Here is a 47,761-nt window from a genome sequence, read left to right on the forward strand (position 1 = left end):
TCCCAACCTTCCCCCAACGGGGGAAGGAGAACACACGAGGACTGCGCGATATGAGTTTTTCAGAGTTGCTGAACATTGGCCTGATGCAGGGCTTCGCGGGGCTGAGCCTGTTCGCGGTGCTGCTGCTGATGGGTCTCGGTCTCGCGGTCATCTTCGGCCAGATGGGCGTCATCAACATGGCGCATGGCGAGTTCATGACCATCGGCGCCTACACCATCTATCTCGGCTCGACGCTCGTCGAAAAGCATGCACCGACGCTGCTGCCGTACTACTTTCCGTTCGCCGTGCTGTTGGCGTTCTTTTTTGCGTTCGTCGCCGGCTGGCTGGTCGAGTGGGCACTCATCCGCCACTTGTACAAGCGCCCGCTCGACACGCTGCTCGCCACCTGGGGCATCAGCCTCGCGATGCAGCAGTGCTTTCGTACCTTCATCGGCCCCAAGGAAGTGAGTCCGGTGCTGCCCGAGTGGCTGCTCGGCTCTTGGGCGCCGATTCCCGGACTCGACATTCCGATCAACGGGATGTTCGTGCTGGTGCTGACCACGGTTGTCACTTGCGGCATGCTGCTGGCGCTCAGCAAGAGCCGCTGGGGCCTGCGCGTGCGCGCCACGGTCGCCAATCGGGTGATGGCCAACGCCATCGGCATCAACACCAAGAAGACCGACCGCCTGACTTTCGCGATCGGCTGCGGCATCGCCGGTGTCGCCGGTGCCGCCTTCACAACCATCGGCTCGACCGGACCGACCTCGGGCCAGCTCTACATCGTCGACTCGTTCCTGGTCGTCACCTTCGGCGGCGCGGCCAGCTTGTTCGGCACCGTGGTGTCGGCTTTCGGCATCGCGCAGACGCAATCGATCACCGAGTTCTTCATGGCCGGCTCGATGGCCAAGGTGCTGACGCTCACGCTCATCGTGCTGATTCTCATGATCCGGCCCCAGGGCCTCTTCGCTTCCAAGGTGCGCCGCTAAATGATCGCCCTCAAGACCTTCATCAAGCGCTACCAGCTCGGCAGCCTGTTGCTGCTGGCCATCCTGCTGGTAGTCATCCTGCCGTTGAGCCTGGACATCTTCCGGCTCAACCTGATCGGCAAGTACCTGACCTATGCCTTCGTCGCCGTCGGGCTGGTGATGGTGTGGGGCTACGGCGGTGTGCTGAGCCTGGGGCAGGGCATCTTCTTCGGCATCGGTGGCTATGCGATGGCGATGTTCTTGAAGCTCGAAGCCTCGGACCCGATCACCACCAAGATCCAGACGACGCCGGGCATCCCCGACTTCATGGACTGGAACCAGATCACCGAACTGCCGTTGATGTGGCTGCCCTTCAAGAGCCTGACGCTCACGCTCATTTTGGTGATCGCGGCACCGACGCTGCTGGCCTGGATCATCAGCTTCGCGATGTTCAAGCGGCGCGTCGGTGGCGTGTACTTCGCGATCATCACGCAGGCGGTCGCGCTCATCTTGACGGTGCTCATCATCGGCCAGCAGGGCTACACCGGCGGCGTCAATGGCATGACCGACCTGAAGACGGTGCTCGGCTGGGACACGCGCACCGACCACGCCAAGTACGTGTTGTATTTCCTGTGCGTCGGGCTGCTGCTCGCCAGCATCATCCTGTGCCGCTGGATCCAGACCGGCAAGGCCGGCACGCTGCTGCTGGCCATGCGCGACAAGGAAGACCGCGTGCGCTTCTCCGGCTACGACGTTGCCAACTTCAAGGTCTTCACCTTCTGCCTGGCGGCAGCGCTTTCGGGCATTGGCGGCGCGCTGTTCTCGTTGCAGGTCGGCTTCATGTCGCCGAGCTTCGTGGGCATCGTGCCTTCGGTCGAGATGGTGATCTTCGCGGCGGTCGGCGGACGCATGAGCCTGGTCGGTGCGGTGTACGGCACGTTGCTGGTGAACTTCGGCAAGACATACTTCTCCGAGAGCTTTCCGGACATGTGGCTGTTCCTGATGGCTGCTCTTTTCATCGGCGTGACGATGGCGTTCCCGATGGGCCTGGCCGGCGTATGGGAAGAGCACATCCGGCCGCGCCTGCAGCGCCGCAAGTTGCTGCCGCTCGGCGACGACTCACCGCAGTCGCCGGCATTGCATGCGGCCGCGGTGGCCGCCACTGTCGACAGCGCCGCCGAGCCGACGCTGCCCGACGGCGTCAGCACCCAGCGCGCCTGAATCCGTTCCAGGAGCACCCCATGAGCAACACCGACTTCGCCCTCGCAGTGGAAGACCTGACCGTCTCGTTCGACGGCTTCAAAGCCATCGACGCGCTGACGCTCTACATCGACAAGAACGAGCTGCGCGTGATCATCGGCCCCAACGGCGCCGGCAAGACCACGCTGCTCGACCTCATCTGCGGCAAGACCAAGGCGAGTGCCGGCAGCATCAAGTTCAAGAACACCGAGCTCACCAAGATGGCCGAGCACAAGCGCGTGCGTCTGGGCATCGGCCGCAAGTTCCAGACACCGTCGATCTACGAGAACCTGAGCGTTTTCCAGAACCTCGAAGTGTCGTTCCCGGCCGGCCGCTCCGTCATGGGCGCGCTCGCCTTCAAGTGCACCGACGAGGTCAAGAGCCGCGTCAAGACCATCGCCGAAGACATCCATCTGCACGACAAGCTCGACACCGAAGCCGGCCTGCTGAGCCACGGACAGAAGCAGTGGCTGGAGATCGGCATGCTGCTGATGCAGGAGCCGGAGTTGCTGATGCTCGACGAGCCCATCGCCGGCATGAGCGCACGCGAACGAGAGCTCACCGCCGACCTGCTCCAACGCATCTGTAAAGGCCGCTCGGTCATCGTCATCGAGCACGACATGGACTTCGTCAAGCGCATCGCGCACAAGGTCACTGTCATGCACCAGGGGAAGATTCTGGCTGAAGGTCCTATGGAGCAGGTGCAGGCGGATCCGAAGGTCATCGACGTGTACCTGGGGCATTGATGAGGTTTGCCAGCATCCCGCAACGTTCCCCCCAACTCACCGCAGCATCGGAGAAGCAAAGATGAGCAACGTCATGCTGAAGGTAGAAGACCTGCACGTCGCGTACGGCCAGAGCGAAGCGCTTCACGGCATCAGCTTCGAGGGTTACGCCAACGAAACGGTCGCCATCATGGGCCGCAACGGCATGGGCAAGACGACGCTCTTCAAGAGCTTGATGGGCGTACTGCCGATCAAGAGCGGCAGCATCAAGGTGGCGGACCAGGAAGTGTCGCGCGATGAGAGTTATGTGCGCGTCGCCAAGGGCATTGCCTACGTACCGCAGGGCCGCATGATCTTTCCGACGCTGACCGTCGAAGAGAACATTCAGACCGGCCTCGAGAACTCGAAGACGCGCCGCATCCCCGAAGAAATCTACGCGCTGTTTCCAGTGCTGTGGGACATGAAAAAGCGCAAGGGCGGCAACCTCTCCGGCGGTCAACAGCAACAGCTCGCCATCGCGCGCGCACTGGTGACAGACCCCAAGGTGCTGCTGCTCGACGAGCCGACCGAAGGCATCCAGCCATCGATCATCAAGGACATCGCCAAGGCGCTCAACGAGATCCGAAAGATGCGCGGCATCACCATCATCGTGTCGGAGCAGGTGCTCAGCTTTGCGATGGATGTGGCCGACCGGCTCTTCGTGATCGAGGGCGGCATCTTCGTACACGAGACCGCGCGCGACAAGACCGATGTGAACCACATCAAGGCATACCTTTCCGTTTGACCATAACCCTGGAGCCATAGAGATGACAGACACGCTGATCAAGGTCGACCTGACGAAGTCGCCCACCGAAAACGAGAACATCCACAACCGCTGGCACCCGGACATTCCGATGGCCTGCTGGGTCAATCCGGGCGACGACTTCATCCTCGAGACCTTCGATTGGACCGGCGGCTTCATCAAGAACAACGACAGCGCCGACGACGTGCGCGACATCGACCTGACGACGGTGCATTACCTGTCGGGTCCGGTGGGAGTGAAGGGTGCCGAGCCCGGCGACCTGCTGGTGGTCGACCTGCTCGACATCGGCGCCAAGCAAGATTCGCTGTGGGGCTTCAACGGTTTCTTCTCGAAGAAGAACGGCGGCGGCTTTCTGACCGAGCACTTCCCTGAGGCGCAGAAATCGATCTGGGACTTCAAGGGCATGTTCACCAGCTCGCGCCACATCCCGGGCGTCAACTTCGCCGGCCTGATCCACCCCGGCCTGATCGGTTGTCTGCCGGACAAGTCGATGCTCGACATGTGGAACACACGCGAGCAGCAACTCATCGACACCAATCCGACCGGCGGCCTGGCCAACCCGCCTTCGGCCGGCACCGCACACATGGGCCGCCTGACCGGTGAAGCCAAGGCCAAGGCGGCGGCAGAAGGCGCACGCACCGTGCCGCCACGCGAGCACGGCGGCAACTGCGATATCAAGGATCTTTCGCGCGGCTCCAAGGTGTTCTTTCCGGTGTATGTCGACGGCGCAGGCCTGTCGGTCGGCGACCTGCACTTCAGCCAGGGCGACGGCGAAATCACCTTCTGCGGTGCCATCGAGATGGCCGGCTGGGTGCACATGAAGGTCACGCTCATCAAGGGCGGCATGGCCAAGTACGGCATCAAGAACCCGATCTTCAAGCCGAGCGTGATGACGCCCAACTACAAGGACTACCTGATCTTCGAGGGCATCTCTGTCGACGAGTCCGGCAAGCAGTACTACCTCGACGTCAACGTCGCGTATCGCCAGGCCTGCCTGAATGCCATCGAGTATTTGAAGAAGTTCGGCTATTCCGGGGCGCAGGCCTATTCGATCCTTGGCACCGCTCCGGTGCAGGGCCACATCAGCGGCGTGGTCGACGTGCCCAACTCCTGCGCGACGCTCTGGCTGCCGACCGAGATCTTCGACTTCGACATCAACCCGAACGCCAACGGGCCGACGAAGTTCATCGACGGCAGCATCAACATGCCGTTGTCGCACGACATCATTTGAGTGATCGCGCATGCCCACCTACGACTACGAATGCGGCAGTTGCGGGGGGTTCGACGCCCTCCGCAGCGTGAGCCAGCGAGACCTGCCGGCCGCGTGTCCGGACTGCGGCGGCGCATCGCCGCGGGTGCTGTCCGGCGCGCCACGACTTTCATTGATGTCTGATGGCACGCGCCGTGCCATTGCCGTCAACGAACGCGCTTCGCACGAGCCCAAGCGCTCTGGTGACTATGCTCGGCTCAAGCACCCGTCGGGTTGCGGCTGCTGCAGTACGGCCGGCAAGCGTGGTGCGACGGTGACGGCACCCAACGGAGCCAAAAGTGCGCCGGGGCGGCGGCCGTGGATGATCAGCCACTGACGTCGTCCCGATGGAACCGACCCAGCGCATCGTGCCGATCCGGCGCGAATACAACGCTTGGGTCGCCGACGAAACCATCGAGGACTACGCGCTGCGCTACACGCCGCGCAGCTTCAGGAAGTGGAGCGAATTCCGGGTCGCGAACACCGCGCTGGGCGCCACTTCTTTTTTGGCGCTCGAAGCCATCGGCGCCTCCATCGCGCTGGACTATGGCTTCTTCAATGCCTTCTGGGCCATCGCGCTCGTCGGCATCTTCATTTTTCTGACGGGCATCCCGATCAGCATCTACGCGGCGCGGTACTCGGTCGACATCGACCTGCTGACGCGCGGCTCGGGTTTCGGCTACCTCGGCTCGACCTTCAGCTCGCTTGTGTACGCATCGTTCACCTTCATCTTCTTCTCGCTGGAAGCGTCGATCATGGCGTCGGCGCTGGAGCTGGGGCTGGGCATTCCGTTGTGGCTAGGCTATCTGATCTGTTCGGTGGTGGTGATACCGCTGGTGATGTACGGCATCACCATGATCAGCAGGCTGCAGGCCTGGACGCAGCCGCTGTGGCTGGTGTTGCTGGTGCTGCCCTACGCCTTTTTGATCATTCGCTGGCCCGACCATCTGACGGGGCTGATGCATGCGTCGTACGGCATCAACGACGGCCACTTCGACTGGCTGCTGTTGGGCGCGGCGGGTACGGTGGTCGCGTCGATGGTCGCGCAGATCGGACAGCAGGTCGACTCGCTGCGCTTCATGCCCAAGCCACGTGCCGGGCAGGCGTGGCGCTGGTGGACTGCGGTGCTGGCGGCCGGCCCGGGATGGATCCTGATCGGCGGAGCCAAGATGCTCGGCGGTGCAGTGCTGGCCTACCTCGCCATCCGCCAGGGCATGGCGCCATCCGAGGCGGTCAAGCCGACGCAGATGTACCTCGTCGGCTTCGCGCAGGTGCTTCGAGACCCGGCATGGATCCTGGCGCTCACCTGTCTGTTCGTCACGGTCTCGCAGATCAAGATCAACGTCAACAACGCCTACGCCGGGTCTCTTGCGTGGTCGAACTTCTTTGCACGGCTGACGCATGCGCATCCAGGACGGCTGGTGTGGCTGGTGTTCAACGTGCTGATCGGCGTGGCGTTGATCAAGGTCGGCATCTTCGACGTGCTCGAAGGCATGCTCGGCTTCTATGCGAACTTCGCGGTGGCGTGGATCGGCGCGCTGGTGGCAGATTTGGTCATCAACAAGCCGTTGGGGCTGAGCCCGCCCGGCATCGAATTCCGCCGCGCTTATCTCTACGACATCAACCCGGTCGGCTTCGTCTCGATGGGTCTCGGCACGGTGCTGGCGCTCAGTGCCTTCGTCGGCGTTTTCGGGCCGGCGGCGCAGGCCTTCAGCACGGCCATCGGCTTTTGCGTGGCCTTTTGCTGCGCGCCGCTGGTCGCGTGGATGACCGGCGGCAAGTACTACATCGCGCGGCAACCGGCGCCGTTTGCTGAAGGCACTTCGGTGGCTTGCGGGGTGTGCCAGAAGCCGTACGAGGTCGAAGACATGGCGCATTGCCCGGCCTACGGCTGCAACATCTGCTCGCTCTGCTGCTCACTCGATGCGCGATGCAAGGATGTGTGCAAGCCGCGCACTGGCCTTGGACATCAGTTCGCCGAAGCCTTCACGCGCTGGGCGCCCAAGCTGCTGAAGGTCGCACTCAGCCGTCGCATGCACTACCTGGCATGCCTGCTCGGCCTCGCGTTGGTACTCGGCGCCATTCTGTCTTTTATCGTGGCGCAGGAGGGGCAGGTGTTGCGCGAGCTGGCACCGGGCTCGCCCGCACTGTGGCACCTGATGCGCATCAAGATCGCCTGCGCGCTGGTCTTGCTGGTGGTGGCCATCGGCTCGTGCTGGTTGCTGCTGACGTCCGATAGCCGGCGCGTCGCGCAGGACGAGTCGAACCGGCAGGCGCTGCTGTTGCGCGAAGAAATCAGCGCGCATGAAGTGACCGACGCGGCGCTGCAGGCCGCGCGCCAAGTCGCCGAACGGGCCAACCAGGCCAAGAGCCGTTTCATCACCACGATCAGCCACGAGCTGCGCACGCCGCTCAACAGCATCCTGGGCTACGCGCAAATCCTGGAGCGCGACCTGAGCTTGCCGCCCAATCGCCGCGCCGCGCTGGAGGTAATCCGCAAGAGCGGCGACCACGTGGTGTCGCTCATCGATGGCTTGCTCGACATCGCACGCATCGAAACCGGCCGGCTCACGCTGGTGCGGCAAGAGATCCATTTCGCCGACTTCCTGACGCAGCTCGCGGACATCTTTCAGCTCGAGGCGCGCAACAAGGGCATTGCGTTTTCGTACCAGCCGACCTATCCGTTGCCACCAGCGGTGCGCGGGGACCGCAAGCGACTCGCGCAGCTGCTCATCAACCTGCTCGCCAATGCGGTCAAGTACACCGGGCGCGGACAGGTGATCTTCCGCGTGCGCTATGCGACGGAGATTGCGACCTTCGAGGTCGAAGACTCTGGTCCCGGCATCGCCGACGACGACATGGAGCGTATCTTTCTGCCTTTCGAGCGCGCCGACAACAGCGCGAGTCCGGCGGCCGGTGGCGTCGGTCTGGGATTGACGATCTCCAGTTTGCTGACCAGCCTGATGGGGGGCGAGCTGACAGCAAGCAGCCGCGTCGGGACTGGCTCGTGCTTCTCGGTGCGCCTCTTTTTGCCTTCGGTCGCACATCCGAAGATGCCAGTCGATGCCCCGGCACCGCGCCATATCACCGGCTATGCAGGCGAGCCGAAGCGCGTGCTGGTGGTCGACGATGCGCCGGCCGATCGGCAGCTGCTGAGCGACGTGCTCGAGCCGCTGGGCTTCACCGTGATGCAGGCCGCATCGGGTGTCGAGGCACTGCGAGTCGCAAGCCAGTTCGCGCCCGACCTGATCCTGCTCGACATCGACATGCCCGAGATCGACGGCTGGGAGACGGCGCGGCTGCTGCGCGCCAATCGCATCTCGATGGCGCCCGTGCTCATCGTGTCGGCCAACGCCTTCGACAGCGACTTGCGCAACGACGTGGGCGTGGCTCGCGAAGATTTCCTGATCAAGCCCTTTCGCATCGACGACTTGCTGGAGCGGGTGCGCACCAAGCTCGACCTGGTATGGGCGACGCCGGACGATGGTGTCGACTACGTCGAGACCGGCAGCAGTCGAACGATGTTGCCCGAAGCCAGCCTGCTGGTGCTGCGCCAGCTCGGCGACATGGGCTACGTGCGCGGCATCCTCGAAAAGCTGGAAGAGCTTGACCTGCTCGACACGCGATATGCGCCGGTTACCAAGGTGCTGCGCGGTTGCGTGCAGCGCTTCGACCTGCAAGGATTCGCACGCGTGCTGGAAGAGGGCAGCGTATGACGAGCGATCCCGGCGTGGTGCTGATCGTCGACGACGCCCCCGAAAACCTGGCGATGCTGCACGAGGCACTCGACGCCGCCGGTTACCGAGTGCTCGTCGCAACCGACGGCCAGAGCGCCCTCGACCGGGTGGCGTTGCTGATGCCAGACCTGATATTGCTCGACGCGATGATGCCGGGCATCGACGGTTTCGAGACCTGCCGGCGCCTGAAGACCGATCCGCTGACGGCCCACATCCCCGTCGTCTTCATGACCGGCCTGACCGAAACCGGCCACATCCTCGCAGGCTTCCAGGCCGGCGGCGTCGACTACCTCACCAAGCCGCTCAACCCGCCCGAGGTGCTGGTGCGTATCGTCGCGCACGTGCGCAATGCGCGGCAGATGGCCAGCGCACGCGACGCTGTCGATGCCGCGGGCCATGCGATGTTGTCGGTCGATTCAGCCGGGTGCGTGCGCTGGCAATCACCCGCCTCACGCGAGTGGTTGCGCGGTTATCTGTCTACCGATGGCCGTTTGCCTCCCGTGGCAATGGCGTGGCTCGACGCGCGCGGGCCGGATCCGCTGTCGGTCGTGGTCGATGGCCGTCGCCTGAGCCTGTCGCGCCTGGCCAGTGACGGCAGCGGCATCACGTTGCTGGTCCGCAAGCGCGCCAGCGTGCCCGAGCCGGAAGCATTGACCGGTGTTTGCGGACTCACCAGTCGCGAAGCAGAAGTTCTCTACTGGGTAGCGTGCGGAAAGATCAATCGCGATGTCGGCGAGATCCTTGGCATGAGTCCGCGCACGGTGGACAAGCATCTGCAGCACGTGTTCGAGAAGCTCAATGTCGAGACTCGGACTGCTGCGGCTTCTGTGGTGATGGACGGGACGTTATTTAGTCGCGCTTTTGTTTGAGTTGTTCGGTATGTGCAAATAGCTGTTTGCGCGGGCGTGTCTGGCGATCGTCCCCGTCATCAACACAAAACGCACTTATGCGCGATCCCACGTATTTGAGTAACGCGCTCGAGTCCCGACACTCGTCTTCATCGCAAACCCCTTTGGAGTGACACCATGACCGACGAGATCAACAAGCCCGCCACTGCGGTCACTGCCACTGCAATCGCGCCTGGCACCAGCCGCCGCGGCATGTTGAAAGCTGCAGCCGGCGCCGCTGTCGGTACCGCGTTGGCAGGCATGCCGATCGCCGGATTTCCGCAGATCATGAAGCGCGACTTCCAGGGCATCACGCTTCGCCACATCGGCGTGTCGTATGCGGTGCAACGCGAGATCGGCGAGCAGGCTTCGAAGGACCTCGGTTTCAAGATCGAGATGCAGAACCTCGATACGTCGGCTTCCATCACCCGCTTTGTCACGCAGCCCAATAGCGTCGACATCGCCGACATGGAAGGCTGGCAGGTCAAGGTCGCGATGCAACGGCAACTGCTGCAGGGCATCGACTCCAAGAAGATCAAGGAGTTCGACGGCATCCTGCCGATCTTCACGACCGGCGTGTATGAAGGTCGCAAGATCTCGCGCCAGGGCATCTCGCCCTACGAGGTGATGTACACCGAGAGCGCCGCGGCCAAGAAAATCGTCGAAGGCCAGCAGCAATATCTGACCTTCCTGCCGCAGGTGTTCAACGCAGATTCGCTCGGTTATCGCCCCGACAAGGTCGGCCGCGAAGTCACCGAATGGAAAGACCTGATCGACCCCAAGTTCGCCGGCCGCGCCGCCATTCTGGACATTCCCAACATCGGGATCATGGACGCTGCGCAAGCATTGGAGTCGCGCGGTGACCTGGTCTATGGCAACAAGGGGAACATGACCAAGAAGGAGATAGACATCACGATCAATGCGCTGGTCGACCTGAAGAAGAAGGGTCACTTCCGCGCTTCGTGGAGCACCTTCGAGCAGTCGGTCGAGCTGATGGCTAGCGGTGAAGTATTCATTCAGTCGATGTGGTCGCCAGCCGTCACTGCCGTGCTGGAGAAAGGCATCCCCTGCGTCTACGCGCCAATGGCGATCAAGCCAAACGGCAAGGAAGGGTATCGCGGCTGGTGCAACGGCATGAGCCTGATGAAGCACCTGAGCGGCAAGAAGCTCGAAGCTGCCTATGAGTACCTCAACTGGTACTACTCGGGATGGCAAGGCGCGTACGTGGCACGTCACGGCTACTACAGCCCAGTGCCGCGCACTGCCAAGTCGCAGATGACGGCGGCGGAGTTCGATTACTGGTACGTGGGCAAGCCCGCGGCCGAAGTCATCAAGAGCGACCACGGCCAGCCGATCGGCGCGGTCAACACGGTGCGCGACGGCGGCTCGCTGGCACAGCGCTTCTCGAACATCGCTTGCTGGAACACGGTGATGGACGAGAACCAGTACATGGTGCAAAGGTGGAACGAGTTCAAGGCTGCTTGATCGTCTGAAGGGAGCGGAAGCGACGCATGCGCGAACGAACCAAGTCCTATCTTCAACTGACGCCGCTGGTGTTGGTGCTGCTGCTCTTCGTCGCGGCGCCGCTGGTGTTCGTGGTGATCGTCAGCTTCTTCAAGACCGACGGCTTCGACACCATTCCGGCCTTTACCTTCGAGAACTATCAGGCAATCCTGACGTCCGGCCTGACGGTGTCGCTCTACCTGAAGATGATCAAGTACGCGCTCATGACCTGGGCGGCGTCGGCGGTCATCGGTTTCTTCGTCGCGTACTTCCTGGTGTTCCACGTGCGTAATCGCACCGTCGCCATCGGCCTCTTCTTGCTGTGCACGGTGCCCTTCTGGACATCGAACGTGATCCGCATGATCTCGTGGATGCCGGTGCTGGCGGAGCAGGGCGCCATCAACACCGTGCTGATGAAACTCGGCCTCATCCGGGTGCCGTTGCGCATCCTGCTGTTCTCCGATTTCTCGGTGGTGGTGGCGTATGTACACCTGTTCACCATCTTCATGATCGTGCCGATTTTCAACTCGATGAGTCGCATCGACCGCAACCTTTTCGAGGCGGCGCGGGACGCTGGCGCGAGCCGCCTGAAGACGATGCTGCTGGTGGTGATGCCGCTCACCAAGTCCGGCATCGTGATGGGCTCGATCTTCGTCATCACGCTGGTGATGGGCGACTTCTATGTGGTCAAGGTGATGAGCGGCGGTGGCTCGGCGTCGGTGGTGTCGGCCATGTACGACAACGTGTCGACCTTGCTGTTCCCGCCGGCTGCGGCGTCGGCCGTGATCTTGCTGCTGATCCTGACGGCGTTGATCGCAGTGCTCACGCGTTTCGTCGACGTGCGGCAAGAACTCGTGCAGAAGAGGTAAGGGCATGGCGACACCTGCGGCAATGACCATGACGATGTCGGCCCCTGCGATCAAGCGTTCGGTGGGTGATGCGCCTGTGCGCCCATGGACCTTCTACGCACTTGCGCTGTTCTTCGCGGCCTACGTGCTGTTCCTTTACGGCCCGATGCTGTGCATGTACCTGCTGTCGTTCCAGGGCGAGCAGGGTGCCTTGTCTTTCCCGATGCGCGGCCTCTCGGTGCATTGGTTCCATCAACTGTGGGAAGGCCGCAGCGGCGACATCGCCGGCGCGGTGCAGCGCTCGATTCCGCTGGCGCTGGTGGTGATGGTCGTCACGGTGGTCTTCTCTGTCGCGGCCGGTCTCGGCTTCCGCCGCAACGTGCGCGGCAGCACCGCCATTTTCTATGGCGTGATCATCGCGCTGACGGCGCCGGGCTACATCCTTGGCATCGGCATCGGATTGATGTTCAGCATCTTCGGCTGGCAGACCGACTGGACGACGTCGGCACTCGGCGCGCAGCTGTCGTGGACCTTGCCGTTCGGTGTGCTCATCACCTTCGCGGTGTTCGGCCGCTTCAACCCGGCGTATGAGGAAGCGGCGCGCGACATGGGCGCGACACCGGCACAGACGCTGCGCCTCATCGTGCTGCCCATATTGGCGCCCGGGATCATCGCGATCGCGCTGTTCGGCTTCACGCTGTCGTACGACGAATTCGCCCGCACGCTGCAGACCACCGGCTCGCGCAACACCATGCCGATCGAGATCTGGAGCATGACGCAGAACGTGACGTCGCCCACGATCTATGCGCTGGGCACGGTGACGACGGCGATCTCGTTTCTCTTCATCGGCCTGGCAATCCTTGCCGTGGTGGTGATTCAGCGGCGGCGGCTGGCACCTTCGGCGCACTGAGGCGCCGAGATCGCACACACCGACTTCGCATCCATCTTCTATCGACTGCACGGCACCATGTACATGGACAACGCAACCTCAATTTCCGCCGTCACCTCACCACCGATTTCCGTCGGCGCAGTGGTGCCGACCGGAGCCCTTGATCCAGCACACGGCGGCGTCGTTCTGGCCGCACTGACCAAGCGCTACGCCGACGGCACCACCGCCGTCGACAACATCGACCTGCGCATCGAGGCTGGCACCTACTGCTGCCTGCTGGGTCCGAGCGGTTGTGGCAAGACGACGATGCTGCGGATGATCGCCGGGCATGAGACGCCGAGCGAAGGCGCCATCTTGATCGACGGCAAGAACGTCATCGACAAGTCGCCGCGCGAGCGGGGCACGGCGATGATGTTCCAGAACTACGCGCTGTTCCCGCATCTCTCCGTGCGCGACAACGTGGCCTTCGCGATGCGCGTGCGTGGCGTTGCAAAGAAGGCGCGGATGTACGAGGCCGATCGCGTCATCGAGCAAGTGCAACTGACCGCATTGGCCGACCGCTTGCCGGGCCAGCTGTCCGGCGGCCAGCAACAGCGGGTGGCATTGGCCCGCGCCATCATCATGCGGCCGACCGTGCTGCTGCTGGATGAGCCGTTGTCGGCCCTCGACGAATTCCTGCGCCTGCAGATGCGGGGCGAGCTGCGCGGCATGCAGCGCGAGCTGGGCATTACCTTCGTGCATGTGACGCACACACAGCTCGAAGCCATCGCGGTGGCCGACCAGGTGGTCGTGATGGACAAGGGCCGTATCGCGCAGTCGGCGCCGCCGCGTGAGATCTATGCGCAGCCGCGCACCGAGTACGTCGCAGCCTTCATCGGCGGCCAGAACGTGATGCACGGCGAGGTGGTCGAGCTCGATGCCGGCCTCGTCACCTTGCGCGGTGCGCAGGGCGCTTGCTACCGGCTGCCGCGCGAGGATTTTGCCGGCTCGACCTTGGGTTCGACCTCGGTCGCGATCGGCACCGACGTCTCCTTTGCGGTGCGCCGCGACCGCATGCGCGTCACCGGCGAAGACGATGCGATGGTGCTGGCCGTCAACACCTTGCGCGGCCGCGTGCGCGAGCTGGAATATCAGGGCATCTACATGAAGGTGAGCCTGGTCACCGACGACCCGACCGCGCCCGGCTGCGTGGTCTACGTCGAAGAGAACACCTTCTTCGGCGACCCCGTGTCGGTGGGCCAGCGCGTGTGCTGCAGCTGGGCTGCGACCGAGGCGCACGGCCTGGCCGCGATGGCCTGAACCGAACTCTCCCTAATTTTCACCCCCGACCAAGGAACCACCATGACCGACTACAAGATGTTCGACCTCGGCGATGTCGTTCTGCAGTGCAAGAAGACGCTGCGCGACGTCAAGCTGGCGTACAAGACCTTTGGCACGCTCAACGCGGCCAAGGACAATGTCATCGTCTACCCTACCTGGTATTCAGGCCAGCATTACGAGAACGAATGGCTCATCGGTGCAGGCATGGCACTCGACCCGGCCAAGTACTTCATCATCGTTCCCAACATGCTGGGCAATGGCCTCTCGACCTCGGCCAGCAACTATCCGGCACCGTACAACGCGTCGCGCTTTCCGGACATCACGGCATACGACAACGTCAAGTGCCAGCACAAGCTGGTGACCGAACTCTTCGGCATCGAAAAGGTGGCGCTGGTCACGGGCTGGTCTATGGGCGCGCTGCAAACGTACCACTGGGGAGCGATGTACCCGGACATGGTCGAACGCATCCTGCCGTTCATGGGCTCGGCCAAGTGTTCGCGCCACAACCACGTGTTTCTCGAGGGTGCCAAGGCCGCGCTGCTGGCCGACGTCGCCTTCGAAGACGGCTGGTACACCTCGCCACCGACCAAGGGCCTGCGCGCCTTTGGCCGCGTCTATGCAGGCTGGGGCTTCTCGCAGGCGTTCTATCGCCACAAGCTCGACATGGAGGTGATGGGCTACGCCTCGCTCGAAGACTTCATGGTCGGGTTCTGGGAAGGACTCTTCCTGAATCGAGACGCGAACAACCTGCTCACGATGCTGTCGACCTGGCAGAACGGCGACATCAGCAACAACGAGCTGTTCAACGGCGACTTCGTCAAGGCACTCGGCGCGATCAAGGCCAAGGCGATCGTCATGCCGGCGTCGACCGACCTGTACTTTCCGCCCGCGGACAACGAGTTCGAAGTCGCGCACATGCCCAACGCGACGCTGCAAGTGGTCGAGACGCATTGGGGCCACTTCGCCGGCGGTCCGGGCACCAGCCCGGCGGACATCAAGGTGCTGGACGATGCGTTGAAGGGCTTGCTCGCCAGCTGAGTTCGGCTAAAGCTTGCGCGCGATCAGATCTTTCATGACCTCGGTCGTGCCGCCGTAGATGCGCTGCACACGCGCATCCGCGTACATCCGCGCGATCGGGTACTCGGCCATGTAGCCGTAGCCGCCGAACAGCTGCAGGCACTCGTCCGTCGCCTTGCACTGCTGCTCGGAGCACCACCACTTGGCCATGTAGGCGGCCTCGTTGTCGAGCGTGCCATCGAGCAGGCGCTGCGTGCAGTCGTTGACGAAGGTGCGCACCACGTGCGCCATCGTCGCGACTTCGGCGAGCTTGAAGCGGGTGTTCTGGAAGTCGAAGACGCTCTGGCCGAAGGCCTTGCGCTCCTTGGTGTAGTCGACCGTCACTTCGAGCGCGCGCTCGATCACCGCAGCGGCGGAGACGGCGAGCAACATGCGCTCGTAGGGCAACTGGCTCATCAGCTGGATGAAGCCGTCGCCCTCCTTGCCGCCCACCAGGTTGTCGGTCGGCACGCGTACGCCGTCGAAAAACAGCTCGGCGGTGTCGGAGGCATGCTGGCCGATTTTTTCCAGCCGGCGCCCCACACGAAAGCCCGGCAGGTCTTCGGTTTCGAGCACGACCAGCGACACGCCACGGCTCCCCGCCTCACCGGTGCGCACGGCCAGCACCAGCAGGTTGCAGGTGAAGCCATTGGTGATGAAGGTCTTGGCGCCGTCGATGACGTAGTGGTCGCCGTCGCGCCGAGCTTTGGTGCGCAGTGCCTTCAGATCGGAGCCGCAACTCGGCTCGGTCATGGCGATGGCGGCCAGCATGTCTCCGCTCGCGAGCTTGGGCAGCCAGCGCTGCTTTTGTTCTTCGGTGCCGTAGGCCAGGATGTAGTGCGAGGCGATGGAGTGAACCGCTGTGTTGCCGGGGATCTCGGCCTTGGCGAGCTCGTCTTGCACCACCAGCTGATAGGCGAGATTGGCACCGGCGCCACCCCAGCATTCGTCGATTTCGGGCAGCAACAGGCCCATGGCACCGAACGGCTTCCACACCTCGCGCGGGATAAAGCCCTGACGGCGCCAGCCGTCGAGCTGTGGCGTCATCTCACCGGCGATATAGCGTCGCGCCTGTTCGCGGAACGCGTCGATCTCTTCACTCATCCATTCGTGGCGGTGCAATTGAGGCAGCATGTTCTTAGATTCCTGTGAGTCCGCCGGTGCACATCAGAGTTTGTCCGCTGACGTAGTCCGATTCCGGAATACACAGACGGTACACCGCGCCGGGGTCGTACCGGCGCCGTCACGTCGAGCCGCAAGGGGCTACGTCAATCAACGTATTCGCCGCCACGCGACCGCTTTGCAGAATGACTTTCGTCTAACAAGCCCCAGACAAGGTTGAACCATGATTCACGGAGACATATCGAGCAGCAAAGACACCGTCGGCGTGGCGGTCGTCAACTACAAGATGCCGCGGCTGCACACCAAGGCCGAGGTGCTCGACAACTGCAAGGCCATCGCCAAGATGGTCATCGGCATGAAGTCCGGCCTGCCCGGCATGGACCTGGTCATCTTCCCCGAGTACAGCACCCACGGCATCATGTACGACGCCGGCGAGATGTACGAGAACGCCGCCAGCATTCCTGGCGTCGAGACAGAAATCTTTGCCGAAGCCTGCCGCAAGGCCAAGGTATGGGGCGTGTTCTCGCTCACCGGCGAGCGCCATGAAGAGCACCCCAACAAGGCGCCCTACAACACGCTCATCCTGATGAACGACCAGGGCGAGATCGTCCAGAAGTACCGCAAGATCATGCCGTGGGTGCCCATCGAAGGCTGGTACCCCGGCAACTGCACCTACGTGAGCGACGGGCCCAAGGGCATGAAGATCAGCCTCATCATTTGCGACGACGGCAACTACCCGGAGATCTGGCGCGACTGCGCGATGAAGGGCGCCGAACTCATCATCCGTTGCCAGGGCTACATGTACCCGGCCAAGGAGCAGCAGATCCTGATGTCCAAGGCAATGGCCTTTGCCAACAACACCTACGTTGCGGTCGCCAATGCGGCCGGCTTCGACGGCGTGTACTCGTATTTCGGCCATTCGGCGCTCATCGGCTTCGACGGCCGCACCCTCGGCGAATGCGGCACCGAAGAAATGGGCATTCAGTATGCCGCGCTCAGCAAGAGCCTGATTCGCGACTTCCGCAAGCACGGCCAGTCGGAGAACCATCTCTTCAAGCTGGTGCACCGCGGCTACACCGGCCTGATCAACTCGCGCGAAGGCGACAAGGGCGTGGCCGACTGCCCGTTCGAGTTCTACGGCAAATGGATCGCCGATCCGCAGGGCACGCGCGAGATGGTCGAGTCGTTCACGCGGACCACCGTCGGGACATCGGAAGCGCCGATCGAGGGCATCCCCAACGAAGACACGGTCAGCGTGCACCGGTGATGTCGATGGTGCCGTCGGGTTCTGATGTGCTCGCGCCCTGGCGTATCGATACCGAGCCTTACTACCGCGCCATCGGCGACGAGTGCGAGATGTTCGAGGCGGCCTACGCGGGCCGGCTGCCGGTGCTGATCAAGGGGCCGACCGGCTGCGGCAAGACACGCTTCATCGAGTACATGGCGTGGCGGCTCGGCCGGCCGCTAGTCACTGTGGCGTGCAATGCCGACACCAGTGCGGGCGACCTCGTCGGCCGCTGGCTGCTCGATGGTGGCGAGACGCGCTGGCAAGACGGTCCGCTCACTTTGGCGGCGCGTCACGGCGCGCTGTGCTACCTCGACGAGATCGTCGAAGCGCGTGCCGACACGGCCGTGGTCATCCATCCGCTCACCGACACGCGCCGCATGCTCCCGCTGGAACGGCGCAACGAACTCGTGCATGCGCATCCCGACTTCGCGCTAGTGGTTTCATACAACCCGGGTGGCGGCAGCGGCTTGATGAAAGCGTCGACGCGGCAACGTTTCTGCGGGTTGGAGTTCGACTATCCCGATGCAGAAAACGAAGCTGAAATCGTGATGCGCGAGAGCGGCGTCGAGATCGAACTGGCGTCTGCACTGGTCGCACTCGGACGTCGCTCGCGCAGGTTGGCCGGGCATGGTCTCGACGAGGGCGCATCCACGCGCATGCTGGTGCGCGCCGCTGCGCTCGTGCGCGCGGGTGCGAGTCCGGCTGCGGCCTGTCGTATGGCGCTGGTGGCGCCGCTCACCGACGACGTTGCGTTGCGCGATGCGCTGGTGGCGGCGGTCGACGCTTCGTTCTGAACGCCTGCTGCGATGAACGCGGTGGTTGACCTGGACTTGCGAGCGGACCTTCAAGCGGGCATGGACTCGTCTGTAGCGACGGCTCGCCCGATCACGGATAGCGAAAGTACCGAGCAAAGCGGTCAGCTCGATGCGCTGCGGCTTCCCATCGGCGCCTGGCTGCGGCTGCTCTGGAACGTGACGCCACCGTTGCTGCATCTTCCCGCAGGAATCGAAGGCGGGCAGACGCCGTTTCTTGCAGAGAGTGGATTGCACCTGCCATCGCCACCCGCCGGCGCGAGCACGGCCGATGCCCGTCGCTGGTACAGCGCAGCTGCCGCGCACGCTGCAGCACACATCGTTTTTTCTCGCCGCGTGTTCGTGCGCGAAGGCACGGCGCCTATCACGCAGGCCTTGCTCGGCCTGCTTGAAGACGCGCGGGCCGAAGCGCTGGCATGCCGTGAGTTACCCGGCTTGCGGAGACTCTGGGCGCCGCTGCACACCGCAACGCCGAAAGACGGCGACGACTTCGAAACGCTGATGCTTCGGCTCGCACGCGGCCTCGTCGATCCCGGCTACGACGATCCGCATCCGTGGGTGCGCAAGGGCAGGGCGCGCTTCTATCTCGACGATGGTGGCGAGGTGTTGGCGCAGTCGCAACCCGATGCGCTGCGTGCGATGGCATCGGCCCTCGGCAACGACATCGGCCAGATGCGAATGGGCTTCAACGCGCGTATGTACCGGCCGGGGCCGAGCTACCGCGACGACAACCGCTGGCTCTGGCAACGCCATGCCGGCGAACAGCCCGAGCAGTCGCAACCGGTGTCTGCCGCGGCACGGCTGCAAGAGGGACCTGCCGATGCAACGCCTCCTGCGCCCGTGCAGTGGCGATATCCGGAATGGGATCGTCGGATCGGCAAGTTGCGGACGGACTGGTGCGTGGTACACGAGCGGCATCCGCAGGTTGGGGAGTCTGTCGGCGTGCATGCATCTGCGGTGGCGACGCTTGAGCACGACGCACCGGTGCAGCGCGCATTGACCCTGATGCTGCAGAAGTCTGCGATGCGCTCCCGCGTGCTGCGACGGCGTGAGCGCGACGGCGACGACATCGAACTCGACGAAGCCGTGAGTGCGGTGCTGGCACAGCGCAGCGGCAGTGCGGATGAGCTTCGCGTGCACACCCGATCGACGCAGGCGGCGGAGAGCGTCGCCGTGCTGTTGTTGATCGACAGTTCGGCCTCCAGCGCGCGGCCGCACGGCAGCGATGCGGCGGGCGGCACTCAGTTGACGACGCAGCAGCGTGTGGCCCGACTGCTCGCCGGCGCGTTGGCCACAACCGGTGGCTCACTCGCGATTCAGGGCTTCGATTCCGATGGCCGAGAGGGCGTCAATCATTGGCGCGTGAAGGACTTCGATGAGGCGTGGAGCGACGGCACTGCCGCGCGACTGGCCAGCTTGCAAAGCGGCCTGTCGACACGGCTCGGCGCCGCGTTGCGCCACGCGACGCGTGCACTGACAGCACAACCCGCCTCCCGTCGACTGGTCGTCGTGATGAGCGATGGCGAGCCGCACGATGTCGACATCCACGATCCGCATTACCTGATCGAGGATGCGCGACATGCGGTGCAATCGGCGCGGCTGGTGGGTATTGGCACGCTCGGTTTGTTGCTCGATGCGGAAGGGGCGGCGGCGAGCCGGCGGATCTTCGAGGTAGGGAAGAGCGCGCTGTTGGGTGACGCCGCGTCGTTGCCTTCGGTGCTGGGGCGGTTGTTGGGTTGAGTCGATGAGGCGGCTCGGATGGCCGCTCAGGTTCGGTTCTGTCGATCGGTGCCATCAACTCGTCTGCCGCGTTGTCGACTGCTGGTCGCCGTGATCCCGTTCGACGCTGCCTTCGATGTCCGCTTTGCGCCGCGAAGCGGACCTACACTGTTGCTCGGCCTGTGTCCGCAATCTGGCCAGAAGCGGTCAGACGCCGCTGTAGCAGAATGCGGCCAGGAGCAGACATCCGTGACCGGCGGCTTTGCAACTGCTCAGTGATTCGGCGAAGGCGAGGCTCTAAGCCTGTGTGAGACTTGCGGCTTGAGGGGTTCAAGGCCGGGCGTCGGAACCGACTGACTGATGAGGAACAATCCACGTCAAGTCGCTGCGTAAACTGTAGAACGCTTCGTAGCACAGATCCCCGAAAGCCAGTGGCAAGCGCGTTACGAAGCCCCGTTGCCATCGACTCTCGCGAAAGACCTCCTGTGACTAGCCTTCATGATCTCAGCTTGGCGTATCGAAAGGCCAAAGTCGATCTGTATTACTCGTCCCACGCCTCGCTGGACGCGATTGCAGACTACGAGGACGAGCTGCAAGCCAACCTGACCGCACTGCTGGCCAAGATCGAGGGCGAAGACGAGTTGTGGGTCACGCAAGCTGACTTCCTCGGCGACTGGACGCTTGCAGCGAAGTCGGTGGACATGCTGCCCGATAAGTCCGAGGGAATTCATAGCTGGGAGCAGTTCCGCAAACAGCATGGCAACGGCTTGATCTTTTCCTCGCCGGCCGATGAATGGGCGCACGCATGCAGCCTGCTGGCCGACGGTCCAAAGCCGCAAAAGCCCAAAGCGGAATTCCGGGTGATGGCCAAGTGCAGCTTGGACTTCCATGTGCTGTCCACCTTGTGGATGCTGGAGGTCGGCCACCTGTTCGACGCCGGGCTGACGGCCTGCGCTTACGGCAACCGCCTGCGCCGCAAGCAGGATGACAAAGGCATGAACCCGCTCTCGCTCGGCTCCTTTGAGCCTTACCTGAAACCCTTCCGCGACTGGCGAGACAAGGGCATAACGGCCATGCGTACCGCGCTGGAGGCCGACAAGAAAATCGTGGCGCTCACAGCGGATGTAAGCTCTTTCTACCACGAGCTGAATCCCGGCTTCATGCTGGCCCCGGGCTTTGTGGTCGATGTGATGGGCCTGGAGCTGTCGCCCTCCCAGGCCAAGCTCCACCGTCTGTTCATCCAGGCATTGCGCGCCTGGGCTACGGCCACGCCGCTTAAGAGGGGCCTGCCCGTCGGCCTGCCGGCCTCGGCCGTGGTGGCCAACGTGGCGCTCGTCGAACTGGACCGCATCGTTGAACAGCAACTGGCGCCGCTGTACTACGGCCGCTACGTGGACGACATCCTGCTGGTGATGGAGAACGGTGCCAGCTTCCGCTCCACCGCCGAACTGTGGGACTGGGTGTTCGCGCGGGCCGGCGGCAAGCTCGCTTGGGCGGATCAGGAGCGCAAGCAGGTCGGCTTTCAGCCCGCCTACCTGAGCGACAGCCAGATCCGCTTCGCCAACGCCAAGAACAAGGTGTTCATACTGGCGGGCGAGCCTGGCAAGACCCTGGTGGATGCCATTGCCCACCAGATTCACGAACGCGCGAGCGAGTGGCGCGCCATGCCGCGCCTGCCGCGCTCGGCCAGCCATGTGGGCACCGACCTGCTGGCTGCCACGCAACGCGATGGCGAGGCGGCCGACAACCTGCGCAAGGCCGATGCCCTGACCATGCGCCGCGCCGGCTTTGCGATCAAGCTGCGCGACTTCGAAGCCTACGAGCGCGACCTGCTGCCAGACGCCTGGCGGGCGCACCGCCGAGCCTTCTTCCGCGCCTTTGTGCAGCATGTGCTGGTGCTGCCGCAGTTCTTTGACCTGGCGGTGTATCTGCCCCGCGTAGTCAGGCTGGCCACAGCGTGTGAAGACTTCGAGGCCCTGCGCAAGATCATGCGGGCGCTGGAACGACTTTGCACTCAGTTGACCGAGCACTGCGAGCTGGGCATTAAGGCCTGCCCGAGCGACAGCGTGCCGCCTACGACAAAGCTGATGACGCGCTGGCAGAAGCAGATCTACGCCACCGTGCGCGAGAGCGTCAGCGCCGCCTTCCCGCCACGTTTGTCGAAAGACGGTAAGGCTGCTTGGCAGGCGCACATGGACGGGTACCTGCCCGCGCTTGATGTCGCCGCGCTGCTGGACTGGTATCTGTCGCCCAAGGGCTTTCAGGCCCAGCAGGCACGCCTGTTCTCCTTCGATCTGGCGCACATGCCGTTCCGCTTCATCGGGCTGCCCCAGGAGATGGTTGCCCAGCGCGGTATCCCGGCCAGGAAGACCGTGGCTGCCTGTGCCCATGCGGCGGAACTGCTGCCGGACACGGTGCTTGATGGCACGCGACACCTGGCTCAGTGGATCCGCTTCAAAGGCTTGCCGCATGGCCTGCTGTTCGCCACTAGACCGTATAACCTGGCGGAATTGTTCATCCTCAACAAGGCGGCCTACGACGCGGCTCAGCACGAACCCATGCAGGCCGTCGTGCTCGCGGTGCGGGGTTTCAAGCTCGGCGACGCTGCGCCCGTCTTCGACAAACACGACGTGTTGCAGATCCCCAATGGCCAGCCCAAGCGCTCCTACGGCATTGCGGTCTCCAGCTGGAAAACCCAGATGGCGAGTTGGACAGCCTCGGTCATGCGCATGCCTGACCCAGATGTGGATCGCTACGCCCGCCTTTGCCATTTGCTCGATGGCGTCATCGCCCAGCCGCAGAACAGCCGCTACCTCGTGCTGCCTGAGCTGGCCTTGCCTGCGCACTGGTTTATCCGCATCGCCCGAAAGCTGCAGGGACGCGGCATTTCCCTGATCACCGGCATCGAATACCTGCACGCCAGCAAAAGACGGGTACGCCACCAAGTGTGGGCCGCGCTGTCGCACGACGGCCTGGGCTTCCCCTCGCTGATGATCTACCGGCAGGACAAACAGCGTCCGGCCTTTCACGAAGAGCAGGAGCTAGAGCGCCTGGCTGGGCTGGAACTGAAGCCGGACAGGGTTTGGAAGACACCGCCCATCCTGCAACACGGCGACCTGCGCTTCGCCCTGCTGGTCTGCAGCGAGCTGACCAACATCAGCTACCGCGCCGCTTTGCGCGGCAAGGTGGATGCGCTGTTCGTGCCAGAGTGGAATCAGGACACCGAGACCTTCAACGCCCTGGTGGAATCCGCCGCGCTGGACATGCACGCCTACATCGTCCAGTGCAACGACCGCCAGTACGGCGACAGCCGCATCCGCGCGCCGTTCAAAGAGAGCTGGCAGCGCGACCTGCTGCGCGTGAAGGGTGGCATCACCGACTACTGCGTGATCGGCGAGATCGACGTGCAAGCGCTGCGCGCCTTCCAGAGCAGCCACCGCTCCCCGGCCAAGCCCTTCAAGCCGGTGCCGGATGGGTTTAATATTGATTTCAGCCGTAAAGTATTGCCGGCGGGAGAGGGGTGAGCGCCAGAGGTCTGGCGAGCGGCTGCAGCCCTTTGTGCAATAAAGATTCGCGCGGCAAACGACCGCGGGTCGGCGCCCCGACATCTCGACACTTGTATCTGCAGATGACCACTTAAGGGCGGGCAACTTCTCCGAAGCTAGGTCCGCTACGGGCGCGAAGCAGTCCTTAAATGCGACAGGTCTGCAGACGGATTTCCGGCGGTTGCTGCCGGTGACGTCCCTGAGTTCACGGTCTGGGCCACGCAGCGGTCATTCATGCGCCAGTGGCATCTCGGACCCATTGGCCAGTCTCAAAGTACTGCTGACCTCGCCAGCCAGCCGGTACGTTCACGACGCCTGCACGTCTGCTGACCTCGGCCAATTCGGCGTGAACTTGCCTGCGGCTCTTGCGGCTTAATGAACCCGCAGCACCTCAAACTGTTGTCGGATTGGAGCGACCTGTATCGACACCTCATCACCCTCGCATTTGCCCAGCATGGCCCTGCCCAAAGGGGCTTCGCTGCTGAGGACCTGAACGCGCTGAGCGCCGCTGACCAACTTCATGCTGCCCCCATCCGGGCCGAGAAAGAGCTGTTGCTGCTTGTCCTCGGAATCGACCAGGCAGACCAGCGCGCCGAGCTGTATGCCTTTGCTGGCGTCGTAGGGACGCGGGCGGAATTGGCGCCAATTGGCCATCGCCTGGCGGATGGCTTCGGCGCGCCGAGCTAGGCCGGTGGCCAGGTAGGCGGCTTCGAGTCCCAATGTGTCGTATTTGTTTTCGGCGATGTTTTCTTCGTGGGTCGCCGTTTCATGGGCCGCTCGCACGGCCTGTTCGGCTTGCAGCAGGTCTTCGGCGAGCCGTTCCAGCACCTGCTGTTGCAGCAAGAATTTATCCATGATGAAAGCTAGGCGTCTCGAACAAGCGGGGGGAGGCAGATATTGATTATGAAGGGCTCCACCAGCCTTCGACGCTTCTGTTGGCTGCAGGTTAACTTCAGCTACGGACCCTCTGCCGACCATCGCACTTATCTGGCGGGCCGGACGTCACGACCGGTGGTCATCCAGTGATGGCGACTGCGCTTTGGAGAAACCAGCCCGACCGCGATGTCGTGGTGTGGGCTACAAACAGACAAAAAGCCCGTGTCGCCCCGACTCAGCCAGCGACCTTTTTACGCTTGTCGTCATGGTAGCGACCCGTTCCGCGTGCGAGCACGGTGTCGCTCGCCAGCACTTTGCCCGGATCGAAGTCGGGCTGGCCTGCGATGCGTTGATACAGCGGCGCGAAGTCGATCTTCGCGAGCTTCAGCAACTGCTCCAGGTTGTCGATGACGAAGTAGCTTTCCTGAAAATCGTCGATGCGGTAGTTGGTTCGCATCACCCTTTCCAGATTGAAACCAATGCGATTGGGCGATGCGTCGTCGAGCGAAAAAGCCGTCTCCGTGAATGACGACGCGATGCCGGCGCCATAGATGCGCAGCCCGTCCGGTTGCTTCAGCAGACCGAACTCCACCGTGTACCAGTAGACGCGCGCGAGCTTGTCGAGCACGCCGAGCTTTTGCGCGCGCAATCCGCCTTCGCCATAAGCCTGGATGTAGTCCGCTATGGCCGGGTTCATTAGCATGGGCACGTGGCCGAACACGTCGTGGAACACGTCGGGCTCTTCCAGGTAATCCAGTTCGTGCGGCTTGCGGATGAAATGACCCGCCGGAAATCGTCGATGCGCCAGATGTTCGAAGAACACCTCGTCAGGCACCAGGCCCGGCACCGCGACCACCTGCCAGCCTGTCTTCTTCATCAGCACGTCGCTGAGGCGCCGGAAATCCGGAATCTCATCCGCCCCAATGGGCAGATTGCGCATGCCTTCGACGAATTCGTCGCACGCCCGGCCCGGCAGCAGTTTCGACTGGCGTTCGAACAGGGTCTTCCAGACGCCATGCTCGGCAGCGGTATAGGCGTCCCAGCCCTGGTCGATCGTCCAATCGGCGCGCTGGGGCTGGCCCGCATCGCCGGCCGCCAGACCGTGTTTGGCGCTCTGAACTGCGGCGGTATCGAGGCAAAGCAAGGGCGCCACCTTCAGGCCGTTTGCAGCACGCCGCGTCGCACCTGATCCCGCTCGATCGACTGGAACAACGCCTTGAAATTGCCTTCACCGAAACCGTCGCTGTAGTCACCCTTGCGCTGGATGAACTCGAAGAACACCGGGCCACCGAAGGCCGTCTGCGAGAAGATCTGCAACAGCAGGCGCGGGGTCCCGCCCTCGGTCGTGCCGTCCAGCAGGATGCCGCGCGCCTGCAGCTCCGAGATCGGCTCGCCGTGGCCGGGTAAGCGCGTCTCCAGCATCTCGTAGTAGACGTCGTTCGGCGCGGTCATCAGCGGCACGCCGGCAAGGCCGAGCTGGTCGATCGTGTCGACGAGGTTGTCGCTCAGCAGCGCGATGTGCTGAATGCCTTCGCCGTTGAACTTCATCAAATACTCTTCGATCTGGCCCGAGCCTTTGGACGATTCCTCATTCAGCGGGATGCGGATCTTGCCGTCGGGCGCCGTCAGCGCCTTCGAGGTGAGGCCTGTGTACTCGCCCTGGATGTCGAAGTAGCGGATCTCGCGGAAGTTGAAAATCTTCTCGTAGAAGTTGGCCCAGAAGGTCATGCGGCCGCGGTACACGTTGTGCGTCAGGTGATCGATCACCTTGAGCCCGTGCCCGACGGGATGGCGTTCGACGCCTTCGATGAATTCGAAGTCGATGTCGTAAATCGATTTGCCATCTTCGAAGCGGTCGATCAAGTACAGCGGTGCGCCACCAATGCCTTTGATCGCAGGCAAGCGCAGCTCCATCGGACCCGTGGCAATCTCGATGGGCTGCGCGCCGAGTTCGAGCGCACGGGCATAAGCCTTGTGCGAGTCCTTGACGCGAAATGCCAGCCCGCAGGCGGACGGGCCGTGCTCGGCGGCGAAGTACGCAGCCGGGCTGTTCGGCTCGCGGTTCACGATGAAGTTGATATCGCCCTGCCGGTAGAGCACCACGTCCTTCGAGCGGTGCTTTGCAACCAGCGAGAAGCCGAGCTTTTCGAAGAACGGTTCGAGCGTGTTGGCCTCGGGCGCGGCGAACTCGACGAACTCGAAGCCTTGCAGTCCCATGGGGTTGTCGAAAAGGTCGGTGCTCATGCCGTCTCCATCAGTGGGTGGTTTGTGATGATTCGATCCTAAGGATGAGGCAAGCAGTTTTCCTGCAAGTTCACGCTGGGCTTGCGCATTGACGCAGGAATCCTGCAACATACCGCTGATGCCTGCACCAATCGAACTCGATCAAATCGACCTGCGCGTCCTTCGCGTGCTCCAGGCCAGCGGCCGAGCCACCTATGACGAGATCGCACAGGTCGTCAATCTGTCGCCTTCCGCCACGCTTCGGCGGGTGAAGCGCCTGGAGGAATCGAAGGTCATCTCGGGCTATGTCGCCCTGCTCGATCCCGAGGGAGTGGGGCTTGCACTCACGGCCTACATCAACGTCCGACTGGAAAAGCACTCCGCGGTGCACAAGCGCAGCCCGATGGATGCATTTCGCGCATCCGTGCAAGCCTGGCCCGAAGTGGTCGAATGCAGCTCGCTGACGGGTGACATGGACTACCTGCTTCGCGTTATGGTGAGCGACATGGCGCACTACTCGCGCTTCGTGATGGAGACATTGCTCAAGCATCCGAGTGTTCAGGACTGCAAGACGAGCTTCGTGCTCGACACGGTCAAACGAACCACGGCGTTACCTTTTTAAGCAGCGGCAATGCCGCTGTCGTGGATTCCAAAGCCTGAAAATGCAGGCTGATCGAAACCAACGCTCCGATTCACTACAAATTTCGTTAAGCCCCTGACTCATGCAAACAATGCGCCTTTCCGCTCTTTCCGCTCTTTCCATCGTTGTCGCGATCGCCTCTGGCGTCGTCCTACCGTACTCGGCGTCCTTCGCGGCCTCGGATCACGCCGCCAAGCCGTCAGCTGCCAAGAAGCAGGCGACCACCAAGCCTGCGGCGGCGTCAGTCGCCGCGCAGGCCAGTACGGCCGGCGGCCCACCGGCGCTGCCCGCAAAGGCATGGCTGCTGATGGACTTCGACTCCGGCGAGGTGCTTGCTTCTGACAACCCCGATGAAGCGCTGCCGCCGGCGTCACTGACCAAGATGATGACCAGCTTCCTGGTCGAGCAGGCGCTTCGATCGGGCAAGCTCAAGAAGGAAGACCTTGTTTCGGTCAGTGAGTACGCATGGTGCCGCGGATCGAGCACCGAGTCGTGCATGTACCTGCCGCTCAACAGCCAGGCCACGGTGATCGACATCCTGCGCGGCATCATCGTCCAGTCGGGCAACGACGCGTCCAAGGCGATCGCCGAACACATGGCCGGCTCCGAGGAGAACTTCGCCAAGCTCATGAACGCCGAAGCCCAACGCCTCGGTATGACGCACACGCATTTCGTGAACGCGACGGGCCTGCCCGCTCCGGAGCACAAGTCGTCTGCGCGCGACCTCGCTATCCTGGCGCGCGCCATCATCCGCGACAGTGCCGACTTCTATCCGATCTATGCGGAGCGTGAGTTCAAGTACAACAACATCAAGCAGGGGAACCGCAACGCGCTGCTCTACACCGATCCCACGGTCGACGGACTGAAGACCGGCCACACCGAGGAAGCGGGCTACTGTCTTGTCACGTCGTCCAAGCGCAACGGGATGCGTCTGATCACGGTGATCCTCAACACCAGCAGCGCAAAGGCACGTGCAGACGAGACGCGCTCGCTGCTCGGATGGGGCTTCGCCAACTTCGAGCAGGCCACGCCCATCCAGCCCAACACGGCGGTGACAGCTGCCAAGGTCAACTTCGGCAAGGCCGACACGGTTCCCGCGGTTCTGGGATCACCATGGACAGTGACCGTGCCGCGCGGTCAAAAGGTGCAGACCGCAGTGCAGCTCAAGCCTGGGCTGGAGGCGCCAGTGACCAAGGGCGCGGTGATCGGCAAGGTGGTTGCTAGCTCGAACGGCAAACAGGTCGGAGAAACCCCGCTGGTCGCGCAGGCCGATGTGGAACGCGCGGGCCTGATGCTGCGCTCATGGCAGCGCGTGACCGGATTGTTTGGCAAGTAAATTTGCGGGTACGCCAACGGCGGCATAGCCGTTGCGCGTGCACTGCTCTCCCTGCAACCCCATCCTCCACCCACGGTAAGTGCTAGTTACCGTGACGTGTCATGGTCCGTCGCGGATATCGGCCGGCGGGTAGTACGGCTTGTCGGCCCTTGCATCGAGGCGTGCCCAGAAGTCCGCACCAGCCGCCAGGCCTCGCGCGTCGCGCTCCGCGTGCTGCCGCCAGATCGCCCACGAGTCGGGATGCAGTTGCGACGCGGCGTCGAATTGCGCCTTGGCTTCTGCCTCGCGGCCATCGCGCAGTAGCACCTGTCCTAGCCTGAAGCGCGCGTGCGCTTCGGCGATGCCGGCATCGGGAACTTGCAGGCGCTTCAACACTTCGTCGGGGCTCATGACATGGCGGCTGGCCGAGCCGTTCAGTGCCCAGTCGCGCGCCGCGTCGAAGTACGCCGTCTTCGCGCGAGCACGTCGCTCCAGTACCGCAGCGGGCAGGGTGTTCGTGGTTCGATCGCGCTCGTTGAAGCCGTCGGTCGAGCCGGCGCTCTCGGGCGGACGCACCATGCGGCCGGTCTCGTCGATCCACACCGCCTGCGGCACGTTGACCAGGTTGTAGAGCTCGGCGACGCGGTGCTCTCGATCGATCAGAGATGGGAAGGTGAGAGCGGCTGCTTCGATCCAGGGCCGTACCGGCTCGGGCTCGTCGAGCGCGATCGCCAGTACGGTAAAGCCATGGTCTTTGGCCGCTTCATGCAGGGACTGCCACACGGGCAAGTCGAACCTGCAGCCTCACCAAGAGGCCCACGTGCTTAGAAATACTCGCTGCCCGCGCAAGTCCGACAGGCGATGCATGCGGCCTTCCAGGTCGGGTAGCTCGAAGTCCGGGGCCTGCAGGCTGTTCAGGGCATCGGCGCGATTGGCGGCGCCTTCGCCGAGCACCCACACATGGCCGCTCTCGTCATGCACGACCGGCCAGCCGGCGTAGCGCCAGAAGGCGGCAAGATCGAGCCGGTCGCCATCGACCATCGGAGCGTCGGCGTTGCGCGGCACGGGCATGCAGGTGTCGTCGCGGCACAGGCCTTGCGGCTTCCATTCCCAGCCGGTGGCCTCGTGGATCTGGGTTGCGTCGAGCCACAGAGCGTCGGTGGCTGGCGCATCGGTGAGTGGTGCGTCCGAGATCACAGTCTCGCGCGTGTCGTGAAAGATGCGGATCATCTGCAGTACTCCGGGGCTCAAGAGGTGGATGGGGCGGGGACGGGACATCCTGCCACGGCAACTGGCGCAGGTCGGGTCGAGGGTCAATCCTTTTTGGCCAGCGGGGCCGAAGCCGGCCGCGCGAACAGGTTGTCCGCCACCCGATAGTGGTAGCCATAGAACTCTTCGAACCCGAGCTGGGCATACAGGCGCCGCGCGATTTCGTTCTGCTCACGCACCTGGAGGTAAGCAGACTCCGCGCCCTTCGTGCGGCCCCATTGCATCAGTGCGCAGGTGAGCACACGACCATGACCCTGCCCGCGTCGGTGCGGCGCCACGACGATGTCGTAGAAACCCACTGCGCCACGTTCCAGCACCGCCAGCCCAAAGCCGATGGCCTCGCCGTGGTCCTGCAAGGTGGCGAAGGCGCTCGGCAGCGCGATGGAGCGCACCATAGCGTGGTGCAGTTCGTGGTTCGTCGACGCGATGCCATTGGCCGCGGCGATGCCATCGAGCCAGTCAGCTGATGGTGCGGCTGAGATGTTCACTGATGCGTGGGGCGCCGCAGCACTCAGCGTCGCACGTGCCACCTGCGTCGGGTCGAAGAACGCGTATCCGGCATCGGCCAGTTCGCGGTCGGCCTCTGGCGGCGCCAACGGTGACAAGCGGAAAACAGTCGGAAGTCCATGCTGCGCATAGAAGGTTTCCGCCGCGCCCCGCACGCCCTCGAAAGTTGCGCCCGCATCGGCAGCGTTGACCGAGTTGGCACGCTTGGTATAGCCGCCGCTCATGCGAAACAGCCAGCCGTTGAAGAACACCGTCTCGCGCGCAGGCCACGCGTTGAAGCTGCGCTGTTCGAACGCGCGGACCGTTGCGAGGTCGAGCAAGGTCACGCATCCAGCCTCAACGCATAGATCCGCGCCGTCACTTCCTGGCCGCCCATGATGTCCTTGATGCGATCGGTGAGTTGCCAGCCGCGTGATGTGTAGAAACCGATGGAGGCCGCGTTGTCGTCCAGCACGCGCAGGTGCATGTGCGTGGCGCCGCGAGCTTTGGCCCAGTCTGCGGCGGCCGCCAGCAGGGCAGTGCCGGCGCCGGAGCCCTTTTGGTCGGGCATCGCGTGCAGGTTGTCGAGGTAGGCGCCGCCGGTGTCGTCGGGCGCCAGCACGCGGACGAAGGCCATGGGCTGACCGTTGCGTTCGGCGATCAGCACATTGCCGGTGTTGGCCCTGAGTTCGTCTGCGCGCGACTGCCAAAGCGCGAGGCTTTCGGCTGCCATGTCGTTGTCGAGATAGGTATCGGAAAGCATGCCGCGGTAGGTGGTCGCCCGGCTGCGGGTGTGGATGTCGGCGATGAGTGCGGCGTCAGAAGCGGTCGCCTTGCGCAGCACGATGGGTGGCCGCTGCTGCGTTTCCGCCCTACGTTCGAACACCACGTCCCACACGCCATGCCCCAGCTTGATGCCGCGGTTCTCGAACTTGGTGAGCGGGCGGTAAGCGGGCTTGGGGGCATAGCCACTGGCATCGACCGCCGTATTGCGCAGCAGCGGTTCGTGCGCGAGCACTTCGAGGATCTGCTCGGCGTACGGCTGCCAGTCGGTCGCGCAATGCAGATAGCCGCCGGGCTTCAGGTGCGCGGCCAGCTTGGCGACGAAGGGCGACTGCAGCAGGCGCCGCTTGTTGTGGCGCTTCTTGTGCCACGGGTCGGGGAAAAACACATGCACGCCGTCGAGCGTGTCGGGCTGCAGCATGTGGTCGAGCACCTCGACCGCGTCGTGGGCGCAGATGCGGATGTTGGTCAACTGCTGTTCGCCGATGCGCTTGAGCAGGGCGCCCACGCCGGGCTCGTGCACTTCGCAGCACAGGAAGTTGGTGTCGGGCATGGTCGCGGCGATGGATGCAGTGGCTTCACCCATGCCGAAGCCGATCTCGAGCACGGTCGGCGCCACGCGGCCGAACACGGTGGCGAGGTCGATCGACTCTTCGCTGTACGGCAGCAGGTACAGCGGACCCAGTTCGGTAAAGGCGCGCGCCTGGCCGTCGGTGGTGCGGCCGGCGCGGCGCACGAAGCTTTTCAGGCGACGGTGCAATGGATGGGTCGGGTCCGAGGATGGCGTCGGGTCTTCGGGGTCTTGGGGGGTGTCAGGCAGTTGGGTCATCACGGCGGCGGATTGTAGAGAGCGGCCCATTGCGGAACCCATGATGTGAGCGCGTCGGACGGCGATATCGCTTGTTGTGCGGGGGGCAGGCCGAGAACTCGCGCCGCCTTGTCGAGCTCGGCCAGCGCGGCTTGCGGCGTGCGGGTGTCGAACGAAGCCGCGCCTGTCTGCTTCGACAGTTTCTCGCCATCGGCACCGAGCACCAGCGGCGTGTGCAGATAGCGCGGCGTTGGCAGGCCCAGTGCGCGCTGCAGCAATAGCTGGCGTGCGGTGTTGTCGGTCAGGTCTTCGCCGCGCACGACGTCGGTGACGTGCTGTTCCGCATCGTCGACCACTACGCGCAGTTGATAGGCCCACGGTCCGTCGGCGCGGCGCAGTACGAAGTCGCCGACCTCCTGCGCCACGTCTTGCCATTGCGGGCCGAGCCGGCGGTCGATCCAGGTGACGCCCTCGGTCGGGTGCGCGGCTTCGAATCGGGCCGTGGCAAAGCGCCAGGCACGCGCGGGCTTGCCATCCAGTCCGTTGCGACAGGTGCCTGGGTATACGCGCTCGCCATGGCGCGTGTGCGGCACACCTTGCTGCGCGAGTGCGGCGTCGATCTCGGCGCGAGAGCAGGCGCAGGGGTAGGCAAGGCCGGCGGCCACCAATCGATCGAAAGCCTGTTGGTAAGCCGGCAGGCGTTGCGTCTGCCAAACCGGCGGCTCATCGGACACGAGCGCACATGCGGCCAACTGTTCGAGGATGCTTTCACCCACACCGGGCAGGCAGCGCTCTGTGTCGCCGTTTTCCATGCGCACCAGCCAACGACTGCCTTGCGCACGCGCATCGAGCCAGCTTGCCAGCGCGGCGACCAGCGAGCCCGCGTGCAGCGGGCCGGTGGGCGAGGGGGCGAACCGCCCGGTGCGGACAGCGCGCCCCGATGCGGTCACAGTGCGGCGAGAGCGAGCGAGAGTCCGGACAGAAAAGCGTCTTCGACCCGATGGCCCATGCACCAGTCGCCGGCGATGCCGATGCGGGCTTTCGCATCCCACAGGTGCGACTTGCCGACCGGCACTTGGGTCTGCGCCTCGGCCCAGCAACGGGTCTTCGCAAACGAGGGTTCGGCCCGGATGCCGGTGATCTCGGAGAAGGCGCGAAGCAGCTTGGCCTCGATGCGGGCGCTGTCGTCGCGCAAGTGTTCTTGCGACCAAGGTGCGCTGGCTTGCAAGGTCCAGCGTTCGACACGCTCGCGTCCCGGCTTGGACGATTCGCGCGTGAGCCAGGCCACGCGATGGTGCGTGCTGCGCGCCGCGTTCCACTGCGGACCGAGGTGCGACATGTTGGCCTGGTTGGCCTGCGGAAACGCGATCATCAAGGTCCAGCATGGCGCGATACGGACCTTCTCTATCTTCTGCGTGATCGTCGGCGAATGGGTGCCGAGCAGCTGCCGTGCGCGTGAAGGTGGCACCGCGAGCAACACCGCATCGAAGCCCGAATACACATGCACCGAGTCGTCTACACCGGCGGTACGCAATTGCCAGCGCTTGCCGTCGATGGTGTCGCGCTCGATCTGCACGACGTGCGTGTCGGTGACGACGCTGCTGCCCAGCGGCACAGCCCATTGCGCGACCAGCGCATCCATGCCCGGCTGCGCCACCCAATGCGGCTCCCGCGACGGCAGCGCGGCTTCAGCGACGAGACCATGGGCATCCAGCACGCGCACGGCGTTGGCGCTCCATCGCTTGCACAGGCCGGGCGTGGTTTCGATGGCGGCGGCGAAGCGCGGATCGCGCACGGTGAAGTACTGCGCGCCGGTGTCGAAGCGGCCGAACTGCGTCTTGTCGCTCGCCATGCGGCCGCCGACCTGCGACTCGCGCTCGAACACCGTGACGCGGTGACCGGCCTGCACCAGCGTGCGCGCGGCGGCAATGCCCGCGATGCCGGCGCCGATGACGGCGTAATGGCGCTCGGCCATCTTCGGCTTCGCAGTAGACGTCGAGGTCGAAGCCGAAGTTGCAGTGGTTTTGAGGGCCGGGGAGATGGCGCTTCGATGGCGCTTGGCAGGTGGGCTTTTGGTCATGGCAGGTCTCTCTTTTTTTGACGGGATGAATGACAGTCGGCTTGCACTCTACATCGGCTTCAGCGGCCCCGGTGCCACCCGAGCAGTGCCTTGCGAGTTCCCTCGTGGTCGAACTGCGCGAGCCACCATTCGAGGGCGCGGCCGGGCTTGCCTGCGCTGGGCACGCGCCAGGCGCAATGCATGGTCGCGATGGGGAGCACGCGGGCGGTGGAGCGCTCGACCAGATGGCCGGCCTCGATGTAAGGGCGTGCCATCGGCTCGGGCAAAAAGCCACCGCCGAGCCCATGCAGTTGGGCGGCCAGCTTGGCTGCCATCGAGCCGACGGTGAGCACGTCTTGCCCACCGACGAGGTTGACCGTCATGGTCGGCCCGGAGCGCGACGAATCGGCTGCGGCCACCGCACGATGCTGTCGCAGCACCTCGTCGGTCAGCACGCCTTCGAGGCGTGCCAGCGGATGCTGCGGCGCGACGGCGTAGACGAAGCGCAACTCGCCGATCGGGCGGCTGCGGATGCCGGTCGCGGTGAAGGCCAGGCTGGCGGCATCGAGCACGCTGCCGATGGCCAGGTCGGCCTCACCCGTCGTCAATGCCTCGATGGTGCCGAGCAGCGTTTCGTCACGCAGCTTCAGGCGCGTGGGGGGATCGATCGCATAGAAGGCGCAGGCGAGATCGAGGATCGGTTCGCGCGGGATCACGCTGTCGATCGCCACCGTGAGCATCGGTTCCCAGCCGGTGGCGACCCGCTTCACGCGGTTGGCGACGGCATCGATTTCATTGAGCATGCGGCCCGCTTCGCGCAGCAACTCCGTGCCGGCTTCTGTGAGGCGCGCCTGTCGCGCGCTACGGTCGAACAGCAGCACGTCGAGCGCGTCTTCGATCTGCCGCACGCGATAGCTGAGCGCGCTCGGCACCAAGTTGAGTGCGCGGGCGGCGCCGGCAAAACTGCCGGTGCTCACGACGGTCTGCAGCATCGACAACGCGTCGGGGGTCAAGACATCACGAGGGGTTGGCATGGCCGATCATCGTTCAAATAATTTGAATGGTGCCATCAAATCGCGATGCTTTTGCAAGTGACAACCCGGCATAAAGTCACTTCTATCCGCTACGCATACGGCGCGGCAGTTAGCAAGGCCCCTCGACAGGGGCAGAGGTAATCCAAATGTTGACAGTCAGGAAATCACAGGAACGCGGCTATGCAGACCATGGCTGGCTGCGCTCGTTTCACAGCTTCTCTTTTGCGGGCTACTACGACCCGGCGCACATGGGCTTCGGCAACCTGCGCGTCATCAACGAAGACCGCGTGGCGGCGGGTGGCGGCTTTGGCACCCACGGCCACAAAGACATGGAAATCATCAGCTACGTGCTGTCGGGCGAACTCGCTCACAAAGACAGCATGGGCAACGTGAAGTCCATTCCGCCGGGCGACGTGCAACGCATGAGCGCAGGGCGCGGCGTGCAGCACAGCGAGTTCAATCACAAGGCCGACGAGACCACGCACTTTTTGCAGATCTGGATCGAGCCCAAGGAGCGCGGTGTGGCGCCCGGCTACGAGCAGAAGAAGTTCGACGACGCCGAAAAGCGCGGCAAGCTGCGCCTCGTCGCATCGCCGGACGGTGCCGAAGGCTCGGTCAGCATGAACGCCGATGCGCGGTTGTTCGCAGGCCTCATCGACGGCGACGAGAAGGCAAGCCTCACGCTCGACCCGACGCGCAAGAGCTACGTGCAACTGGTGCGCGGCGAGCTCGAAGTGAACGGCCAGAAGTTGTCGGGCGGCGACGCCGCGATGATCGAAGGCGAGTCGAAGATCGAACTCGGTGCCGGCAAGGATGCCGAAGTGCTGGTATTCGACCTCGCCGCTTAGTCCCAGAGGGCCGTCTACGGACGGCCCTTTCTCTTGTCAGACCCTTTTCTCTTTTTTTCAACTCAGGAGTATTTCAATGGCCTCAACCACCGCACCCATGTCGTCGTCCGGCGTCACCACCACCTCGATGCAAGACGTTCTGGCGCTCGTCGGCCGCATCCTGATCGCGTACCTGTTCATTCCTGCAGGCATCGGCAAGCTCATGGGCTTCGCCGGCACCGTCGGTTACATCACCTCGGCCGGCCTGCCGTTGCCCGAAGTGGCCGCGGTGATCGCGATCATCGTGGAACTGGGCTTCGGCATCGCGCTGCTGCTCGGCTTCAAGACCCGCATCGTCGCCATCGTGCTGGCTGTGTTCACCGTGGCTGCTGCGCTGGCTTTCCACAAGTACTGGGCTGCCCCTGACGCGATGAAGATGATGCAGACCATCAATTTCAACAAGAACATCGCCATTGCCGGCGGCCTGCTCGCATTGGCAGCTTTCGGTGCCGGCCGTTTGAGCATCGACAAGCGCTGAGTCGCTGCATCCACTCCACCCAACACGTCCATCTCCGAAGGAATCAACATGTCCAAGATCGCAGTCGTTTTTCATTCCGGCTACGGCCATACCCTGCGCATGGCGCAAGCCGTGGCAGAAGGCGCCGGCGCCGAGCTGGTGCAGATCGATGCCGACGGCAACTTGCCTGAAGGCGGCTGGGAGACCTTGGCAGCAGCCGATGCCATCGTCATGGGCTCGCCGACCTACATGGGCAGTGTGAGCTGGCAGTTCAAGAAGTTCGCAGACGCTTCGTCCAAGCCATGGTTCTCGCAAGCCTGGAAAGACAAGATGTTCGCCGGCTTCACCAACAGCGCCACCATGAACGGCGACAAGCTCTCGACGCTGCACTACCTTTTCACGCTGGCAATGCAGCAGGGCGGTCTCTGGGTCGGCACGGCCATCATGCCGAGCAACAGCAAGGCGGCGCAACGCAACGATGTCAACTACGTCGGTTCGTTCAGCGGCGCCATGGCGCAGTCGCCATCGGATTCGTCGCCGGCCGAAATGCAGCAGGGCGACCTCGACACCGCACGCCTGTTCGGCGAGCGCGTGGCCAAGGCCAGCGCACGCTGGGCTTCTGCAAAAGCCTGATGCAACATGTCGGCCATGACTGCACCTCAACTGCTGACACCGGCCGACAAAGACCTCGGCGGCGGCTTCAAAGTCCGCCGCCTCCTGCCCTCGGCCAAGCGCCGATCGGTCGGGCCTTTCGTGTTCTTCGATCACTTCGGCCCCGCCACCGAAACACCGGGCAGCGAGCACGATGTGCGACCACATCCGCACATCGGCCTGGCCACGGTCACCTATCTTTTCGAGGGCGCGATGATGCATCGCGACAGCCTCGGCAATACGCAGGAAATTCGCCCCGGCGCCATCAACTGGATGACGTCGGGTCGCGGCATCGTGCACTCCGAGCGCAAGCCGGACCAGCTCAAGGCCGACACCTACGTCAACCACGGCTTGCAGCTATGGGCCGCCCTGCCGCTGGCGCATGAAGAGGCCGAGCCCAATTTCGCGCACACGGCTGCAGCGGACATCCCATCGTGCGAAGAGCAGGGCGCCAAGGTGCGCGTGCTCGTCGGCAGCGCGTTCGGCGAGACATCGCCGGTCAAGACGTATGCGCCGACCGTCTACCTCGATGTGCAGTTGAAGGCCGGCGCGAGTTTCGTACTGCCGGCGCTGGCACCCGAGCTCGCGGTGTACGCGGTCGATGGCGATGTGTCGGTCGACGGCACCGCTGTGCCAGCGCACACGATGGCGTTTCTTCAGGAAGGTGCGGGAGCCACGCTGCACGCATCGGCCGATTTGCAACTCGTGGTGATCGGCGGCGAGCCGCTCGACGGGCCGCGCTACATCACCTGGAACTTCGTTTCGAGCCGTCGGGAGCGAATCCTGCAGGCCGGCGCCGACTGGTCCGCCCAGCGCATGGGCCATGTGCCAGGCGAGACGGAGTTCATTCCGCTGCCGGGGCACCCGTTCGGGGCTCAGGAGCCGGACGTTAAAAGCACGCCCGTCTGATCGTCGGCTCGGATCGCCCCCCAGGGCCGATCGTTCTTTGCTTACTCGTTGACTGCCGGGGTGGCGTCGATTGGCGGCTGGGGCAGTTCGAGACCCGGCAACGCCGTCTCACCCTTGCGGCCACGCCAGGCCGAGAAGATCACGCCCGCCAGCAACAGCACGCACAGACCGATGAACGCGCCGCTGATCGGCCGCGTCACGAACACCGTCATGTCACCGCGCGAGAGCAACAGCGCACGGCGGAAATTCTCTTCGACCATCGGCCCGAGGACGAAGCCCAGCAGAATTGGTGCGACCGAGAATTCGAGTGACATCAGCAACGCGCCGATCAGTCCGAAGGCCAGCACTTCCCAGATCTGGAACAGGCTGTTCTGCGTGCTGTAGACGCCCACCGCAATGAAGAACATCGCAGCCGGAAACAGGTACTTGTAGGGCACGCGCAGGAGCTTGACCCAGACACCGATCAGCGGCACGTTGAGCACCACCAGGATCACGTTGCCGATCCAGAAGCTGGCGATCAGGCCCCAGAAAATGTCCGGATGCTCGGTGATCAGTTGCGGGCCCGGCTGGATGCCCTGAATCAGCAGCGCACCGAGGATCAGTGCCATCACTGCGTCGCCCGGAATGCCCAGGCTCATCGTCGGGATGAAGTCGACCTGCGTCTTGGAGTGGGCCGAAGCCTCCGGGCCCGCCACGCCTTCGATCATGCCGGTACCGAACTTGTGCGGCGTCTTCGAGATCTTGCGTTCCAGCGCGTACGCGATGAAGGTCGTGATGGTCGGGCCGGTGCCCGGCATCGCACCGAACACGGTGCCGACGAGGGTGCCGCGAATCATCGCCGGGAAGGCACGCTTCAGCTCGGCTTTGCTCGGACGCATGTCGGCCAAGGTGAGCTTGGCGCTGCTGCCGACGGCTTTCATGCGGTTCACGTTGAGCAGGAAGTCGGCCACGCCGAACAGGCCCATCGAAATCGCGGTGAGCTCGAGCCCGTCGCTCAACTCCGGCAGGCCGAAGGCAAAGCGGAAGCTGCCGCTGTTGACGTCGGTACCGACCACGCCGCACAGGAGGCCGAAGAGTGTCATGGCCACGCCCTTGAGCGGCGAGCCGCGCGACATGGTCGAGCCCGCCAGCAAGCCCAGCAACATGATCGAGAAGATCTCGGTCGGGCCGAACTTGAAGGCGATCTGCACCAGCAACGGCGACGCGAAGATCATGACGATGATCCCGACCGACGCCGCGAAGAACGAGGCGATCATCGTGATGCCCAGCGCGACCCCGCCCTTGCCCTGCTTGGTCATCGGATACCCGTCGAGACAGGTCACCGCATGCGGCGGATGCGAGGGCATGTTCAGCAGGATGGCACCGATGGCGCCGCCGTACTGCGAGCCGTAGAAGATGCCGGCCAGCATCAGGATCGCGGGCACCGGATGCATCACGTAAGTGAGCGGCAGCAGGATGGAGATGGCTTGGAGCGCGCCCATGCCAGGCAGCACGCCGATCAAATTGCCGACCAGCACGCCAAAAAAAGACCACAGCAGGTTGGTGCCCTGAAAGGCGACACCGAAGCCGAACCAGAGGTCGTGAAGTGATTGCGAAATCATGGTGTCAGCCGCCCCACTGGAAGAGCGGCAGCTGCAGTTGCAGCGCCCACCAGAACACCACCACGGCGATGGCCGACATGGCGAGCGACAGCAGTCCGGCTTCGATCAGCGTGTTGTCGCGGTCGCCCAGTGCCGAGATGAAGACGATGGCAAAGGTCGCCGGCAGCAGGCCGCCGTACACGCCCAGCAGCAGAAAGGCCAGGATGGCCAGCACGATGCAGACACCACCGCGAATGTCCGGCATGCCGCCGGGATGACCGTGCGACACGGCAGGTTCTGCGGATGGCTTCGGGTTGCGCGCGGACGCAGCGATCATGACGCCGACCAGCGCCAGCAGCGAACCCAGCGCGACCGGGAAGAAGCCCGGCCCCATGCGCGCGAGTTGGCCGACGCGGTAGTCGACGCCGGCGACTGCGGCAGCGACGCCGACCAGCACCATCAGCGCGCCGCCGTAGTAATCCTTCTTGAACCGGGCCTTGAGGGGCGATGTCGCCCCGGGCGTACCGGCGTGCTGCTCTTGCATAGGTCTCCTTCGATTGAAGGAGGCAGTCTAGAAATGGAGCCTTTCAATCGGCTTTCGATGGGCTCTCTGCCGCCCTGTCGACGCTCAAAATACGTGTAATCACTTAAGGTTCACTAAGGGTAAACGAAGGGTCGCACGGAGCCCCGCACCCGCTGTGCTGGCAGGTCCGCTCGCGCCGTCCGCACTTCCGGCATCCGCCAGTTCGATGTCGCCGTGGTTGCGGCGCGCGTAGCTGCGCGCGATGGTGAGCCCGAGGCCTGCGCCCTGCGTGGCGCGCGCCTCGCTCGACGCGTCTCGCTGAAAGCGCTGGAACACGCTGGCACGCCGATCCGCGCTGATGCCCGGTCCGCTGTCGCAGACCTCGGCCAGCGCGTAGCGCGCATCGCGCCGTACGGACACGGTGATGCTGCCGCCGCGCGGCGTGTACTTGATGGCGTTGTGCACGAGGTTCGACAGCACCTCGTGGAGTTCGGCTTCGTTCGCATGCACGGGCAGCACCGGCCGCGTGGGTTCGCCGTCTGCATCGAGCGCTGCGGCTTCACCCGTGCGTTCGAACGGGAGGTCGCCACGCGCATCGATCCAGCCCAGATCCTGATCGTTTTCCCGCGCGAGCGGCAGGTATTGAAGCACCACGGCGCGCGCCACGGCGTTGAGGTCGACGAGCGCGGGCGCGCCACCCGCGTTGTCCTGGTGCGTCGCATGTGCCAATGCCAGCAATTGCTCGCTGAGCCGGCGCGTGCGCGCCAGTTGCGTCACGATGGCGCGCAGCGATTCGCGCATGCGCTCGGGGTCGGTTTCACGCACTGCATAGCCGGCCTGGATCGACAGGATCGCGAGCGGCGTGCGCAGTTGATGCGATGCATCCGCAAGGAACTGCGAATGCTCCGCCACCATCGTGCGGTGGCTTTCGATGTGGTGGTTGACGGCGTCGACCAGTGGCATCACCTCCTGCGGCATGCCGGTCGGGTCGAGCGGCTGCAGGTCGTCTGGCTGACGCTCGCGCAGGGAGGCGCGCAGCCGTTCGAGCGGGCGCATCGTCCATGCGACACCCATCCAGATGAGCAGCGTGACGACCACCAGCATGCGGGTGTCGCGCCACAGTTCCTGTTGCAGCGATTCGTTCATGGCACGCGCGCGCGGGCCGGTGCTTTCGGCCGCCTGGATCAGCACCTGCCAGGCGGCGTTGCTGCTGCTGTCGCCGGCGCCTTGGATGTCGTGAGTGCCGCGGGTGTCGTACACGGTCTGACGCAGCGCCGCGATGCGCACCGGCCGCCCCTGGTACCAAGCGTCGTAGAAGACCGGCTTGCCTACGCTTTGCTCAGGCGGCGCGACCGGCGGCGGAGGCAAGTCGGGTACGCCCATGAGCGTGGTCTCCGGCCCGTCTGTGCCCACGGGCGTGATGCCGACATGCAGATGCTTGTAGCGCGCACTGGTCGCCGCGAACATCGCTTCGACCGAGAAGGCTTCATGCACCTGCACCTTGCCGTCTGGCCGCACGACGATGCTGTTGCCGAGCGCCTTGACCGGTTCCAGCAGGCTCTGGTCGTAGGCGTTGGCGACGGTTTCCGAAAGGGCGTGATAGTCGTTCCAGCTGTCGAGCGCGAGCAGCGCGACGATGCCCGGCAGCAGCAACGCGAGCAGCCGCGCCCGAATGCCGAAGCGACGCGGCTCAGTGTTCTTGTCAGCGCGCGTTGGAGACATCGACATCGACCACTGCATCCCCGGTGCTTTCGAGCATGTAACCCAGTCCGCGCACGGTGACGATGCGAACGTCGCTGCCCTCGAGCTTGCGCCGCAGCCGGTGCAGGACGACCTCGATGGCGTCGGGCCCCGCGGTACTGTCGTTGGTAAACACCTTGCCGAACAGGTTCGACTTGCTCACCGGTGCACCACTGCGCATCAAGAGGGCGGTGAGCGCGGCCTGTTCGCGCGGCGTCAGCGGCAGCAACGTGCCTCGCAGCGAGAAGGCATGGCTCTCGCCGTCGTACGACAGCGAGGCACACTGCATGCGCGGGTGTTGTCGTCCGCGGCTGCGTCGGACCAATGCCGCAAGGCGCGCCTCCAGTTCGGCGACCTCGAAGGGCTTCGTCAGGAAGTCGTCGGCGCCGAGGTTGAGGCCGCGCACACGGTCTTGCAACGCGCCTTGCGCAGTCAGGATCAACACCGGCGTGCGGTTGTCGGCGTCTCGCATGTCGGCCAGCACGCTCATGCCGTGCTTGTCGGGCAGTTGCAGGTCGAGCACGATGGCGTCGTATTCGGTGCCGACCATGAAGGCCTCTGCCGTGCGGGCGTCGGGCGCGTGGTCGGCTACGAAGCCGCTTTGCGTCAGCGCGCGGACCAGCCAAGAGGCCATGTCGAGTTCGTCTTCAACCAGGAGGATGCGCATGGCGCGGACAATACCCGAGCCTGCCTGACGCCTACCTGCCGAGACTGGCAGGTGCGCGATCAGTGCTTGATTGCGAGGTCCGGGTCTTCGGGTGCGCGAGCGCTGGCGTGCGTCGAGCGCGCGCTCAGGTCGGGTGCGAGCGCCCGGCGGCCGTCGAAGACGAAGCAGTCGCCGCGGTAGTGCGCGCCGCCCACGGTCTCGAAGTATTTGAGGATGCCGCCTTCGAGTTGAAGCACGTCGGCCACGCCTTCTTCGCGCATCAGGATGGCGGCTTTCTCGCAGCGGATGCCACCGGTGCAGAAGCTCACGACCGTCTTGCCGACCAGTGCTTCGCGATGCTCTTCGAGCGCTTGCGGAAACTGCGTGAACTTATCGATGCGCCAGTCGACGGCGCCTTCGAACGTGCCTTCGTCGACTTCGAAGGCGTTGCGCGTGTCGAGCATGACGATCTGTTTGCCGCCATCGTCATGACCCTGGTCGAGCCAGCGCTTCAGCGTGAGCGCATCGACGCCCGGCGCACGACCGGCTGCGGGTTGAATCGCCGGATGGTCCATGCGGATGATCTCGCGCTTGCACTTCACGAGCATGCGACGAAACGGCTGTGTGGCGGACCAGCTTTCTTTGGTTTCGAGGTCGGCAAAACGTTCGTCTGCGCGCAGACCGGCCAGGAATCCGCGCACCGCCTCCGCCGCGCCGGCGAGAAAGAGGTTGATGCCCTCTGGCGCCAGCAAAATCGTGCCCATGAGGCCGGCCGACAGGGCGCGCGAACGCAGGTCTTCGCGCAGCATGGACGCGTCGTCGATGCCTACGAATTTGTAAGCGGCGATATTCAAAATTTCTTGCACAGCCCGCCATTTTAGAGAGCGCTGAATCGCATCGTGAAGTGCCGAGTTTCTACAATCGATCCATGTTCGTTCACCTCCGCCTGCACACCGAATTTTCCGTCGTCGACGGTACCAATCGAATCGACGAAGTCGTCGCCGCCGCCGCTGCCGACAAGCAGCCGGCGCTGGCCATCACCGACCTGAACAACCTGTTCGGTGCGGTCAAGTTCTACAAGGAAGCGCGCAGCAAAGGCGTCAAGCCCGTCCTCGGCTGCGAAGTCATGCTCGAAGGCCTCGGCGCCGAAATCGGTGCAGTGACGCGCATCGTCTTGCTGGTGCAAAACACCGAGGGTTATCTGCACCTCTCGGAGTTGCTGGCGCGCGCATGGACGCAGAACGTCGGCCGCGGTCAGTCGCAAGCGGTGTGCAAGCTGGCATGGCTCGAAGAGTTGCAGGGTGGGCTCATCTGCCTGTCGGGCGCGCAAGCCGGGCCGCTGGGCGCGCCGCTGTTGCAAGGCCACGCCGAGCGCGCAACGGCGGTCGCCTTGCAACTTGCCAGCCTGTTCCCGCATCGCTTCTATATCGAGTTGCAGCGCGCCGGTCGACCCGAAGACGAGCCGCACGTCATCGCCGCAGTGCAACTCGCTGCACGCCTTAAATTGCCGGTGGTCGCGACGCACCCGGTGCAGTTCGCAGACCGCGAGGGTTATGAGGCGCACGAGGCGCGCGTCTGCATTTCCGAAGGCGAAATTCTTGGCAATCCGCGCCGTGTTCGCAAGTTCACGCGGGAGCAATATTTCAAGTCGGTCGCAGAGATGGAAGTGCTTTTCGTCGACGTGCCGAGCGCTGTCGCCAACACGGTTGAAATTGCCAAGCGCTGCAACCTGACGCTGGTGCTCGGCAAGCCGCAGTTGCCGAACTTTCCGACGCCTGAGGTCGATGGCGTGCGCATGCCGATCGACGAGTTCTTCCGCGTCGAATCGTTCGAAGGACTGGAGGCGCGGCTGGCGCATCTGTACCCCGATCTCGCAAAGCGCGATGTCGAGCGGCCGCGCTATGTCGAGCGGCTCGAGTTCGAGATCAACACCATCCTGAAGATGGGTTTCCCCGGCTACTTTTTGATCGTGGGCGACTTCATCAAATGGGCTAAGAACAACGGCTGTCCGGTGGGGCCGGGCCGCGGTTCGGGCGCTGGCTCGCTCGTCGCTTATGCACTCAAGATCACCGACCTCGATCCGCTTGAATACAAGCTGCTGTTCGAACGTTTCCTGAATCCGGAACGCGTGTCGATGCCCGACTTCGACATCGACTTTTGCCAAGGCAATCGCGACCGGGTGATCGACTACGTGAAGGACAAGTACGGGCGCGACGCGGTGAGCCAGATCGCCACCTTCGGCACCATGGCCGCACGGGCCGCGATTCGCGACGTGGGCCGCGTGCTCGACATGAGCTACATGTTCTGCGATGGCATCAGCAAGCTCATCCCGAACAAGCCGGGACAGCCGGTGACGATCCAGTACCCACCCAACCCGAAGGTCGAGGGCGACAAGAACAACTACGCCATCGAGATGGAGCCGCAACTCGCGGCCCGCATCGAGAAGGAAGAAGAAGTTCGCATGCTGGTCGAGCTGGCGCAAAAGCTCGAGGGCATGACGCGCAACATCGGCATGCATGCGGGCGGTGTGCTCATCGCGCCCGGCAAGCTCACCGACTTTTGCCCGCTGTACCAGCAGCCCGGCAGCGACTCGGCGGTGAGCCAGTTCGACAAGGACGACGTCGAAGCGATCGGCCTGGTCAAGTTCGACTTCTTGGGACTCGCTACGCTGACGATCCTGGAGATCGCCAAGGACTTCATCATTGCGCGACACAAGGGGCAGGAGAAGTTCGCCTACGAGGACATCAAGCTCGACGACGCGCACACCTATCGCCTGTTCTCGGAAGGCAAGACGGAGGCGGTGTTCCAGTTCGAATCGCGCGGCATGCAGGGCATGTTGAAAGGCGCGCGGCCGACGCGGCTCGAAGACCTGATCGCGCTCAATGCGTTGTATCGGCCGGGGCCGATGGACCTGATCCCGAGCTTCGTCGCGCGCAAGCACGGCCGCGAGCCGGTCGAGTACCCGCATCCGCTGGTCGAAGAGATGCTGTCGGAGACCTACGGGATCATGGTCTACCAGGAGCAGGTCATGCAGACCGCGCAGATCCTGGGCGGCTATTCTCTCGGTGGCGCCGACCTGCTGCGCCGCGCGATGGGCAAGAAAAAGCTCGAAGAAATGGCCGAGCACCGCGAGATTTTTCGGAAGGGCGCGGCGGTCAACAAAATCGGGCAAGAGAAGGCCGACGAGATCTTCGACCTGATGGAGAAGTTCGCGGGATACGGCTTCAACAAGTCGCATGCCGCTGCTTACTCGCTGCTGGCATATCACACCGGCTGGTTGAAGGTCCATTACACGGCCGAGTTCTTCTGCGCGAACATGACCGTTGAAATGGACGACACCGACAAGTTGAAGGTGCTGTTCGAAGACGCGATCAAGAACTTCGGCATCAGCTTCGAGCCGCCGGACGTGAACCGCGGTAACTACCGCTTCGAGCCGGTAACGGACAAGTCGATTCGCTATGGCCTGGGCGCCGTCAAGGGCACCGGGCAGTTCGCGGTCGAAGCGATCGTCAAGGCGCGCAACGCTGGCGGGCCTTTCAAGAGCCTGTTCGATTTTTGCGTGCGAGTAGATCGGCAGCGCATCAACAAGCGCACGGTCGAGGCGCTCATCAAGGCGGGCGCCTTCGACTCGATCCAGCAGAACCGCGCGTCGCTCATCGCATCGGTCGACAAGGCCTTCGACTTCGCGAGCGCCACCGAAGCCAACGCTTCCCAGGTCGATATCTTCGGCGATAGCGAGCATGGCTCGGCGACGCAAGAGCCGGAGCTGGTCGACGCCACGCCTTGGGGCGTGAAGGAACGTCTGACACTCGAGAAGACGGCCGTCGGTTTCTATCTGTCGGGACACCTGTTCGACGAGGTCGCGCACGAGGTGCGGCGCTTCTGCAAGCGCGAGGTGGGTGACCTGATGGACAGCCGCGAACCGCAAATCATCGCGGGCATCGTGAGCGATTTTCGGGTCATCAACGGACAGCGTGGTCGGTTGGCGATCTTCAAGCTCGACGACAAGTCGGACTCGATCGACGCGACCGCCGACGAGGCACTTTTCAACGCCAATCGCAACACGCTGAAGGACGACGAACTGGTGATCGTGAGCGGCAAACTGCAGCCGGGTCGCGGAGGTTTCGAGGCGCGTTTTCAGGTGCAGCAGGTGTGGGACCTGGCCAGTGCGCGTTGCCGCTTCGGCAAGTTCCTGCGCGTGGCAGTCAATGGCAAGGCGCCGGACATTGCGCGTATCGCCCGGGACTTTCCACCGCGCACCGAGATGGGCGAGCACGGTGAATTGCGGCAGGGGCTGCCGGTGCGTTTGTCGCTGGCGCGGGGCGGGGCGCAGGTTGAATTGCAGCTGGGGGAAAGCGCGAAGTTCTTCCCGACCGATGCGGCGCTGGCCAGCTGGACGGCGCAGGCTGAAGCGGGCAAGGCCGCGGTGATCTACGAGTTGTAGATTACCGGCCCAGTCAACGCTTCGGCTTCTAACGCTTCGGCTTCAGCGAAACGATCAACGACGGGAAGATGCGCCCATCGTTGTCGCGAGGCAAACGATCGGTCTTGCGCAGGCCGCGTTCGGCGGCCTCGTCCCAACTCGGCAAGCCACTCGACTTGCTGAGCTTGACGTTGACGATGGTGCCGTCAGGCGCCAGGCTCACTTCGAACTCGGCGGCTGGATTGCCGTTGACGGTGTCAGCGTCGGGAAAGGTCACGTTGGGGCGCACTGCGGCGGCGATGCGTGCGCCGTAGCCGCCGGAAGGGCCTGACGCCTTCAGCGCCGTGCCCTGCGAGCCCTCGGCACCAGTGGCTCCGGCCATGCCCTGCATGCGCTTGAGCGTGGCGGCGCGATCGGCAGCGGCCTGCTTGGCAGCGTCGGCTTGCTTGGCTTCGGCCGCAGCAGCCTTCTGCGCTTCTGCCTTCTTGGCCTCGATGGCTTTTTGCGCGTCGGCCTTTTTGGCGTCCGCCAGCTTTTGCTGCTGCTCCAGCTTGCGGTCGGCCTCGTCCTCGGCGCGCTGCTTGGCGTCAAGGTCTTTCTTCTCTTGCGCTTTCTTCGCGGCCTGCTGTTGTTGCTGTTGCTGCTGCGCCTTCAGCTTGTCTTGCCGCTCTTCTTCCCGCTCGCGCTCCTTCTGTTCTTTCAGCTTCTTCTCGCGTTCGAGCGCGATGTCGGGTGCGCGTGGCACCGGCGTCGGATCGGGCCTCACT

The 47,761-nt window shown here is 63.9% G+C and carries 40 protein-coding genes and 2 pseudogenes; 24 read left to right on the forward strand and 18 right to left on the reverse strand.

The features are described 5' to 3' along the window. The first annotated feature begins 50 nt into the window (after positions 1-50). From urtB to QN397_RS20110, 13 genes are all read left to right on the forward strand, one after another. The gene (gene urtB, locus QN397_RS20050; protein WP_323496488.1) at positions 51-965 is read left to right on the forward strand and encodes an urea ABC transporter permease subunit UrtB; all 915 of its coding nucleotides are present in this window, start codon (positions 51-53) and stop codon (positions 963-965) included. Further along, positions 966-2,165: an urea ABC transporter permease subunit UrtC gene (gene urtC / locus QN397_RS20055; RefSeq protein WP_323501717.1), complete on the forward strand. Its 1,200-nt coding sequence runs from the start codon at positions 966-968 to the stop codon at positions 2,163-2,165. Between the two features lie 20 nt (positions 2,166-2,185). Beyond that, positions 2,186-2,929, forward strand: a complete 744-nt coding sequence (gene urtD / locus QN397_RS20060; RefSeq protein WP_187052418.1) for an urea ABC transporter ATP-binding protein UrtD — start codon at positions 2,186-2,188, stop codon at positions 2,927-2,929. Positions 2,930-3,002: 73 nt separating this feature from the next. Then, positions 3,003-3,692 carry an urea ABC transporter ATP-binding subunit UrtE gene (gene urtE, locus QN397_RS20065; RefSeq protein ID WP_323496514.1) on the forward strand — a complete coding sequence of 230 codons (690 nt, stop codon included), beginning with the start codon at positions 3,003-3,005 and terminating at the stop codon, positions 3,690-3,692. A 22-nt stretch (positions 3,693-3,714) separates the two neighbouring features. Further along, positions 3,715-4,941: a formamidase gene (gene fmdA / locus QN397_RS20070; protein WP_187052417.1), complete on the forward strand. Its 1,227-nt coding sequence runs from the start codon at positions 3,715-3,717 to the stop codon at positions 4,939-4,941. A 10-nt stretch (positions 4,942-4,951) separates the two neighbouring features. Further along, positions 4,952-5,296 (forward strand): zinc ribbon domain-containing protein, encoded by a 345-nt coding sequence (locus tag QN397_RS20075; protein WP_323501718.1) that lies wholly within the window; start codon positions 4,952-4,954, stop codon positions 5,294-5,296. Positions 5,297-5,306: 10 nt separating this feature from the next. Beyond that, a complete protein-coding gene (locus QN397_RS20080) occupies positions 5,307-8,675 on the forward strand; it encodes an ATP-binding protein (RefSeq protein WP_323501719.1) in 3,369 nt (1,122 codons plus the stop codon). Beyond that, positions 8,672-9,565 (forward strand): response regulator transcription factor, encoded by an 894-nt coding sequence (locus QN397_RS20085; protein ID WP_323501720.1) that lies wholly within the window; start codon positions 8,672-8,674, stop codon positions 9,563-9,565. The genes QN397_RS20080 and QN397_RS20085 overlap by 4 nt, the downstream gene beginning before the upstream one ends. Before the next feature lie 156 nt (positions 9,566-9,721). Beyond that, positions 9,722-11,068 (forward strand): extracellular solute-binding protein, encoded by a 1,347-nt coding sequence (locus QN397_RS20090; protein ID WP_323501721.1) that lies wholly within the window; start codon positions 9,722-9,724, stop codon positions 11,066-11,068. A gap of 26 nt (positions 11,069-11,094) precedes the next feature. Continuing rightward, positions 11,095-11,955 carry an ABC transporter permease gene (locus tag QN397_RS20095; protein WP_323496495.1) on the forward strand — a complete coding sequence of 287 codons (861 nt, stop codon included), beginning with the start codon at positions 11,095-11,097 and terminating at the stop codon, positions 11,953-11,955. A 34-nt stretch (positions 11,956-11,989) separates the two neighbouring features. Further along, entirely contained in the window at positions 11,990-12,844 is an 855-nt protein-coding gene (locus tag QN397_RS20100; RefSeq protein ID WP_222620495.1) for an ABC transporter permease, read from the forward strand. A 63-nt stretch (positions 12,845-12,907) separates the two neighbouring features. Then, entirely contained in the window at positions 12,908-14,122 is a 1,215-nt protein-coding gene (locus QN397_RS20105) for an ABC transporter ATP-binding protein (RefSeq protein WP_323501722.1), read from the forward strand. A 42-nt stretch (positions 14,123-14,164) separates the two neighbouring features. Then, positions 14,165-15,181, forward strand: a complete 1,017-nt coding sequence (locus QN397_RS20110; protein ID WP_323501723.1) for an alpha/beta fold hydrolase — start codon at positions 14,165-14,167, stop codon at positions 15,179-15,181. A gap of 6 nt (positions 15,182-15,187) precedes the next feature. Here QN397_RS20110 and QN397_RS20115 read toward each other — a convergent pair whose 3' ends face one another. Then, positions 15,188-16,333: an acyl-CoA dehydrogenase family protein gene (locus tag QN397_RS20115; protein ID WP_323501724.1), complete on the reverse strand. Its 1,146-nt coding sequence runs from the start codon at positions 16,331-16,333 to the stop codon at positions 15,188-15,190. Positions 16,334-16,337: 4 nt separating this feature from the next. Beyond that, positions 16,338-16,424, reverse strand: a pseudogene (locus QN397_RS20120) (3-oxoacyl-ACP reductase); the annotation flags it as partial. A gap of 120 nt (positions 16,425-16,544) precedes the next feature. Here QN397_RS20120 and QN397_RS20125 point away from each other — a divergent pair. From QN397_RS20125 to QN397_RS20140, 4 genes are all read left to right on the forward strand, one after another. After that, a complete protein-coding gene (locus tag QN397_RS20125) occupies positions 16,545-17,588 on the forward strand; it encodes an aliphatic amidase (protein ID WP_187052408.1) in 1,044 nt (347 codons plus the stop codon). Beyond that, positions 17,588-18,403 (forward strand): CbbQ/NirQ/NorQ/GpvN family protein, encoded by an 816-nt coding sequence (locus QN397_RS20130; RefSeq protein ID WP_323501725.1) that lies wholly within the window; start codon positions 17,588-17,590, stop codon positions 18,401-18,403. Before QN397_RS20125 ends, QN397_RS20130 begins: the two co-directional genes overlap by 1 nt. Positions 18,404-18,415: 12 nt before the next feature. Beyond that, a complete protein-coding gene (locus QN397_RS20135; protein WP_323501726.1) occupies positions 18,416-20,161 on the forward strand; it encodes a hypothetical protein in 1,746 nt (581 codons plus the stop codon). A 488-nt stretch (positions 20,162-20,649) separates the two neighbouring features. Then, positions 20,650-23,664: an RNA-directed DNA polymerase gene (locus tag QN397_RS20140; RefSeq protein WP_323501727.1), complete on the forward strand. Its 3,015-nt coding sequence runs from the start codon at positions 20,650-20,652 to the stop codon at positions 23,662-23,664. 393 nt (positions 23,665-24,057) lie between these two features. On the opposite strand, the gene QN397_RS20145 is transcribed toward QN397_RS20140, so the two are convergent. The 3 genes from QN397_RS20145 to hppD form a co-directional block, all read right to left on the reverse strand. Next, complete coding sequence (locus tag QN397_RS20145; protein ID WP_323501728.1) at positions 24,058-24,540, reverse strand: GreA/GreB family elongation factor; 483 nt, start codon at positions 24,538-24,540, stop codon at positions 24,058-24,060. A 256-nt stretch (positions 24,541-24,796) separates the two neighbouring features. Beyond that, positions 24,797-25,705, reverse strand: a complete 909-nt coding sequence (gene phhA, locus QN397_RS20150; protein ID WP_416352346.1) for a phenylalanine 4-monooxygenase — start codon at positions 25,703-25,705, stop codon at positions 24,797-24,799. A gap of 11 nt (positions 25,706-25,716) precedes the next feature. Continuing rightward, the gene (gene hppD, locus QN397_RS20155; RefSeq protein WP_323497982.1) at positions 25,717-26,805 is read right to left on the reverse strand and encodes a 4-hydroxyphenylpyruvate dioxygenase; all 1,089 of its coding nucleotides are present in this window, start codon (positions 26,803-26,805) and stop codon (positions 25,717-25,719) included. Between the two features lie 118 nt (positions 26,806-26,923). On the opposite strand from hppD, the gene QN397_RS20160 reads away from it, so the two are divergent. Next, positions 26,924-27,406 (forward strand): Lrp/AsnC family transcriptional regulator, encoded by a 483-nt coding sequence (locus tag QN397_RS20160; protein ID WP_323501729.1) that lies wholly within the window; start codon positions 26,924-26,926, stop codon positions 27,404-27,406. Between the two features lie 109 nt (positions 27,407-27,515). Beyond that, positions 27,516-28,760: a D-alanyl-D-alanine carboxypeptidase family protein gene (locus QN397_RS20165; protein ID WP_323501730.1), complete on the forward strand. Its 1,245-nt coding sequence runs from the start codon at positions 27,516-27,518 to the stop codon at positions 28,758-28,760. Between the two features lie 99 nt (positions 28,761-28,859). On the opposite strand, the gene QN397_RS20170 is transcribed toward QN397_RS20165, so the two are convergent. The 7 genes and pseudogenes from QN397_RS20170 to QN397_RS20200 all read right to left on the reverse strand — a co-directional run bounded on the left by QN397_RS20170 (position 28,860) and on the right by QN397_RS20200 (position 35,178). Continuing rightward, entirely contained in the window at positions 28,860-29,969 is a 1,110-nt protein-coding gene (locus tag QN397_RS20170) for a TlpA disulfide reductase family protein (protein ID WP_323501731.1), read from the reverse strand. An 83-nt stretch (positions 29,970-30,052) separates the two neighbouring features. Beyond that, positions 30,053-30,841, reverse strand: a complete 789-nt coding sequence (locus QN397_RS20175; protein ID WP_323501732.1) for a GNAT family N-acetyltransferase — start codon at positions 30,839-30,841, stop codon at positions 30,053-30,055. Further along, on the reverse strand, positions 30,838-31,257 hold the full coding sequence (locus QN397_RS20180) for a GNAT family N-acetyltransferase (protein WP_323501739.1): 420 nt from the start codon (positions 31,255-31,257) through the stop codon (positions 30,838-30,840). Before QN397_RS20180 ends, QN397_RS20175 begins: the two co-directional genes overlap by 4 nt. A 108-nt stretch (positions 31,258-31,365) precedes the next feature. After that, positions 31,366-32,106, reverse strand: a pseudogene (gene trmB / locus QN397_RS20185) (tRNA (guanosine(46)-N7)-methyltransferase TrmB); the annotation flags it as partial. Continuing rightward, positions 32,106-33,035 (reverse strand): tRNA glutamyl-Q(34) synthetase GluQRS, encoded by a 930-nt coding sequence (gene gluQRS / locus QN397_RS20190; RefSeq protein WP_323501733.1) that lies wholly within the window; start codon positions 33,033-33,035, stop codon positions 32,106-32,108. The gene gluQRS and the pseudogene trmB, both read right to left, overlap by 1 nt. Next, positions 33,032-34,060: an NAD(P)/FAD-dependent oxidoreductase gene (locus QN397_RS20195; protein WP_323501740.1), complete on the reverse strand. Its 1,029-nt coding sequence runs from the start codon at positions 34,058-34,060 to the stop codon at positions 33,032-33,034. Before QN397_RS20195 ends, gluQRS begins: the two co-directional genes overlap by 4 nt. A 164-nt stretch (positions 34,061-34,224) precedes the next feature. Further along, entirely contained in the window at positions 34,225-35,178 is a 954-nt protein-coding gene (locus tag QN397_RS20200; RefSeq protein ID WP_323501734.1) for a LysR family transcriptional regulator, read from the reverse strand. A gap of 146 nt (positions 35,179-35,324) precedes the next feature. On the opposite strand from QN397_RS20200, the gene QN397_RS20205 reads away from it, so the two are divergent. The 4 genes from QN397_RS20205 to QN397_RS20220 all read left to right on the forward strand — a co-directional run bounded on the left by QN397_RS20205 (position 35,325) and on the right by QN397_RS20220 (position 38,082). After that, positions 35,325-36,026: a pirin family protein gene (locus QN397_RS20205; RefSeq protein WP_323498001.1), complete on the forward strand. Its 702-nt coding sequence runs from the start codon at positions 35,325-35,327 to the stop codon at positions 36,024-36,026. A gap of 76 nt (positions 36,027-36,102) precedes the next feature. Then, entirely contained in the window at positions 36,103-36,543 is a 441-nt protein-coding gene (locus QN397_RS20210) for a DoxX family protein (protein ID WP_409052164.1), read from the forward strand. A 48-nt stretch (positions 36,544-36,591) separates the two neighbouring features. Then, entirely contained in the window at positions 36,592-37,155 is a 564-nt protein-coding gene (locus QN397_RS20215; protein WP_187052390.1) for a flavodoxin family protein, read from the forward strand. A 15-nt stretch (positions 37,156-37,170) separates the two neighbouring features. Next, complete coding sequence (locus QN397_RS20220) at positions 37,171-38,082, forward strand: pirin family protein (protein ID WP_323498002.1); 912 nt, start codon at positions 37,171-37,173, stop codon at positions 38,080-38,082. 41 nt (positions 38,083-38,123) lie between these two features. Here QN397_RS20220 and QN397_RS20225 read toward each other — a convergent pair whose 3' ends face one another. The 5 genes from QN397_RS20225 to QN397_RS20245 all read right to left on the reverse strand — a co-directional run bounded on the left by QN397_RS20225 (position 38,124) and on the right by QN397_RS20245 (position 43,437). Beyond that, positions 38,124-39,683: a tripartite tricarboxylate transporter permease gene (locus tag QN397_RS20225; protein WP_323498003.1), complete on the reverse strand. Its 1,560-nt coding sequence runs from the start codon at positions 39,681-39,683 to the stop codon at positions 38,124-38,126. A gap of 4 nt (positions 39,684-39,687) precedes the next feature. Next, the gene (locus QN397_RS20230; protein ID WP_409052167.1) at positions 39,688-40,206 is read right to left on the reverse strand and encodes a tripartite tricarboxylate transporter TctB family protein; all 519 of its coding nucleotides are present in this window, start codon (positions 40,204-40,206) and stop codon (positions 39,688-39,690) included. A gap of 99 nt (positions 40,207-40,305) precedes the next feature. After that, a complete protein-coding gene (locus QN397_RS20235; RefSeq protein WP_323501735.1) occupies positions 40,306-41,913 on the reverse strand; it encodes a sensor histidine kinase in 1,608 nt (535 codons plus the stop codon). Continuing rightward, entirely contained in the window at positions 41,888-42,592 is a 705-nt protein-coding gene (locus tag QN397_RS20240) for a response regulator (RefSeq protein WP_323498005.1), read from the reverse strand. Before QN397_RS20240 ends, QN397_RS20235 begins: the two co-directional genes overlap by 26 nt. 59 nt (positions 42,593-42,651) lie before the next feature. After that, positions 42,652-43,437, reverse strand: a complete 786-nt coding sequence (locus QN397_RS20245; protein ID WP_323498006.1) for a sulfurtransferase — start codon at positions 43,435-43,437, stop codon at positions 42,652-42,654. Positions 43,438-43,499: 62 nt separating this feature from the next. Here QN397_RS20245 and dnaE point away from each other — a divergent pair, with 62 nt between their 5' ends. Next, positions 43,500-47,015, forward strand: a complete 3,516-nt coding sequence (gene dnaE, locus QN397_RS20250; RefSeq protein WP_323501736.1) for a DNA polymerase III subunit alpha — start codon at positions 43,500-43,502, stop codon at positions 47,013-47,015. A gap of 28 nt (positions 47,016-47,043) precedes the next feature. Here dnaE and tolA read toward each other — a convergent pair. Further along, positions 47,044-47,761: cell envelope integrity protein TolA (tolA, locus tag QN397_RS20255; RefSeq protein ID WP_323501737.1), on the reverse strand; the 718-nt coding region annotated here is incomplete at its 5' end.

This window comes from Variovorax sp. RTB1, assembly GCF_035018765.1.
In the GTDB taxonomy this organism is placed as follows: Bacteria; Pseudomonadota; Gammaproteobacteria; order Burkholderiales; family Burkholderiaceae_C; genus Variovorax.

Bases quoted from the DNA above. Each gene is read 5' to 3' on its own strand.
- urtB (WP_323496488.1), top strand. From the start codon at position 51: ATGAGTTTTTCAGAGTTGCTGAACATTGGCCTGATGCAGGGCTTCGCG.
- urtC (WP_323501717.1), top strand. From the start codon at position 966: ATGATCGCCCTCAAGACCTTCATCAAGCGCTACCAGCTCGGCAGCCTG.
- urtD (WP_187052418.1), top strand. From the start codon at position 2,186: ATGAGCAACACCGACTTCGCCCTCGCAGTGGAAGACCTGACCGTCTCG.
- urtE (WP_323496514.1), top strand. From the start codon at position 3,003: ATGCTGAAGGTAGAAGACCTGCACGTCGCGTACGGCCAGAGCGAAGCG.
- fmdA (WP_187052417.1), top strand. From the start codon at position 3,715: ATGACAGACACGCTGATCAAGGTCGACCTGACGAAGTCGCCCACCGAA.
- QN397_RS20075 (WP_323501718.1), top strand. From the start codon at position 4,952: ATGCCCACCTACGACTACGAATGCGGCAGTTGCGGGGGGTTCGACGCC.
- QN397_RS20080 (WP_323501719.1), top strand. From the start codon at position 5,307: ATGGAACCGACCCAGCGCATCGTGCCGATCCGGCGCGAATACAACGCT.
- QN397_RS20085 (WP_323501720.1), top strand. From the start codon at position 8,672: ATGACGAGCGATCCCGGCGTGGTGCTGATCGTCGACGACGCCCCCGAA.
- QN397_RS20090 (WP_323501721.1), top strand. From the start codon at position 9,722: ATGACCGACGAGATCAACAAGCCCGCCACTGCGGTCACTGCCACTGCA.
- QN397_RS20095 (WP_323496495.1), top strand. From the start codon at position 11,095: ATGCGCGAACGAACCAAGTCCTATCTTCAACTGACGCCGCTGGTGTTG.
- QN397_RS20100 (WP_222620495.1), top strand. From the start codon at position 11,990: ATGTCGGCCCCTGCGATCAAGCGTTCGGTGGGTGATGCGCCTGTGCGC.
- QN397_RS20105 (WP_323501722.1), top strand. From the start codon at position 12,908: ATGGACAACGCAACCTCAATTTCCGCCGTCACCTCACCACCGATTTCC.
- QN397_RS20110 (WP_323501723.1), top strand. From the start codon at position 14,165: ATGACCGACTACAAGATGTTCGACCTCGGCGATGTCGTTCTGCAGTGC.
- QN397_RS20115 (WP_323501724.1), bottom strand. From the start codon at position 16,333: ATGCTGCCTCAATTGCACCGCCACGAATGGATGAGTGAAGAGATCGAC.
- QN397_RS20125 (WP_187052408.1), top strand. From the start codon at position 16,545: ATGATTCACGGAGACATATCGAGCAGCAAAGACACCGTCGGCGTGGCG.
- QN397_RS20130 (WP_323501725.1), top strand. From the start codon at position 17,588: ATGTCGATGGTGCCGTCGGGTTCTGATGTGCTCGCGCCCTGGCGTATC.
- QN397_RS20135 (WP_323501726.1), top strand. From the start codon at position 18,416: ATGAACGCGGTGGTTGACCTGGACTTGCGAGCGGACCTTCAAGCGGGC.
- QN397_RS20145 (WP_323501728.1), bottom strand. From the start codon at position 24,540: ATGGATAAATTCTTGCTGCAACAGCAGGTGCTGGAACGGCTCGCCGAA.
- hppD (WP_323497982.1), bottom strand. From the start codon at position 26,805: ATGAGCACCGACCTTTTCGACAACCCCATGGGACTGCAAGGCTTCGAG.
- QN397_RS20160 (WP_323501729.1), top strand. From the start codon at position 26,924: ATGCCTGCACCAATCGAACTCGATCAAATCGACCTGCGCGTCCTTCGC.
- QN397_RS20165 (WP_323501730.1), top strand. From the start codon at position 27,516: ATGCGCCTTTCCGCTCTTTCCGCTCTTTCCATCGTTGTCGCGATCGCC.
- QN397_RS20180 (WP_323501739.1), bottom strand. From the start codon at position 31,257: ATGCTTTCCGATACCTATCTCGACAACGACATGGCAGCCGAAAGCCTC.
- QN397_RS20195 (WP_323501740.1), bottom strand. From the start codon at position 34,060: ATGGCCGAGCGCCATTACGCCGTCATCGGCGCCGGCATCGCGGGCATT.
- QN397_RS20200 (WP_323501734.1), bottom strand. From the start codon at position 35,178: ATGCCAACCCCTCGTGATGTCTTGACCCCCGACGCGTTGTCGATGCTG.
- QN397_RS20205 (WP_323498001.1), top strand. From the start codon at position 35,325: ATGTTGACAGTCAGGAAATCACAGGAACGCGGCTATGCAGACCATGGC.
- QN397_RS20210 (WP_409052164.1), top strand. From the start codon at position 36,103: ATGGCCTCAACCACCGCACCCATGTCGTCGTCCGGCGTCACCACCACC.
- QN397_RS20215 (WP_187052390.1), top strand. From the start codon at position 36,592: ATGTCCAAGATCGCAGTCGTTTTTCATTCCGGCTACGGCCATACCCTG.
- QN397_RS20220 (WP_323498002.1), top strand. From the start codon at position 37,171: ATGACTGCACCTCAACTGCTGACACCGGCCGACAAAGACCTCGGCGGC.
- QN397_RS20225 (WP_323498003.1), bottom strand. From the start codon at position 39,683: ATGATTTCGCAATCACTTCACGACCTCTGGTTCGGCTTCGGTGTCGCC.
- QN397_RS20230 (WP_409052167.1), bottom strand. From the start codon at position 40,206: ATGCAAGAGCAGCACGCCGGTACGCCCGGGGCGACATCGCCCCTCAAG.
- QN397_RS20235 (WP_323501735.1), bottom strand. From the start codon at position 41,913: ATGTCGATGTCTCCAACGCGCGCTGACAAGAACACTGAGCCGCGTCGC.
- QN397_RS20240 (WP_323498005.1), bottom strand. From the start codon at position 42,592: ATGCGCATCCTCCTGGTTGAAGACGAACTCGACATGGCCTCTTGGCTG.
- dnaE (WP_323501736.1), top strand. From the start codon at position 43,500: ATGTTCGTTCACCTCCGCCTGCACACCGAATTTTCCGTCGTCGACGGT.